The sequence below is a fragment of the Kaistia sp. SLG-1 genome, from assembly GCF_059699055.1.
Map to the genome: position 1 here is coordinate 4624052 of NZ_AP048544.1, position 57671 is coordinate 4681722.

General features: G+C 66.0%; 47 protein-coding genes (1 of these 47 cut by a window edge). 17 read left to right on the forward strand and 30 right to left on the reverse strand.

From position 1 onward, the window contains the following. The first annotated feature begins 327 nt into the window (after positions 1–327). The 3 genes from AC6HZP_RS21500 (at position 328) to AC6HZP_RS21510 (ending at position 3288) form a co-directional block, all read left to right on the forward strand. Entirely contained in the window at positions 328–1731 is a 1404-nt protein-coding gene (locus AC6HZP_RS21500) for a pyridoxal-phosphate dependent enzyme (RefSeq protein WP_497524466.1), read from the forward strand. Then, positions 1728–2897 carry a cystathionine gamma-synthase gene (locus tag AC6HZP_RS21505; protein ID WP_497524467.1) on the forward strand — a complete coding sequence of 390 codons (1170 nt, stop codon included), beginning with the start codon at positions 1728–1730 and terminating at the stop codon, positions 2895–2897. Before AC6HZP_RS21500 ends, AC6HZP_RS21505 begins: the two co-directional genes overlap by 4 nt. 94 nt (positions 2898–2991) lie before the next feature. Further along, positions 2992–3288 (forward strand): BrnA antitoxin family protein, encoded by a 297-nt coding sequence (locus tag AC6HZP_RS21510; protein ID WP_201400958.1) that lies wholly within the window; start codon positions 2992–2994, stop codon positions 3286–3288. Between the two features lie 579 nt (positions 3289–3867). On the opposite strand, the gene AC6HZP_RS21515 is transcribed toward AC6HZP_RS21510, so the two are convergent. The 6 genes from AC6HZP_RS21515 to AC6HZP_RS21540 all read right to left on the reverse strand — a co-directional run bounded on the left by AC6HZP_RS21515 (position 3868) and on the right by AC6HZP_RS21540 (position 9037). Continuing rightward, on the reverse strand, positions 3868–4206 hold the full coding sequence (locus AC6HZP_RS21515) for a cytochrome C oxidase subunit IV family protein (RefSeq protein ID WP_497524468.1): 339 nt from the start codon (positions 4204–4206) through the stop codon (positions 3868–3870). Positions 4207–4215: 9 nt separating this feature from the next. Further along, positions 4216–4962: a heme-copper oxidase subunit III family protein gene (locus tag AC6HZP_RS21520; RefSeq protein WP_497524469.1), complete on the reverse strand. Its 747-nt coding sequence runs from the start codon at positions 4960–4962 to the stop codon at positions 4216–4218. 9 nt (positions 4963–4971) lie between these two features. Continuing rightward, positions 4972–5676, reverse strand: a complete 705-nt coding sequence (locus tag AC6HZP_RS21525; RefSeq protein ID WP_497524470.1) for a cytochrome c oxidase subunit 3 — start codon at positions 5674–5676, stop codon at positions 4972–4974. Continuing rightward, the gene (ctaD, locus tag AC6HZP_RS21530; protein WP_244669615.1) at positions 5673–7469 is read right to left on the reverse strand and encodes a cytochrome c oxidase subunit I; all 1797 of its coding nucleotides are present in this window, start codon (positions 7467–7469) and stop codon (positions 5673–5675) included. The genes AC6HZP_RS21525 and ctaD overlap by 4 nt, the downstream gene beginning before the upstream one ends. Positions 7470–7578: 109 nt before the next feature. Beyond that, positions 7579–8436, reverse strand: coding sequence for a cytochrome c oxidase subunit II (locus tag AC6HZP_RS21535; RefSeq protein WP_497524471.1), 858 nt, complete (start codon positions 8434–8436; stop codon positions 7579–7581). A 211-nt stretch (positions 8437–8647) separates the two neighbouring features. Then, positions 8648–9037, reverse strand: coding sequence for a c-type cytochrome (locus tag AC6HZP_RS21540; RefSeq protein ID WP_201400963.1), 390 nt, complete (start codon positions 9035–9037; stop codon positions 8648–8650). Between the two features lie 242 nt (positions 9038–9279). On the opposite strand from AC6HZP_RS21540, the gene AC6HZP_RS21545 reads away from it, so the two are divergent. The 3 genes from AC6HZP_RS21545 to AC6HZP_RS21555 all read left to right on the forward strand — a co-directional run bounded on the left by AC6HZP_RS21545 (position 9280) and on the right by AC6HZP_RS21555 (position 12265). Next, positions 9280–9606 carry an NIPSNAP family protein gene (locus tag AC6HZP_RS21545; protein ID WP_201400964.1) on the forward strand — a complete coding sequence of 109 codons (327 nt, stop codon included), beginning with the start codon at positions 9280–9282 and terminating at the stop codon, positions 9604–9606. A 155-nt stretch (positions 9607–9761) separates the two neighbouring features. Then, the gene (locus AC6HZP_RS21550) at positions 9762–10973 is read left to right on the forward strand and encodes an alpha/beta hydrolase family protein (RefSeq protein ID WP_497524472.1); all 1212 of its coding nucleotides are present in this window, start codon (positions 9762–9764) and stop codon (positions 10971–10973) included. A gap of 164 nt (positions 10974–11137) precedes the next feature. After that, positions 11138–12265 (forward strand): linear amide C-N hydrolase, encoded by a 1128-nt coding sequence (locus AC6HZP_RS21555; RefSeq protein WP_497524473.1) that lies wholly within the window; start codon positions 11138–11140, stop codon positions 12263–12265. Positions 12266–12317: 52 nt separating this feature from the next. On the opposite strand, the gene AC6HZP_RS21560 is transcribed toward AC6HZP_RS21555, so the two are convergent. Further along, complete coding sequence (locus AC6HZP_RS21560; protein ID WP_497524474.1) at positions 12318–13556, reverse strand: metal-dependent hydrolase family protein; 1239 nt, start codon at positions 13554–13556, stop codon at positions 12318–12320. A 101-nt stretch (positions 13557–13657) separates the two neighbouring features. On the opposite strand from AC6HZP_RS21560, the gene AC6HZP_RS21565 reads away from it, so the two are divergent. The 4 genes from AC6HZP_RS21565 (at position 13658) to AC6HZP_RS21580 (ending at position 18357) form a co-directional block, all read left to right on the forward strand. After that, positions 13658–14869 (forward strand): ROK family protein, encoded by a 1212-nt coding sequence (locus tag AC6HZP_RS21565; RefSeq protein ID WP_497524475.1) that lies wholly within the window; start codon positions 13658–13660, stop codon positions 14867–14869. Then, complete coding sequence (locus AC6HZP_RS21570; RefSeq protein WP_497524476.1) at positions 14866–15840, forward strand: ABC transporter permease; 975 nt, start codon at positions 14866–14868, stop codon at positions 15838–15840. Before AC6HZP_RS21565 ends, AC6HZP_RS21570 begins: the two co-directional genes overlap by 4 nt. A gap of 31 nt (positions 15841–15871) precedes the next feature. Next, positions 15872–16831: a sugar ABC transporter substrate-binding protein gene (locus tag AC6HZP_RS21575; RefSeq protein ID WP_497524477.1), complete on the forward strand. Its 960-nt coding sequence runs from the start codon at positions 15872–15874 to the stop codon at positions 16829–16831. 86 nt (positions 16832–16917) lie between these two features. Continuing rightward, positions 16918–18357 carry a sugar ABC transporter ATP-binding protein gene (locus AC6HZP_RS21580; RefSeq protein WP_497526837.1) on the forward strand — a complete coding sequence of 480 codons (1440 nt, stop codon included), beginning with the start codon at positions 16918–16920 and terminating at the stop codon, positions 18355–18357. A 50-nt stretch (positions 18358–18407) separates the two neighbouring features. Here the strand turns inward: AC6HZP_RS21580 and AC6HZP_RS21585 are convergent, their stop codons facing one another. The 7 genes from AC6HZP_RS21585 to aspT (AC6HZP_RS21615) form a co-directional block, all read right to left on the reverse strand. After that, the gene (locus AC6HZP_RS21585) at positions 18408–18572 is read right to left on the reverse strand and encodes a hypothetical protein (protein ID WP_201400972.1); all 165 of its coding nucleotides are present in this window, start codon (positions 18570–18572) and stop codon (positions 18408–18410) included. 121 nt (positions 18573–18693) lie between these two features. Then, positions 18694–19851, reverse strand: coding sequence for a hypothetical protein (locus AC6HZP_RS21590; RefSeq protein ID WP_497524478.1), 1158 nt, complete (start codon positions 19849–19851; stop codon positions 18694–18696). A gap of 280 nt (positions 19852–20131) precedes the next feature. Next, entirely contained in the window at positions 20132–21223 is a 1092-nt protein-coding gene (gene cax, locus AC6HZP_RS21595) for a calcium/proton exchanger (RefSeq protein ID WP_497524479.1), read from the reverse strand. Positions 21224–21459: 236 nt separating this feature from the next. After that, positions 21460–21771: a potassium channel family protein gene (locus tag AC6HZP_RS21600; RefSeq protein WP_497524480.1), complete on the reverse strand. Its 312-nt coding sequence runs from the start codon at positions 21769–21771 to the stop codon at positions 21460–21462. Positions 21772–21852: 81 nt separating this feature from the next. Next, positions 21853–23547: an aspartate-alanine antiporter gene (aspT, locus tag AC6HZP_RS21605; protein ID WP_497524481.1), complete on the reverse strand. Its 1695-nt coding sequence runs from the start codon at positions 23545–23547 to the stop codon at positions 21853–21855. Positions 23548–23623: 76 nt separating this feature from the next. Further along, the gene (locus AC6HZP_RS21610) at positions 23624–26335 is read right to left on the reverse strand and encodes a decarboxylase (RefSeq protein ID WP_497524482.1); all 2712 of its coding nucleotides are present in this window, start codon (positions 26333–26335) and stop codon (positions 23624–23626) included. 247 nt (positions 26336–26582) lie between these two features. Further along, positions 26583–28274, reverse strand: coding sequence for an aspartate-alanine antiporter (gene aspT / locus AC6HZP_RS21615; protein WP_497524483.1), 1692 nt, complete (start codon positions 28272–28274; stop codon positions 26583–26585). A 550-nt stretch (positions 28275–28824) separates the two neighbouring features. Between aspT (AC6HZP_RS21615) and AC6HZP_RS21620 the strand changes: the two genes are divergently transcribed. The 5 genes from AC6HZP_RS21620 to ydiK all read left to right on the forward strand — a co-directional run bounded on the left by AC6HZP_RS21620 (position 28825) and on the right by ydiK (position 35008). After that, the gene (locus AC6HZP_RS21620) at positions 28825–30006 is read left to right on the forward strand and encodes a hypothetical protein (protein WP_497524484.1); all 1182 of its coding nucleotides are present in this window, start codon (positions 28825–28827) and stop codon (positions 30004–30006) included. Between the two features lie 88 nt (positions 30007–30094). Beyond that, the gene (locus AC6HZP_RS21625; RefSeq protein WP_497524485.1) at positions 30095–31888 is read left to right on the forward strand and encodes a bifunctional aspartate transaminase/aspartate 4-decarboxylase; all 1794 of its coding nucleotides are present in this window, start codon (positions 30095–30097) and stop codon (positions 31886–31888) included. Positions 31889–32071: 183 nt separating this feature from the next. Further along, positions 32072–32590 carry a hypothetical protein gene (locus tag AC6HZP_RS21630; protein WP_497524486.1) on the forward strand — a complete coding sequence of 173 codons (519 nt, stop codon included), beginning with the start codon at positions 32072–32074 and terminating at the stop codon, positions 32588–32590. Between the two features lie 3 nt (positions 32591–32593). Next, positions 32594–33829 carry an HlyD family secretion protein gene (locus AC6HZP_RS21635; RefSeq protein ID WP_497524487.1) on the forward strand — a complete coding sequence of 412 codons (1236 nt, stop codon included), beginning with the start codon at positions 32594–32596 and terminating at the stop codon, positions 33827–33829. 129 nt (positions 33830–33958) lie between these two features. Next, complete coding sequence (ydiK, locus tag AC6HZP_RS21640; protein WP_201400980.1) at positions 33959–35008, forward strand: AI-2E family transporter YdiK; 1050 nt, start codon at positions 33959–33961, stop codon at positions 35006–35008. A gap of 42 nt (positions 35009–35050) precedes the next feature. Here ydiK and AC6HZP_RS21645 read toward each other — a convergent pair whose 3' ends face one another. Beyond that, a complete protein-coding gene (locus AC6HZP_RS21645) occupies positions 35051–36265 on the reverse strand; it encodes an acyltransferase family protein (RefSeq protein ID WP_497524488.1) in 1215 nt (404 codons plus the stop codon). A gap of 206 nt (positions 36266–36471) precedes the next feature. Further along, positions 36472–37110 carry a TetR/AcrR family transcriptional regulator gene (locus AC6HZP_RS21650; protein ID WP_497524489.1) on the reverse strand — a complete coding sequence of 213 codons (639 nt, stop codon included), beginning with the start codon at positions 37108–37110 and terminating at the stop codon, positions 36472–36474. Positions 37111–37242: 132 nt separating this feature from the next. Between AC6HZP_RS21650 and AC6HZP_RS21655 the strand changes: the two genes are divergently transcribed. After that, positions 37243–38436: a TCR/Tet family MFS transporter gene (locus AC6HZP_RS21655; protein ID WP_497524490.1), complete on the forward strand. Its 1194-nt coding sequence runs from the start codon at positions 37243–37245 to the stop codon at positions 38434–38436. A gap of 65 nt (positions 38437–38501) precedes the next feature. Here the strand turns inward: AC6HZP_RS21655 and AC6HZP_RS21660 are convergent, their stop codons facing one another. The 3 genes from AC6HZP_RS21660 to AC6HZP_RS21670 all read right to left on the reverse strand — a co-directional run bounded on the left by AC6HZP_RS21660 (position 38502) and on the right by AC6HZP_RS21670 (position 42093). Further along, positions 38502–39335, reverse strand: coding sequence for an acid phosphatase (locus AC6HZP_RS21660; RefSeq protein WP_497524491.1), 834 nt, complete (start codon positions 39333–39335; stop codon positions 38502–38504). A 179-nt stretch (positions 39336–39514) separates the two neighbouring features. After that, positions 39515–41095: a glycoside hydrolase family 43 protein gene (locus AC6HZP_RS21665; protein WP_497526838.1), complete on the reverse strand. Its 1581-nt coding sequence runs from the start codon at positions 41093–41095 to the stop codon at positions 39515–39517. 62 nt (positions 41096–41157) lie between these two features. Beyond that, positions 41158–42093 carry an aldo/keto reductase gene (locus tag AC6HZP_RS21670; protein ID WP_497524492.1) on the reverse strand — a complete coding sequence of 312 codons (936 nt, stop codon included), beginning with the start codon at positions 42091–42093 and terminating at the stop codon, positions 41158–41160. 225 nt (positions 42094–42318) lie between these two features. Here AC6HZP_RS21670 and AC6HZP_RS21675 point away from each other — a divergent pair, with 225 nt between their 5' ends. Then, positions 42319–43035 (forward strand): GntR family transcriptional regulator, encoded by a 717-nt coding sequence (locus tag AC6HZP_RS21675; RefSeq protein WP_497524493.1) that lies wholly within the window; start codon positions 42319–42321, stop codon positions 43033–43035. Between the two features lie 117 nt (positions 43036–43152). Here the strand turns inward: AC6HZP_RS21675 and AC6HZP_RS21680 are convergent, their stop codons facing one another. The 11 genes from AC6HZP_RS21680 to AC6HZP_RS21730 form a co-directional block, all read right to left on the reverse strand. Continuing rightward, positions 43153–45120, reverse strand: a complete 1968-nt coding sequence (locus AC6HZP_RS21680; RefSeq protein ID WP_497524494.1) for a LamG-like jellyroll fold domain-containing protein — start codon at positions 45118–45120, stop codon at positions 43153–43155. A 23-nt stretch (positions 45121–45143) separates the two neighbouring features. Further along, positions 45144–45974: a carbohydrate ABC transporter permease gene (locus AC6HZP_RS21685; protein WP_497524495.1), complete on the reverse strand. Its 831-nt coding sequence runs from the start codon at positions 45972–45974 to the stop codon at positions 45144–45146. Between the two features lie 3 nt (positions 45975–45977). Beyond that, positions 45978–46868 carry a carbohydrate ABC transporter permease gene (locus tag AC6HZP_RS21690; RefSeq protein ID WP_497524496.1) on the reverse strand — a complete coding sequence of 297 codons (891 nt, stop codon included), beginning with the start codon at positions 46866–46868 and terminating at the stop codon, positions 45978–45980. Positions 46869–46945: 77 nt separating this feature from the next. After that, complete coding sequence (locus AC6HZP_RS21695; protein ID WP_497524497.1) at positions 46946–48244, reverse strand: ABC transporter substrate-binding protein; 1299 nt, start codon at positions 48242–48244, stop codon at positions 46946–46948. A 249-nt stretch (positions 48245–48493) separates the two neighbouring features. Next, positions 48494–50839 (reverse strand): glycoside hydrolase family 38 N-terminal domain-containing protein, encoded by a 2346-nt coding sequence (locus AC6HZP_RS21700; RefSeq protein WP_497524498.1) that lies wholly within the window; start codon positions 50837–50839, stop codon positions 48494–48496. Positions 50840–50954: 115 nt separating this feature from the next. Further along, positions 50955–51851 carry a carbohydrate ABC transporter permease gene (locus tag AC6HZP_RS21705; protein ID WP_497526839.1) on the reverse strand — a complete coding sequence of 299 codons (897 nt, stop codon included), beginning with the start codon at positions 51849–51851 and terminating at the stop codon, positions 50955–50957. Between the two features lie 5 nt (positions 51852–51856). Then, positions 51857–52747, reverse strand: coding sequence for a carbohydrate ABC transporter permease (locus tag AC6HZP_RS21710; RefSeq protein WP_201400992.1), 891 nt, complete (start codon positions 52745–52747; stop codon positions 51857–51859). Positions 52748–52823: 76 nt separating this feature from the next. Then, positions 52824–54083, reverse strand: a complete 1260-nt coding sequence (locus AC6HZP_RS21715; RefSeq protein ID WP_497524499.1) for an ABC transporter substrate-binding protein — start codon at positions 54081–54083, stop codon at positions 52824–52826. A gap of 104 nt (positions 54084–54187) precedes the next feature. Beyond that, complete coding sequence (locus AC6HZP_RS21720; RefSeq protein ID WP_497524500.1) at positions 54188–55399, reverse strand: ROK family transcriptional regulator; 1212 nt, start codon at positions 55397–55399, stop codon at positions 54188–54190. Between the two features lie 165 nt (positions 55400–55564). Further along, on the reverse strand, positions 55565–57259 hold the full coding sequence (locus AC6HZP_RS21725) for a hypothetical protein (protein WP_201400995.1): 1695 nt from the start codon (positions 57257–57259) through the stop codon (positions 55565–55567). Beyond that, positions 57256–57671: the 3' portion of a glycosyltransferase family 2 protein gene (locus AC6HZP_RS21730; protein ID WP_497524501.1), read on the reverse strand. It continues 556 nt past the right edge of the window; only the last 416 of its 972 coding nucleotides appear in the window; its start codon lies off the right edge, out of view; its stop codon occupies positions 57256–57258. Before AC6HZP_RS21730 ends, AC6HZP_RS21725 begins: the two co-directional genes overlap by 4 nt.

A 57671-nucleotide genomic window follows, 5' to 3' on the forward strand; every position in this document is an offset into this window, starting at 1 on the left:
AACGGTCTGATCGTCACGGTACCCCTCCGTTCGAATGTCGACGGTCCGGCGGTGCAACCGGCCATCGTTCTGTTATGACGTAAGGACGTTATAATGACTTTAGCTAATCGGCAAGCCGCCAATTCTCTCCGGCGGCGCCGACCGCGCCAGCACAGCATAACCGCTGAGTTCCGCAACGCCAGCCGAACGGCTGTCAGATCCGGGCACCCCGGAAAAGGTATAATTTTGCGCGATAGGTGCCATTCGCGAAATGCTCGGGCTTGCCCGATTCTCGCCTCGACGCCACATGTGGTGCACCGCTGCGACCGCGCCGAGTGGAGACCATTCATGACTGATCCGGCCGTTTCGACCCCGCTTCCCCGACCCGTTCGATCCAGCCTGGACCTGATCGGCCGGACGCCGATCGTCGAGCTGACGACCTTCGATACCGGCCCGTGCCGGCTGTTCGTCAAGCTGGAGAGCCAGAACCCCGGCGGCTCGATCAAGGACCGCATCGCGCTGTCGATGATTCGCGCCGCCGAGGCGGATGGCCGCCTGAAGCCGGGCGGCACCATCGTCGAGGCGACGGCCGGCAATACCGGCCTCGGCCTCGCCCAGGTGGCGCTGCCGAAGGGCTATCACCTGATCCTCGTCGTTCCCGACAAGATGTCGCGCGAGAAGGTGCAGCATCTGCGCGCCATCGGCGCCGACGTCCGCACCACCCGCTCCGATGTCGGCAAGGGTCATCCCGACTATTACCAGGACATGGGCGCGCGCATCGCCGAGGAGACCGGCGGCTTCTTCGTCAACCAGTTCGCGAATCCCGCCAATCCGCTGGCGCATGAGACGACGACCGGCCCTGAAATCTTCGAGCAGATGGACGGCAAGGTCGACGCCATCGTCGTCGGCGTCGGCTCCGGCGGCACGCTGACCGGCATCGGCCGCTATTTCAAATCGGCGTCGCCGGCGACCAAGATGGTGCTGGCCGACCCGAAGGGCTCGATCCTGGCGCCGCTGGTCACCACCGGCGAGACGATCGAGCCGGGCAGCTGGGCCGTCGAGGGCATCGGCGAGGATTTCGTGCCGCCGAACTGCGACCTGTCGCTGGTCTCGGCCGCCTACACCATCTCCGACCGCGAAAGCATCGCGGCGGCGCGCGCCCTGCTCGCGCAGGAAGGCATCCTCGCCGGTTCCTCCTCCGGCACGCTGCTGGCGGCGGCGCTACGCTATTGCCGCGAGCAGACCACGCCGCAGAACGTCGTCACCCTCGTCTGCGACAGCGGCAACAAATATCTCTCCAAGGTCTTCAACGACGTCTGGGTCGCCGAGCAGGGCCTGATCGAGAGGATCCGACACGGCAATCTGCGCGACCTCGTGGCGCGGACCTATGCCGACGGCGCCACCGTCACCGTCGCGCCCGACGATACGCTGTCGACCGCCTATTCCCGCATGCGCTCGGCCGACGTCTCGCAGCTGCCGGTGATCGAGCATGGCAACCTGATCGGCCTGCTCGACGAGAGCGACGTGCTGAACGGCCTGCGCCGGCTCGGCCGCGAGGGCCGCGGCGATTTCGGCGCCTCGGTGCGCGAGACGATGGTGACGGCGCTGAACACGCTGCAGGCGGGCGAGCCGATCGACGCGCTGCTGCCGGTGTTCGAGCGCGACGAGGTCGCCATCGTTATGGACGGCGACGAATTCGTCGGCCTGATAACCCGTATGGACCTGATCAATCATGAGAGGTTGGCGTTTTGAACAAGCCTGAGAAGACCAATCGACTTGCCTTCGAGACGCGAACCATCCACGGCGGCCAGAGTCACGATCCCCTGACGGGCGCCGTCATGGTGCCGATCTACGCCACCTCGACCTACGCGCAGGAAAGCCCCGGCGTTCACAAGGGCTTCGAATACGGCCGCTCGCAGAACCCGACCCGCTTCGCCTTCGAGCGCGCCGTCGCCGATCTCGAGAGCGGCACGGCCGGCTTCGCCTTCGCCTCCGGCCTCGCCGCGATCGCGACGACGCTGGAGCTGCTCTCCGCCGGCGACCACATCATCGCCACCGACGATCTCTATGGCGGCACCTTCCGCCTGCTCGACAAGGTGCGCAAGCGCACCGCCAACCTCGACGTCACCTTCGTCGACTTCACCGATCTAGCCGCCGTCGAGGCGGCGATCCGGCCGGAGACGAAGCTGCTCTGGGTCGAGACGCCAACCAACCCGCTGCTGCGCATCATCGATCTCGAGGCGGTCGCAACGCTCGCCAAGCGGCGCGGCCTGATCACGGTTGCCGACAACACCTTTGCCAGCCCCTACATCCAGCGGCCGCTGGAGTTCGGCATCGACATCGTCGTGCATTCGACCACCAAGTACCTGAACGGCCATTCCGACATGATCGGCGGCACGGTCGTCGTCGGCTCCAACCAGGCGATCGTCGACCAGATCCGCTTCCTGCAGAACGCGGTCGGCGCCATCTCCGGCCCGTTCGACAGCTTCCTGGCGCTGCGCGGCCTGAAGACCCTGGCGCTCCGCATGCAGCGGCACTCCGAGAACGGCCTCGCCATCGCCAAGTGGCTGGAAGCGCGGCCGGACGTGAAGCGCGTCATCTATCCGGGCCTCGAAAGCCATCCGCAGCACGCCATCGCTAAGCGCCAGATGCACGCCTTCGGCGGCATGATCAGCGTCGAGTTCGACCGTGATCTCGCCGGCACCAAGCGCTTCCTCGAGCGTGTGCGCCTGTTCACGCTGGCCGAGAGCCTCGGCGGCGTCGAGAGCCTGATCGAGCATCCGGCGACGATGACGCATGCCTCGATCCCGCTGGCCCAGCGCGAGGCGATCGGCATCACCGACGGTCTCGTGCGCTTCTCGGCCGGCATCGAGGCGGCGGACGACCTGATCGCCGACATCGCGCAGGCCCTTCTCTGACGCATCTGCGCGACAGGAAACCGGCATCGCCGCGCGAAGGGTGACGTAACGGCAACTCTGGTGTAGAAATAGATCCTTCGACATCGGGGAAATCATGTCTGAAACCGACACGCCATCGCGCGACGACGCTCTCACCGACGTCGAGGCCGACGCCTCGACTTCGGCGCTGCGCCGCCGATCCGCGAAAGCCGAAGGACAAGCCCTGGTCACCGTCTCGCTGGACCTGAGCGAGCGGGTGATCGACTTCTTCAAGATCGAGGGCGGCGACTGGCAGGCCCGCGTCAACGACGCGCTCAACCTGCTGGTCAATCGCCAGAACGCGCGCGACGCGAAGAAGCGAGCCCGCCTCCGGGCCCGCAGCGCCGTCCGCCGCCGAACGGTCGCCGGCTGACCGGTTCACGTGAAACATCAGTGCCTTGCCGCAACGCAACGCGGCGGGATGGGGTCGGACGTGCCCCTTCGTCTCTCCCCTAGTGCGGCAGGCTGAGGATGGACTTGTCCCCTCACCTCTCCCATAGGGAGACCTTCGCGCATCCCCGTCCAGCCGTCATGCGACGCTCGATTTCAATCATCCTGAGGTGCCCGAGCGCAGCGCGGGCCTTGAAGGACGCACGGTCGAGGGGCAACCAGTCGATTGCACAGCCGCTCTGCGTGCTTCGACAAGCGACAGCGACCGGGCCCCCCTCCGCCGTCATCCCGGCAAAGGCCGGGATCCAGACACTCCGGCCAGTGGCCGATAGGCTGAACCAAGCTTTCTTGGCCGGTGTTCATGGGCCCCGGCCTTCGCCAGGGTGACGGCGTTCCCTGAACCCTCCTTCGAGGCCCGGCTTCGCCGGGCACCTCAGGATGATGGTCGAGACTTGGGAAAAGAGACCGGACCAAGCCGAGGCGCCACCGATCTGTACGGCACCCCAGAGCGCTTCGGAAAGTCGAGGCGCAGCTACGCGAAAGCGCCGGACCGGAGGCGCCCCTAGCTCCCCATGGCGTAATTCATGACGCGCGTCAGCAGCGTGTAGTTCGACTCCGCCACCATGATGGCGACGAAGACCAGGATCAGCAGCGGCGGCAGCAGGATGGCGTAGATCAGCGTCAGCCGCTCCCACGCCATGTGCATGAAGAAGGCGACGATCAGCCCGGCCTTCAGCAGCATGAACAGGATGATCAGCCCCCAGCGCAACAGGCCCTGCACGCCGACATAATCGACCATGTAGGAGCAGGCGCTGAGCACGAACAGCCAGCCCCAGACGGCGAGGTAGAGCTTGACCGGATGGTGTTGTTGCGCGTCGGCATGGGCGGTCGCGTCGGACATGGAAACCTCCTACCAGAGGTAGAAAAAGGCGAAGATGAAGACCCAGACCAGATCGACGAAGTGCCAGTAGAGACCCATGATCTCGACGGATTCGTACTGGCCGCGCCGGCTGGTGAAGAAGCCGCGCCGGCCGCTGTCGAAATCGCCGCGCAGCACCTTGCGCGCCATGATGATCAGGAAGATCACGCCGACGGTGACATGCGTGCCGTGGAAGCCGGTGATCATAAAGAAGGTCGAGCCGAACTGCGCCGCGCCCCACGGGTTCTCCCAGGGCCGCACGCCCTCGCGGATCAGCTTCGTCCATTCGAACGCCTGCATGCCGACGAAGCAGGCGCCGAGCAGCGCCGTCAGCAGCATCAGGCGGCCCGCCTTGCGGCGGTCGCGCAGATAGCCGTAGTGGACCGCGAGCGCCATGGTGCCGCTGCTTGAGATCAGCACGAAGGTCATGATGGCGATCAGGATCAGCGGCACCTCGGTGCCGCCGATCTCGAGCGCGAACACCTCGCTCGGATTGGGCCAGGGCACCACGGTCGACATCCGCGCCGTCATGTAGCCGACGAGGAAGCAGCCGAAGACGAAGGTGTCGGAGAGCAGGAACACCCACATCATCGCCTTGCCCCAGGAGACCCCTTTGAAGGAGCTCTGGTCGGAGGCCCAGTCGGCGACGAAGCCGCGCCAGCCGGACCTCCGCGGCGGCGTCGTTTCCGCCTGCAGGATCCGATCGTCGGCCAGATGATCCGCCAAATGGTCCGCCATGCCCGCCTCCTATGTCAGCAATCGACGGCAAATCGCGACGAAGTCGCCGATCCGGCCGGTGAGCAGGCCGAGCAGGACCAGCCAGATCAGCAGCAGCACGTGCCAGTAGGTGGCGCAGAGATCGACGCCGAGGCGGAGCTCGGCCACGCCGGCGCCACGCAGCATTTTTCGCGTGACCCGCCCGAGCGCGACCAGCCCGCCCGCCACGTGCACGCCATGTAGCGCCGTCACCAGATAGAAGAACGCATTGGCGGGATTGCTGGCGAGATAGTAGCCCTCGGCGTTCAGCTGCCGCCAGGCGACCAGCTGGCCGGCGAGGAAGACGAGCGCCGTGAAGCCGCCGGCGAGGAGCCCGGTGCGGACGCTGTCGAGATCGCCGCGCCGCGCGCCCATCCGCGCCGTCTCCAGCGCCAGGCTGCTGACGAGGAGGGCGAAGGTGTTGGCATAGAGGATGCCGGGGAGCCGCACCGACTGCCAGTCGCCCTGCCCGGCCCGCATCAGATAGGCGCTGACGGTGAGTGCGAACAGCGAGCCGACCACGACGAGGAACACCGCCAGCCCGATCCGCGCCACCAGCGACGGCGTCGGATCCGGCGCCGCCACGCCGCCGATGACGCCGACTTCGAGCCAGGGCTTCGAGAACAGCCCCTGCCGCGCCAGCCACCAGAAGATGGCGGCCATGACGACGAGCAGGAAGACCAGGATGACGCTCACCTTGGCTCCTCCGTGACCACATGGCCCGGCCCGCCGGGACCCGGATCGTTCTGGGCGAGGAAATCCTTGGCCGTGCCGGGCACGCTGTAGTCATAGGCCCAGCGATAGACGACCGGCCGTTCCGCGCCCCAGTTGCCGTGCGGCGGCGGCGTTTCCGGCGTCTGCCATTCGAGTGTGGTGGCGCCCCAGGGATTGCCGCCGGAGGGCCTCCCGTACCGGAGGCTCCAGGCGAGGTTGAACAGGAACAGGATCTGCGCCGCGCCGACGACCAGCGCCGCGATGGTCATGAATTCGTTCAGCGTATGCACCGAGGGCGGCACGAAGGCGGTATCGCCCATCTCGAAATAGCGCCGGGGCACGCCGAGCAGGCCGATATAGTGCATCGGGAAGAACACCGCATAGGCGCCGAGGAAGGTCACCCAGAAGTGGATCCGCCCCATCGTCTCGTTGAGCATGCGGCCGGTGATCTTCGGATACCAGTGATAGATCGCGCCGAAGATGACCATGATCGGCGCCACGCCCATCACCATGTGGAAATGCGCCACCACGAACATGGTGTCGGAGAGCGGCACGTCGACGACGACATTGCCGAGGAAGAGGCCGGTCAGCCCGCCATTGACGAAGGTGACGATGAAGCCGAGCGCGAACAGCATCGGCACGGTGAAATGGATGTCGCCGCGCCAGAGCGTCAGCACCCAGTTGTAGACCTTGAGCGCCGTCGGCACGGCGATGATCAGCGTCGTCGTGGCGAAGAAGAAGCCGAAGCCCGGATTCATGCCGCTCACATACATGTGGTGCGCCCAGACGACGAAGGAGAGCGCGCCGATGATGACGATCGCCCAGACCATCATCCGGTAGCCGAAGATGTTCTTGCGGGCATGCGTGCTGATCAGGTCGGAGACGATGCCGAAGGCCGGCAGCGCGACGATGTAGACCTCGGGATGGCCGAAGAACCAGAACAGGTGCTGGAACAGGATCGGGCTGCCGCCGGCGGTGTTGAGCGGCTCGCCCATGGCGATGATCGACGGCATGAAGAAGCTGGTGCCGAACAGCCGGTCGAACATCATCATGACGGAGCCGACGAACAGCGCCGGAAACGCCAGCAGCGCCATCACCGTCGCCGTGAAGATGCCCCAGACGGTGAGCGGCATCCGCATTAGCGTCATGCCCTTCGTGCGGCCCTGCAGCACGGTGACGACATAGTTCAGGCCGCCCATGGTGAAGCCGATGATGAACAGCATCAGCGACGCCAGCATGATGATGATGCCCCATTGCTGGCCGGGCGTGTTGGCGAGGATCGCCTGCGGCGGATAGAGCGTCCAGCCGGCGCCGGTCGGCCCGCCGGGCACGAAGAACCCGGCCGCGAGCACCAGAACGGCGAGCAGGTAGATCCAGTAGCTGAGCATGTTGAGATACGGGAACATCATGTCCCGCGCGCCGAGCATCAGCGGGATCAGATAGTTGCCGAAGCCGCCGAGGAAGAGCGCCGTCAGCAGGTAGACCACCATGATCATGCCGTGCATGGTGATGAACTGGTAGTAGCGGTCGGCGTCGATGAAGGGCAGCGCGCCCGGATAGGCGAGCTGGATGCGCATCAGCCAGGAGAGCACCAGCGCCACCAGCCCGATCGCCGTCGCCGTCAGCGCATACTGGATGGCGATGACCTTGGCGTCCTGCGAGAAGACGTATTTCGTCACCCAGCTGGTCGGATGGTAGAGCTCCAGTTCGCCGGCATGCCCGGCTGCATGTCCGTCGCCGCCATGCCCTGATCCGCCATGCGTCAGATCCACCATCAGGCGTCACCTCGCTCGGTTCCGGGGCGCCCTGCCCCGTCTCGTGATCGGCGCGTCCCGCCGCGCCGCATGCTGTTCCCGCCTCAGGCGCACGCCGGGCCGCCCGGCGTCACCGCGACGACGAGGCGGCGCCAGAGCGCGGATCGAGCGGCGCATCGAGCGCGCTCGTCTTCGCCGGCGCCGTCATCTGCTGGAAGGTCTGCTGCTGGTCGAGCCAGGTCTGGTAGTCGGCCTCGGTGTCGACGACGACCGTGCCGCGCATATAGGGATGGCCGACGCCGCAGAGCTCGGCGCACAGCACCTCGAAGGTGCCGGTCCGGGTCGGCGTGATCCAGTAATAGGTGACCGAGCCGGGGATCATGTCCATCTTGGCCCGGAACTCCGGCACGAAGAAATTATGCACCGCGTCGACCGAGCGCAGCAGCAGCGCCACCGGCTTGCCGACCGGCAGGTGGATCTCGCCGCCCTGCACGACGACGTCGTCCTGGCCGGCCGGATCGGCCGGGTCGATACCGACCGGATTCTCCGGCGTGACGGCGCGCGTATCGGCGACGCCGAGGCGGCCGTCCTTGCCGGGCAGGCGATAGGCCCATTGCCATTGCTGGCCGACCACCTCGACGCTCGACGCGCCGGCCGGCACGGTGATGAAGCGGGCCCAGACCACCAGTCCCGGCGCCAGCATGGCGGCGACGCCGAGGCTCGTCACCACGGCGAGCCAGGTCTCGAGCCGCTTGTTCTCCGGCTCATAGGCGGCGCGATGGCCCGGTCGGTGCCGGAACCGCCAGAGGCAATAGGCCATAAACAGCAGCACGGCGGCGAAGACGGCGCCGGTGATCCAGAAGGTCAGGTTGATGGTGTCGTCGATATAGCCCCAGTTCGAGGCGATCGGCGTGAACCACCACGGGCTCAGCAGGTGGAACAGGACCGAGCCGACGACCACCAGGGCAAGGACAATTGCGATCAGCATCCCTTATTCTTCCCAGCCAGGAGAAAACGCGTCCTGCGGCAATGAATGAAGTGGATAGGCTTCCTGTCGCCGGTTCGCCCGCGACCACCCTTTTGCGTTTCCTTTTCCTTGCGATCCCGAAGATCTCCGCGCCGGCTGGCCCAGTCGCCCAGGCCACAGCACGGACCTTCAGTCGTCGCTCCTTCCCGACCGGCGCGACGGCCGGGAAACCCTATTGCTTCTTGCCGTCCGGACCGAACTGCTTGATGTAGGCGATGACGTTGTCGATGTCCTTGTCGTCCTTCAGGCCGACAAAGGTCATCTTGGTGCCCGGCACCTTGGCCTTTGGATCGTGGATGTATTCGCGGAACACCGTCTCGTCCCAGACGATGCCGGAGTTCTTGTTGGCGTCAGAATATTTGTAGCCCTCGACCGAGCCCGAATGGCGGCCGAACAGGCCGTTCAGCTCCGGGCCGACGGCGTTCTTGGCGTTCTCGCCGATCTGGTGACAGGCCCGGCACTTCAGGAAAACCTTCTGGCCGAGCGTCGCGTCGCCATCCGCATGGGCCGCTGCCGGCGCGGCGAGAAGGGCCAGCATCACAACAAAGCCCCGTGAATTCATCGAAGCCTCCCAGGAGCTTCGCGTCCGCTCCGCCGGGCTGCTGCCCCGAACGGCGTGCTCCGCTGTCAAGCTAGCACATTCCGTAACGGGATGTCAGTTTAGAATGACTATGATCAGAGCCGTGATGAAGCACGCTTACCGGGCGCCCGTCCGAACGGGCCTTGCCTCGACCGAGAGACTCGGCTTGTCTCTCTCTGCGCAATCAAGCCGGATTGAACCGCAGCGAAAGCGCCGGAGAGGAAATGATCTACGAACTGCGCGTCTATACTTGCCTGCCCGGCCGCATGGCCGCCCTGCAGAAACGCTTCCAGGACCACACGCTGCGCATCTGGGAAAAACACGGCATCCGACAGGCCGGATTCTGGACGACCCTGGTCGGGCCGGCCAGCAACGACCTCACCTACATGATCGCCTGGGAGAGCCTGGCCGATCGCGAGGCGCGCTGGAACGCCTTCGTCGCCGATCCGGAATGGGTCAGCGCCCGGCTCGACAGCGAGAAGGACGGGCTGATCGTCGCCAACATCGTCAGCTCGTTCCTGCAGCCGACCGCCTTCTCGTCGGTCCGCTGACGCGCCGCGCTGGAGAGCGTTTCGCCGGCGTATCTCCGGCGGCGCCGCGCCCCGTCGACAGCCCCGTGACGTAACGTTAGGCTGCCCGCTCCGCCTTCGGCACACCGAGGGCGGCGTGGGATCTGCCAGCGACGTTCGCCAGGGAGGGGGCTCCGATGGGCTTGTTGTTCCAGAATGATTTTCATGACGGATTCGGCAGCTGGGCGCTCGGCTATATTCCCTATGGCGGCGCGGATTTCGGCGAGGTGCGGGCGGTCGGGCTCGCCGTCGGCGACGGCGATGACGGCGCCTTCTACACGGCCTGGGTCGAGGCGGGCGACCGGCTCGCGGACGAGGCCGAGGTTGCGCTCGCCAGGGGCCACCGCGCCAGTGCCCGCGCCCTGTTCCTGCGGGCCGCCAACTTCTACGCCGCCGCCTATCATCCGCTCTACGGCGTCCCGATCGATCCGCGCCTCATCGCCGCGTTCCGCAAACAGATCGCCGCCTTCGACAAGGCGCTGGCTCTGTCTGAGCCGGAGATCCGGCCGCTGCGCATTCCGTTCGGCGATGCCTCGATGCCGGCCTATCTGCTGCCGGCGCGCGGCCGGGCCGACGAAATCCGGCCGCTGCTGATCCTCAACAACGGCTATGACGCCACCATCACCGACCTCTATTTCGCCTCCGCCGTGGCGGCGACCGAGCGCGGCTATCATTGCCTGATCTTCGACGGCCCCGGCCAGGGCGCGATGCTCTACGAGCAGGGCATTCCGCTCCGCCCCGACTGGGAAACGGTGATCAACACCGTCGTCGATTTCGCCGTCACCTGGCCGATCGTCGACCCCACGCGCATCGCGCTTTCCGGCTGGAGCCTCGGCGGCTATCTGGCACCGCGCGGCGCCTCGGGCGAGCCGCGCATCGCGGCGCTGATCGCCGATCCGGCGCTGCCCAGCATGGCCGACCCGTTCCGCGGCCTGGCGATCCGGTTCGGCGCCAGCAACGAGGCGGCCGGCAATCTCGGCGAGCTGGAAGCCACCGTGCTGGAACGGCTCGACCAGTTCATCGACAGCGACCGCCGCATGCGCTGGAGCATCAAGCAGCGCGCCTTCTGGGTGCATGGCGTCGATACGCTACGCGACTATCTGCGCCAGGCGGAGTTCTACACGATGCGCGGGCGGCTCGACCGGATCCGCTGCCCGACGCTTCTGACCCAGGCCGAGAACGACCGGCTCGCCGCCGGCGCGCCCGCCTTCTTCGACGGGCTCAGCTGCCCCAAGACCCTGCTCCGCTTCACCGCCGCCGAGGGCGCCGGCGATCATTGCGAGATGATGAACCGCTCGCTCCTGAACCAGCGCGCGCTCGACTGGCTCGACGAAGTATTTTCGGCCTGAGAATACCGGACTGTATTGGCCGAGCCGGCGAAACAACACGGCAACCATCCAGCCGGATCGCATCGCCACGGGTAATAAATCCCGGCCAAATTCCTTGAGTCGAGGCCGATTTCGCTCTTAAGTGGAGACCGGAATTCCTGCAATCGGGATGGAGGGCTCCCAAAATGATCCGGATCGACGAGCGAAAACTTGGCCGCTTCTGGCGGAACGCGACGCGCGCCGCCGCCACAGTGACCGTGGCCGCGTCGCTGCTGGCGACGCAGACGGCGCTGGCCTGCACCAGCTTCATCCTCCGCACGACCGACGACGGCGCCGTCTACGGTCGGACGATGGAATTCGCCATGCCGATGGAATCGAGCGCGATGGTGATCCCGCGCGGCTTCGCGCTCACCTCGACCGGCCCGGACAACAAGCCCGCCATGGCCTGGACCAGCAAGTATGGCGCCGTGGGCCTCAACGCGATGGGCATCACCGCCCTGATCGACGGCATGAACGAGAAGGGCCTCACCGGCGGCATCCTCTATTTCCCCGGCTTCGCCGGCTATGCCGACCCGGCCAAATCGGATCCCGCCAAGTCGCTGGCGCCGTGGGACGTGCTGACCTGGGCGCTGACCAGCTTCGCCACCGTCGCCGAGGTCAAGGCGGCGCTTTCCGAGATCGCCATCGTCGAGGTGGTGCAGTCGGACATGAAGATCGTGCCGCCGGTCCACTACACGCTGCACGACCCGTCGGGGGCGTCGCTGGTGATCGAGCCGATGGACGGCACGCTCAAAGTCTATGACAATCCGCTCGGCGTCATGACCAACTCGCCGCCCTTCGACTGGCACCGGATCAACCTCAGCAACTATCTGAAGATCTCGCCCTTCAACGCGCCGCCGCTGACGCTCGAGGGCGTGACGATCCCGCAGCTCGGCCAGGGCTCGGGCCTGCTCGGCATTCCCGGCGATCCGACGCCGCCCTCCCGCTTCGTCCGCGCGCTTGGCTACGTCATCTCGGCCGAGCTGCAGCCGAGCGGCATCGAGAGCGTGCGCCTCGCCGAGCACGTGCTGAACAATTTCGACATTCCGCGCGGCTGGATCCGGGAGGGCTCGGACAAGAGCGCGCCGCTGGAATACACGCAGTGGTCGTCGATCGCCGACCTCAAGAACAAGACCTATTACGTCAAGACCTATGACGACCCGGTCCTGCGCGGCATCGAGCTGACGAGCTTCGACCTCGACGCCAAGGAACTGGTGTCGGCGCCGCTGAAGCCCGCCATGGCGGCTCCGGCGCTGGCGTTCCCGAAGCCCTGAGACGGCCGCCCAAGAACGAGGGCGCCCGCGCCCTCGTTCGCTACCGCGTCGACTAGATCGCGCTCCGCACGATCTCCCCCTGCTTCATGATGAAGACGGGGCCGGCAAGCGCCGTGAGATCGCCGGCATCCGCCGCGATCGCGACCAGATCCGCCGACTTGCCGGCGACGAGGCTGCCGGTCTCGGCCGCGAGGCCAAGCGCCTCCGCCGCCACGATCGTGCCGGCCCGCAGCGCCGCGTCCGGCGCCATGCCCCATTCGACGGCGAGCTCGAACTCCTTCGCCGCTGAGGCGAGCGGATGGGTCGGCCTGCCGATCAGGTCGGTGCCGAGCGCGAAAGGGATGCCGGCGGCAAGGCCGAGCTCGAAATCGCGGCGCATCGCCTGCCAGTGGCGCTCATAGACGTCACGTTCCCATTGCGGATAGCCGAATTCGTCATAGGCGGCGCGATGGAAATGCAGCTGCGAAATCGTCGTGACGACGATCTTGCCCGCGTCGACCAACCGGTCCCGCGTCGCATCGTCGATCGCATAGCCGTGCTCGATGATGTCGACGCCGCCGTCGAGGGCGAGATTGACCGCCGCCGTGCCGATCGCATGCGCGCTGACCAGCATGCCGTTCCGGTGCGCCTCGTCGACGGCGGCGCGGACTTCTTCGACGCTGTAGGTGGTGACCTGGCCATGGGGATCATCGCCCCAGGCGTGATAGCGATCGCGCGTGCCGCCCTTCGACAGGCCGAGCTTGATGAAATCGGCGCCCGAGCGCGCCCGCTCGCGCACCGCCTGCACGATCGCGTCGACGCCGTCGGCCGTCGCCCCCTGCCCCCGCGCCCAGGACGACGGCAGTGGCGGGGCGTCCCAGGTGCCGCCGGTCGACGAGATGAACTGCCCGGCGACGACGAGCCGGGGCCCTTCGATGTGCCCCTCGTCGATCGCCCGGCGAAGATCCGGCCCGACCGAGGAGCCGAGGCAGCGCGCCGAGGTGAAGCCGGCATGCAGCAGCTCGCGCAATTCGCCCGCTGCCCTCAGCGCGCGATAAGGCTCGCGCTCGGTATTCAGCGCGCCAAGTCCGGTGCTCGGCATGCCGAACGTATGCATATGCGCGTCGATCAGCCCCGGCAGCAGCGTCACGGCGCCGAGATCGATCGCGATCGCGCCCTCGGGCCTCGGCACGGCCGCGTCCGGGCCGGCGGCCACGATCCGCCCCGCCTCGACCAGCACCGCGCCGTTACGGCAGGGCTCGAGCGCGTCGCCGATCCGGATCTCGCGCGCGGCAATTCGGAAACTCGACATCGGATTCCAATTTGTTTGATTTTGGACTAATTTGATCTTTGATTTGATCGATATTGACAAAACTACGACGGCTATGCCACTGCAATTTTCAGGGGGAATTCATGGTCAAGGCTCGTTCACAGCATCGGCTGCGCAGCGCGGTTCTGGCGGCGCTCGAAGAGGCGCCACGGTCGCGCGCCGAAATCGCGCGCCTGCTCGCCGTCTCGCGCTCGACCGCCTCCAGCGCGATCGCCGAGCTGATCGAGGAAGGCATCGTCGAAACCGTCGACGACCATGTCCCGACCTCGCGGAAAGCGGCCGGACGGCCCGGCGAGCTGGTCGCGCTCAAGGCCCGGCACGCCTATCTGATCGGCATCGATTTCGGCCGGCTCAGCTTCAAGGCGGCGGTCTCCGACCTGAACTATCGCCTGATCGACGAGCTCGACTGCGCCTTCGACGTCGACATCTCGGCGGAGGCAGCGCTGGCGCTCGCGGTCGAGCATGTCGAGCAGCTGATCGCCCGCAACAACATCGACCGGCGGCGGATCGAGGCGGTCGGCATCGGCGTTCCCGGCCCGGTCGAAACAGCCACCGGCATGCTGCATCCGGGCTCGATCCTCGCGAGCTGGGTCGGCGCCGACATTCCGCGCCGGCTGTCGCAGAAGCTCGATCTGCCGGTCTACATGGACAACGACGCCAATCTCGGCGCGCTGGCGGAAAGCCGCCTCGGCGGCGCCGTCGGCTCGAAGATGATGCTCTATGTGCTGCTTTCGGTCGGCGTCGGCCTCGGCATCGCCATCGAGGGCGAGATTTTTCGCGGCGCCTACGGCATGGCGGGACAGCTCGCCCATGTCGTCACCGACGAGAACGGTCCGCTCTGCCATTGCGGCAGCCGCGGCTGCCTGGAGGCGCAGATCTCCGTCAACGCGCTCACCCGCTCGCTGGAACCGACGCACCGCGACATCGCGCCGGTCGAGATGCTGCGCCTCGCCGCCGAGGGCAGCCCCGGCCCGGCCCGCGTCGTCGCCGATGCCGGATCGATGGTCGGCCGCGCGCTCGGCGCGCTCTGCAATTATTTCAATCCCGACGTCATCCTGGTCGGCGGCGAGCTGACCCGCGCCGGGCCGGTCCTTCTCAACGCGATGAAGGAAGCGATGCGGCGGACCGCCATCTCGCGCGCCGTCGAGCATGTCGAGATCCGCCCCGGCGCGCTCGGCGACCGCGCGGAATTGTTCGGCACGCTGCTGTTTGCCCATGAACGGGCCCGGGCGGAACTGCGCGCCCGCCCCACCCTCACCGCGAATTCCGGCGCGATCGAAGGAGCCGCCTCATGACTTCCACCGACGCCGGTCGCCGCCGGCTCGCCCTGCCGGCCGGCGTCTCCTGGTCGAACTACGCCCTGCTCGCCATCTTCGTCGGGCTGGTCGTCGTCTTCTGCCTGACCGTGCCGCATTTCGCCACCTGGGCGAATTTCGCCAACGTCCTGCAGCGCAACTCGATCATCGGCATCGTCGCCTGCGGCATGCTGCTGATGATCATCCTCGGCGGCTTCGACCTCTCGGTCGGCGCGGTCGGCGCCGCCTCCTCGGTCGTCGCGGCGGCGCTGATCGTGCATGTCTCGATGCCGTTCGGCATCGTCGCGGCGCTGCTGCTCGGCCTCGGCGTCGGCCTCGTCAACGGCTTCTTCATCGCCAAGATCGGCATCAACCCGTTCGTCACCACGCTCGCGACGCAGGTGCTGGTGACCGGCATCATGTTCGTCGGCACGGCGGCGCAGCCGGTCTATGGCGTGCCGGAATCCTTCACCTGGCTCGGCCTCGGCCGCATCGGCCCGGTGCCGGTGCCGACCCTGATCTTCGCCGCGATCGCCATCCTGACCTGGGCAATCCTGCGCTTCACCACCTTCGGCCATCACATCTACATCGTCGGCGGCAACAAGCTCGCCGCCCGCCTCGCCGGCATCAATGTCGACCGGGTGACGATCCTCACCTACGGCCTCGGCGGCCTGTTCGCCGGCGTCGCCGGCGTCGTGCTGCTCGGCCAGACCAATATCGGCCAGCCGGCGAGCGCCGGCGACTGGCCGCTCACCGCGATCGCCGCCGTCGTCGTCGGCGGCGTGCCGCTCAGCGGCGGCGTCGGCAAGGTCGGCGGCGCCGTCCTCGGCACGCTGCTGCTCGGCGTCATCGCCAACGCCCTCAATTTGCTCGGCGTATCGCCCTTCTGGCAGCCCGCTGTCACCGGCGCGGTCATCCTGGTCGCCGTGGGCATCGACAGCTACCAGCGCCGCCGGCTCGAGCGGCGCTGACACAGAACTTCAAGAGGAGGAGAGAGTGACAATGAAGACTTCGATCACCCGACGCCTGATGCTCGGCCTGGCCGGCGCGACCATGCTCGCGCTCGGCGGCACCGCCCAGGCGGCCGACGCGCCGCGCATCGGCTTCATGATCTGGAACACCTCGGTTCCGTTCTATTCGAACCTGATCAAGACCGCCGAGCAGACCGCCAAAGACCTCGGCGTCGAGCTCAACATCCAGAGCGGCAATGGCGACCTCGCGACCCAGATCTCGGTCGTGCAGCAGTTCATCGCCCAGGACGTCGACATGATCCTGATCGCGCCGAGCGATCCGCAGGGCATCGTGCCGGTGATCCGCCAGGCGACCGCCGCCGAAATCCCGGTCATGGCCGTCAACACCACGGCCGACACCAGCACCGGCGCCAAGCTCGTCACCTATGTCGGCGTCGACGACTTCGCCTTCGGCCAGCGCCAGGGCGAGCTGCTCGTGCAGGCGGTCGGCGAAAACGCCAAGGTCGCCTACATCCTCGGCAAGCTCGGCACCTCGGCCCAGCTCGCCCGCGAGGCCGGCCTGATGGACACGCTGAAGGCGCATCCGGGCATCGAGATCATCGAGAAGCAGGCGGCCGACTGGGACAACTCCAAGGCCCTCGCCCTCACCCAGGATTTCCTGAGCAAGTACCCGCAGGGTTCGATCGACGCGATCGTCGACCAGGGTCCGGAAGGCGTGAACGGCGCCCAGTTCGCGAGCGAGAACGGCCGCACCGACGTCAAGTTCATCCTCGGCGACTACCCGGCCGACGTCCGCAACGCGATCATCAAGGGCACCGTGCTCGGCACCGTGAACCAGGACCCCGCCCCGCAGGGCAAGTTCGCGATCGAGAACGCCGTCAAGTATCTCTCCGGCAAGGCATCCGAAGTGCCGTCGCCGAACCACTATCTCGACCTGCCGATCGTCACCAAGGACAATGTCGAGCAGCATCCGGCAGCCTGGGGCGGCTGATCACCATGTCGGAAGGGACCCGCGCGATGCTATTGGACATGCAGCAGATCCGGAAAAGCTTTGGAGCCGGACCGGTCTTGCACGGCGTGAACTTCCAGCTCGCGCGGGGCCAGATCCACGCTCTTGTCGGCCACAACGGGGCCGGCAAGAGCACCCTGATGAAGACGCTGGGCGGCAATTTCGCCGATTATGACGGCCGCATCGTCATCGACGGCGTGGAAGTCGCGCTTCACACGCCGAAGCAGGCGCTCGAAAAGGGCGTCGCCATGATCTACCAGGATTTCTCGCTGATCCCGGATCTCTCCGTCGCCGACAATATCGGCCTCGGCCGCGATCCGCGCGGCGCCCTGCCCGGCCTGATCTCGCATGCGGCGCTGCGCAAGCGCTCGGCCGAGGAAGCAGAGGCAGTCGGCATCCGCCTGCCGATGGATACGCCGGTCCGCCATCTCGGCGTCGCCGAGCAGCAGCTGACCGAGATCGTCCGCGCCTGCTCGCAGAACGCCCGCATCCTCGTCATGGACGAGCCGACGGCCCGCCTGGCGCCGGCCGAACGCCGCCACCTCTTCGACGTCATGCGCAACATGGCGCGGAACCGCGGCGTCGGCATCATCTATATCAGCCATTTCCTCGAGGAGATCCGCGAGGTCTGCGACGCCGTCACCGTCATGCGCGACGGCCGGATCGTCGAGACAGGCCCGGCGGCAGACTATTCCGTACCGCAGCTGGCGCGCCTGCTCGTCGGGCATGACGACGTGACGGCCGGCACGCCGCCGACATCGCGGCTTCGTGCCGATGCGAAGCCGGTACTGACGCTCGAAGGGCTTTCCGTCGCCGGCCGGCCGCCGGTCGACCTCACGATCGCCGCCGGCGAGATCGTCGGCATCGCCGGGCTGATCGGCGCCGGCCGCACGCGCCTCGCGCGCGCCATCATCGGCGACGTCGCCGCCGAGGGCCGCGTCCGCCTCGCGGGTCGAGAACTCCGCCGCCGCACGCCGCAGCGTTCGGCGACGGCCGGCCTCGTCATGGTGCCGGAAGACCGCAAGGTCAGCGGCCTCGCGCTCGCCTCGGATATCGAGGAGAACATGGCGGCGACAGCGCTTTCCGGCCGCTTCTCACGCTTCGGCCTGATCCGCGCCCGCGAAAAGCGCGCGCTGGTCGAGAGCCTGATCGCCAAGTTCGGCATCCGCCCGCCGGATCGCAAACGCGCCGTCGGCACGCTCTCCGGCGGCAATGCCCAGAAGGTCCTGGTCGCCCGCGCCGTCGCGGCGCGGCCGAAGGCGATGATCCTCGACCAGCCGACCGCCGGCGTCGATGTCGGCGCCAAGGCGGAGTTGCACAAGATCGTCGAGCTGAGCGCCGCGGAGGGCGCCGCGATCCTGCTGATCTCCGACGATCTCGACGAAATCCTGGGCTTGAGCAACCGCGTCGCCATCATGGTCGGCGGGCGTATCCGCGAGATCCTGCCGCGCGAAAACCTCGATCGGGCGAGCCTGCTCGCCGCGATCAGCCAAGGCGCGCCGACCTGACCGCGCGCCGACCTGAACATCGGGCCGGCCAGCTCGAACGCCGCGCGCGGCTAGACCAGCTTGAACAGGCGAGCGCCGACCCAGACCAGCACGACCAGCAGCAGGATGCCGGACCAGACCCGCTCATTGCGCGCGAAGGTCGCAATGGCGAGACCGGCCAGCGCCAGCAGCGCCAGGACGTCGATGAAAACAAAGTAATCCGCTACGAAAGTCATCCCGATCTCCTGGGCCTCAATTGAAAACGGGAGCGCCTCATCGTTTCCCTGAAACGACGAAGCGCTCCGACTGTTGGTTGGGATTGTCCCGCGAAGCGGAAACCACTTCGCGGGAAATGCCCTAGCGCCGGAACCGCGTCAGGCGGTCGAGAATCGGAGCCCCTTCCGACGTTCCGCGCATCTCTATCAGATCGTTCAACGTGAAGATGCAGAGACCCTCGACCGGGCTCTTCTCCACCGCGTCGAGCACGCGGGAGAATTCCGGTCCGTCGATCACCGGAATGCGGCCGCGTCCGGCATGCATGCCCTCGAGATAGAGCGCCTTCGCCTGCACGGTGCAGATCGCCTTCGCGCCGCTCCGCGCGCGGATGTCGGTCGCAACATTCGCCGGCCATTCCGCCTCGCGGCCCATGATCTGGTGATAGGCCATCACCTCGAACACGTCGACGACCTCGGCGAGCGCGCGCGCGTCCTGGCCGAACACCTCGGTGACGCAATTGTCGAAATCATCGGCGAAGAAGGGCAGCGTGTTGATCGAGATCTCGACATCGCCCTTGACCGCGCGGACCGCATTGCGGATCCGGCGGATCGCCGCGACCGTCGTCTTGCATTTGTGCTCGGTCCACTCGGCGCGATGGTCGCGGGCGATCAACGCCGCCGCCGCGACCGGATCGGAGGTGTCGATCGTCAGACCATAAGCCTTGGCAAAACGATCGAGCGTCTGCGGCGCATAGCAATATTCCGGCTTGTCGGCGCGGCGGTCACCGGGCAACCAGGTTTCCCAGAAGCCGGGCCAGCGGATGAAGCCGAGATGCACGACATCCGGCGTCAGCGCGGCAACGCCCTTTTCGAGCAGGTCGATCTTGTGCGCGAGGTTGGCCTCGCGATCCGGCGGCACGCCGATATACCAGTCCTGCTTCTCCTCGACCTTGCCGAACTGGTCGATCGGCAACAGCTCCGGATGGGCGGCGATGTAGTCGGGATCGAAGCAGATATTGAGGCAGGAAAAATAGCCGATGCCGCGCGCGGCGAGCGCCTGGCGCACCGCGACATCGTCGAGGGTCGCATAGCGCGCGACATCCGCCGGCGTCACCCGGCTCGGCACCGCCGAATCTTGCATCGGCAAGTATCGGCTCTGGGCGATGACATAGCTGATGTTCCAGCTCGCCAGCAAATCGGCCAGTTGATCCGGCTCCATCCCATGCCGGATATACCAGTCGTTGTCATAGATCTTGACGCCACTACGCAGGTCGACCCTGCTCCCGCCCGTATGTGTCATGCGATTCTCTCTGAGGAATTCAGAATGATCTTGTCTCGCACAAGGAGAGGCGAGGATCAATCTTCCCGGCCATGCCGCAAGCGACATCTCGCTTGCACCCACAAATTTAGGAAATCGCTGGGGAAACAGGGGCGTTGGCCGGGGCGGTTTTGCCGGCCCGACCGGCCGCGCCGGAGCCGATTTCGACCGAATTCAGCGCAGTGATAAGCCGGCTAATTTTGGCACTGAGAGCGGTGTCCTAGCCCCTCAGGATCGGGCAGTTGGCGACGCTTCCGCCCCCTCAAAGCGCCTGCGGCGGCAGCAGGTAGAGAGTCATGGCGAAGACCAGATAGACCATCAGGATGAACACGCCGACGAACCAGGCCGAGCGTCCCGTGCTGGTCATCAGGAAGGCGGTTATCGTCGAGATCAGGACCATGATGACCGCGCCCGGCCAGAAGCGCAGATCCATCGGGGTCGGGCCGATGACATAGCTGAGCAGGACGAGCACCGGGGCGACGAAGAGCGCGATCTGGGCAGCACTTCCGAGCGCGATGCCGACGCTGAGATCCAGCCGATCCTTGCGCGCGCCGGAGAAGGCGGAGGCCATTTCGGCGGCGCCGCCGACCAGCGCGACGACGATGAAACCGACAAAGGCCGGCGTCATGCCGAAGGTTTTCGCCGCCTCCTGCACAGATTCGACGAAGACCTCGCTGGTCAACGCCACAAGAATAGTCACGCCGGCGAGCACCGCGAGCGCCAGCCCCAGCGGCCAGGTCGCCTCGCCTTCCTCGTGATGGGAGGTGCTGCCGAATACTTCGCGATGCGTCCAGAGCGAGAAGTAGAGCCCAAGCGCATAGGTGCCGATCAAGAGCACCGACAGGCCGAGGCTCAATTGCGCCGTGAACGGCGACCCGGCGGATTCCGCATCCGCGATCGCCGAGGGCGTCATGATCGCGATCGTCGCCAGGAACAGCAGGCAGGTCTGCAGGCGCGCGCTGTCGCGGTTGAACGTCTGCGTATGGTATTTGAGGCCGCCGAGCAGGAACGACGCGCCGAGCATGAAGAGCGAATTGGCAACGATCGCGCCCGCCACCGAGGCCTTCACCAGCGTGTATTGCCCGGCACTCAACGCGGCCAGAGCGATGATCAGCTCGGTCAGATTGCCGAGCGTGGCGTTGAGAAGTCCGCCGACGGCGTCGCCCGTCCGGGTCGCCACGGATTCGGTCGCGGAGCTGAGCAGCGTCGCGAGCGGCACGATCGCCAGGATCGAGAGCACGAAGAGAAGCGTGTGCGCTTCCGGCCGAACGCGCGCCAAGATGAGCACGATCGGCACGAAGACGAGGAGCCAGAGGATCGGATTGCCGCGGATTTCCTTGAGCAAGAGAGACATGGCCACGATCCGTCGCCTTCCTTTTTCAGGGATCGGCACCGCCGCGTCAGGCGGCGATCCGCCCCGTCCCAGCCCACCGATCGACCCGCCCTGCCGGGCCGGATTGTTTCATCGTTTCCGGAAATAGACGAAACAACATCACTCGATTTCCGGTCGCGATTTCTTTACGCCGATCCCTGACGACTTCGTTCAACGCCATTCCCGCATTCCGCAATCTGCGCGCCGCGCCGGCGTGACTATTGTTGTTCGGGATCCTCCGTCGCCCGCAGCGCCTGGACGCTGACGGCCGCGACGAGGCCGGTCAGCAGGATGCCGGAAAAGCCGATCGCGACGGCGAGCAGCCGCGCCGCGAGATGCTTCGGCGCCAGGTCGCCATAGCCGATGGTCAGACCGGTCACGAAGGTGAAATACATCGCCTCGTCGAGCCGCCAGCCTTCGATCCGCCCGACCAGGAAGCCCGATCCGACCATCGTGACCAGAACGCCGGAGAGGATCGGCCAGAGCACGTGAAGCTGACGCCAGAGCGCGACGAAGAAGATGTGCCGCATCTGCCGCGCTTGCCGCCGCTTGGGTTTGACAGGGGGTGCCAAGGGCATCGAACGCTCCCATCTTGCGTTTACGCCCCCCGTTCAACTGGCGATGATCCCGACGATCACCGTGCCCCATGTGGTCAAAAGGATGTGGCCGATCGGCACCGCCGGCGTATAGCCGAGGACGGCCACCGGGCTGCCGGAGCGATCCTGGATGGCCGCCATGCCAGCGGTCATGGTCTGCGCGCCGGCGAGGCCGCCGAGCAGCAGGATCGGGTTCATGCGGAGTAGATAGCGCCCGACATAGAGCCCGACGATCATCGGCATCAGCGTGACGACCATGCCGCCGAAAAGCAGCCCGATCCCCGCTTCGGCGAGGGCGGACGCGAAGATCGGCCCGGCATGCAGGCCCGTCATCGCGACGAAGGCGGCGAGGCCGAGCGCCGTCATCAGCGACACCGCCGCGTCCGGAATCCGGCCGAACAGGGGAAAGCGCGTGCGCAGATGGCCGACCACCAGCCCGGCGATCAGCGTGCCGACGCTCGTGCTGAGCGAGATCCGGAGGTCGCCGATCGGGAAGGTGACGAGGACGCCAACCAGTCCGCCGAGGAAGATCGCGAGGCCGAGCACGAAGAAATCCGTCGCCGTCGTCGGCGCGATGACGACGCCGATCCGCTTGGCGGCCTGCGACACCACCGGCGCCGGCCCGATCAGGCGCAGGATGTCGCCCCGCTCCAGCGCGACCCCGGGTCCGAGCGGGATGTCCTGGCCGCCGCGCGTGATGCCGGCGAGATAGAGGCTCCTCGCCCAGCTCGATTTCGCGAGGCCATCAAGGTTGCGGCCGGCGAGATCCCTTCGGGTCAGAAGCACTTCCACCGCGGCGACCGGGATATCCAGGAGCTCGCGATCCTCGACCTCCTCGCCGCGCGGATCGAGCACCTCCACCAGCGTCTCGCGCCGGCCGGATACCGCGACCACGTCGCCGGCCTCGATCCGAAGCTCCGGCGTTGCCTCCAGGATCGCGCCCTGCCGCCGGACGCGCTGGATGTACAGCCGGTGTTCCGGGAATTTCGCCTCGGCCGCCGCCGTCGTCAGGCCGACGACCGGCGCGTGTTCCGGGATCCGGTAAGCGCGCAGCTCGAACCGATGCCATGCCGAGCTGACGCCGGCCGGCGTGCGCTTGATGCCGAGCTCCTGCTCCAGCTTGAGCGATTCAGCGGTCAGGTCGATGCCGAGCAGCTTGGGCCCGACCACGCTGCAGAACAGGATGACGCCAATCGCGCCGAAGATGTAGCAGACGGCGTCCGCCACCGCGATGTGCGCCACCAGACGCGCCCGGTCGGCGTCGGGCAGCGGCAGCGCGTTGATGGCCTCCGTCGCCGTGCCCATGGCCGGGCTTTCGGTCAGCGAGCCGGAAACCAGCCCGGCGGCGAAGCCCGGATCGAGGCCGAGGATCTTGGCGACGACGATCGCCGTCACCAGGCCGGTCACACAGACGACGACCGCCAGCACGACGGGCTTCATGCCGTCGCGCTTCAAGGCCTGCAGGAATTGCGGCCCGACCGAATAGCCGATGCCGAAGAGAAACAGCAGGAACAGGAAGGATTTCGCCATGCCGGAGATCGGCACATCGGCGAACTGGCCGATCAGGATACCCGCGAACAGGGAGCCTGTGACCGGCCCGAGGCCGAAGCCGCCGATCTTGATCCCGCCAATCAGGTAGCCGAGGCTGATCGCGAAGAAGACGGCGAGCTCGGGATATCGAACCAGGAACTGCTCGAGCCACACCATCATCCGCCCCCTTGCTCCCCCTACCACGACCCGCGTCGCCCCTCGCGGGGTGCGAGCGGCCGGATCCGCCCCGTTCCGCTCAGCGCCTCGCCTTGGCGAGGACGGCATCCGGCTTAACCAGCTTGAGACCCCTCGCCTTCTCGTAGCCGTGGATCTCCTTCACATCGAGCTTGCGCATGAAGTCGATCGTCTCCTGCGTCAGCACCTGGCCCGGCACCATGATCGGGAAGCCCGGCGGATAGGGAATGACGAAATTGGCCGAGACCATTTCCGGCCCCTCGCGCAGCCGGCGGTCGCATTCGGCGCCGTTGAGCGGCACGTACTCGCAGACCGAGGCGTCATAGGCGTTGAAGAAGGCGGAGCGCATGTCGCCCTCCGGCGTCCCCTTGCCGGCATCGCCGCGATAGATCTCGTGGAAATGGCTGAAGTTCGGGAGATCCGGCACGTCGGTCATCAGCGATTTGACCCGCGCCGCGAAGGCCTCGCGCTCGCCCTCGCCGCCATCGGCGAGGCGCTTCTCGATGCCATGGCAGATCTCGACCAGCACGCGGACGAGATGGGCGACGTCGCTGCGGGTGTTGTTGATGTTCGACTGCAGCAACACGCTGTTGCGCGAGGTCTTGTTGAGCTGGATGTCGTATTCGTTCGCCAGCAGGCCCTTGAACTGCGTGCCATCGAAGCCCGCCGTGCCGCAGACCAGCGTCATCCGCGTCGGATCGAGATAGAATTCGTCCTCCCGCATCGCCTTCAGGGCCGTGCCCCAGTTCGCGCCGGGCGCCAGATAATCCTGGAAGCCGGACTGTCGATACGCCTCGGGGATCATCGCGTCGGCGCCGAGCACGCGGAAATATTTCGAAATCAGCGGATGCGTGTTCACCGCGTGGCGGATCTTCAGCGCGATCTCGATGGCGTTCATCACCAGCCCGTAGCCCTCGAGCTCCATCTGCCGGCGCGCGACATCGAGGCTGGCGATCAGCTGCTGGTTCGGGCTGGTCGAGGCGTGGGTGAACACCGCCTCGTGGAACTGCGCCTCGACGGTGTGGAAGTCGACATCCTTGACCAGCAGCATCGAGCCCTGACGGATCGCCGACATCGACTTGTGCGTCGAATTGGTCTGGTAGACGCGCAGCCGCACGCGGCGCGGATCCGGGATCAGATGGGTTTCGAGCAGCACCTCGTCGGAAGGGTTGTCGCCGAGTTCGGCCTGCTGCTTCTCGTAAGCCGCGATCGACTCGGGATCGCGCAGCCAAACCTCGAGATCCGCCGCCGCGCCCATCGCGGTGCGCGGGCGCAGGAAGGGCGAGAAACGGGCGAATCCGGACCAGGCCTCGTCCCACAGGAAGATCAGGTCCGGCTTGATGGCGAGGCATTCCTCCATCACCCGCCGGACATTGTACATGTGGCCGTCGAAGGTGCAGTTGGTGAGATCCAGCAGCTTTAGCCGGTCGAGCCGCCCCTCCGCCTTCAGCGCCAGCAGCGCGCGCTTGATGGTATCGAGCGGCACCGCGCCATACATCGAGTATTCCGTCATCGGGAACGCCTCGACGTAATAGGGCTGCGCCCCGGTCAGCACCATGCCGTAATGGTGCGACTTGTGGCAGTTGCGATCGACCACGGCGATGTCGCCGGGCGCGAGCAGGGCCTGCACCGCCATCTTGTTGGAGGTCGACGTGCCGTTGGTCACGAAGAAGACGTGATCGGCGCCGAAGGCGCGTGCCGCCATTTCCTGCGCGCGCTTGATGTTGCCGGTCGGCTCCAGCAGGCTATCGAGGCCGCCCGTGGTCGCGCTGCTTTCCGCCAGGAACAGGTTGAGGCCGTAGAACTCGCCCATGTCGCGGATCCAGTCGGACTGGAACACCGACTTGCCGCGCGCGATCGGCAGCGCATGGAACGTGCCGATCGGGCGGCGCGCATATTTCTTCAGATTGTCGAAGAACGGCGTCTCGAAGCGGTCCTGTACGCCCTCGAGGATGGCGAGATGCAGTTCGAGCAGTTCCTCGACCGCATAGAAGACGCGGCGCACGGAATCCGCCGCCGGATCGCCGGCGATCTGCTCGACCTGACGGTCCGAGAGCAGGTAGATATCGAGCTCGGGCCGGATCCGCTTCAGGGTCCGCGACAGGCGAAGCGCGGAGACATCCGGCCCCTCCTGCTCGCCGAGCGGATCGAGCACCGAGCGCAGCACCGGCGCGTCATGACGCGAGCGGTATGGGAAGCCCTCGGCGAGGACGACCGAGATGATCTCGGGGTTGAGGGCCGCCGCGCAGAGCGCATCCTCGAACGAACCCGCCAGAACAGGCTCGTAGATGAACGCATCCTCGGGCCGGCGCAGCCGGCGGATTTCCGCCGTGAAGGCCGGCCAGCGCGCCGCCGGCTGACTGTTGACGAACAGCACCTCGAAATAGGGACGTCGCGCGCCGCCATCGCCGACCGTCGGCGGCAGCAGGTCGGCCACCTCGTCCGCCGACCGCTCGTCATGCACGTCCCACTCGCCCGGACGATCGCGATAGGCATGCGTCAGCAGCCCGTTGGAGATCCGGCGCGCCAGCTTCGCCGCGCCGCCGGCGTCGTTGGTGGCGATGCGCTCCTTCAGAGCCGCGAGCAATCGGACGCCCGGATAGGCGTGGCACGCCTCCACGGCTTCCATATCCGCGAGCGCCGCCTCCAGCGCCGTCCGCTCGCCGCGCCCGGCCGCCCAGGAATCGGCGAGGCTTGTGATCTCGCGCCAATTATCGTCGCGCGCAGCGTGGATGAGAAGGAACTGGTCGATACGGGCGTTCTTGCGTGACATCGCGCGCTCCCAAAGTCGTTTTTGTCGCCCCACCGGCGGTCGCGCCGCCGGCTTCTTGCGATTTCACCCGGGGCGGGGAACCGCATGGGCCTTCGAGTGGGCATTCCGTTTGATTGGCCGACCGCGACGCGGCCGACCGTGATTTGGCCGACCGCGACGCGGCCGGCAGCGCATCTGCCCGGACGACCGGGCGGGGGCCGGAACGGCGGTTCGGCCCGGCGCCGGCAGAGCGGCGCCGGGCGAAGGGCTAGGTCATCAACATGACCAGGACCATGCCCCAGATCGTCAGCAGCGTGTTGCCGATCGCGTAGGTGACGGTATAGCCGAGCCCCGGAATCGAGCTCTTGGCGCGATCGTTGATCATGCCGAGCGCCGCGGTCGTGGTCCGCGCGCCCGCGCAACATCCGAACAGGATGGCCGGGTGGAACCGGAACACGTATTTGCCGACATACATCGCCAGCACCAGCGGCACGGTCGTCGCGAAAATGCCCCAGAGGAACAGGCTGAAGCCGAGCTCCCGCAGGCCGGCGACGAAGCCGGGCCCGGACGAAATGCCGACCACGGCGATGAACACGTTGAGGCCGACCGAATTCATGAACCAGACGGTAGAGGACGGGATCCGCCCGAAGGTCGGATGGACGGAGCGCAGCCAGCCGAAGAACAGGCCGGAAATCAGCGCGCCGCCCGAGGTCGACAGCGTCAGCGGCACGTTGCCGATCTTGTAGACCAGCGCGCCGATTAGCGCGCCGATGGCGATCGCGGCGCCGATGAAGGCGACATCGGCGACATTGCTCGGACGGTCGGCGACGCCGAGCGCCTTCGCCGCCGCGGTGGTATCCTGGGTCCGCCCGACGATGGTCAGGATGTCGCCGCGATTGATCTTCGTGCTCGGCAGGATCGGGATCTCGGTCGCCGTGACGCCGCGCGCGATCCGGCGCAGGAACACGCCGCGCGCCGACGGCAGCTTCGCCAGTTCGGCCAGCGTCTTGCCGTCGGCCTGCTTGCTGGTCACCAGAACGTCGACACCTTCGGTCGGCACCGCCAGCAATTCGCGATCGTCGACCTCGTCGGCAAGGGGCCCGAGCACATCGACCAGGACATCACGCCGGCCGGCCACGGCGACGATGTCGCCCGCCTGGATCACCGTATCGGCCGTCGCGTCCTCGATCTTGCCGCCCCGACGGATGCGCTCGACGAACAGGCGCTGGTCGGGGACCATGGATTCCGCCTCGCGGGCCGTTTTGCCGACGACTGGCCGGCCTTCCTCGACCCGGTAGGCGCGAAGCTCGTAATAGTGCCAGGCGGTGCCGGCGCCACCCTCCTGCTTCTTGCCGCCATGTTCGTCCTCGTAGCGCTTGCATTCCGCCTCGAGGTTGATGCCCAGAAGCGCCGGGCCGATCAGGGCGAGCACGATCGCCGAGCCGAGCGTGCCGAAAATATAGGTGACGGCATAGGCGACCGGCATCGCATCCAGCAGCCGCTTGGTCTCTTCCGGCGCCAGCGCCAGACGGTTGATGGCGTCCGTCGCCAGGCCCATCGACGCCGAAATGGTCTGCGATCCCGCATAGAGGCCCACGGCCGAGCCGACGTCGTAACCGGCGATCTTGGCGGCGATAAACGGCGCCGCGAGACAGAACAGACAGACGATCACGGCGAACACCGCCTGTGGAATACCGTCCTTGGCGATACCGCGCACGAATTGCGGCCCGACGCCGTAGCCGATCGCGAACAGGAACATCAGGAAGAACGTCGCTTTCAACGGCGGCGAGATCGTGATCCCGAGCTGTCCGATGATGACCGCCGCAATCAGCGTTGCCGTTACTGCGCCGAGACCTAGGCCCTTGTAAGTAAAAGACCCGAAGTAATACCCAAGAGCCAGGGATATGAATATTGCGATTTCTGGATAACTACGGAGCGTGTTCGCGAACCAGTCAAACATAGCGGAATCCCCCTATGAATCAGAAAGGCCGGCAACAAATCGGCGCTTCGATTTCCGCCAAAACGGGGCTGATACTACACGCTTGCACGTTTCTTTCAAGGTGCTAACATCCAGATTACCAAGAGGAATGCAAGCATAGACAAAGATAGATAGAGCACACGGAAAGCAGTATCAGCACCATCCGATTCGAATACGACGAAATTTGAAATGTTGTGGGGCCTTACATTATAACATGCGAACTTTTGGGGACAAAAAGCCAATGAGCTGTGACTCATGCCATGAGGTCACGGCCGTCCTGGTCTCCGCGCGACCGCGGCCAGAAGCGCATCCGGCCTCGCATCCCGAACGACTTTCCAATCCGCATCGACAATCGCATCCGCATCGAGGCTCTCCCGGCGGTCACAACGGGCCGGCCGACCGCGATCGTCCGCCCGCTCGCGGGCGGCAATCGCCTCCCCGGTCGCAGCCCCGGGCCGACACCGGCAAACAGGCGTTTCAAGCGGTCGCCGGCGGAGATCGCCGCGCACCCAACGGATCGGAGACGGCAACCATGCGCATTCGGCGATGGCCCCTCGCGGCGGCCCTGTCTGTCCCGCTCCTGTCGCTGGCCTCACTCCTGCCGGCCGCGGCCGCCGACGCCACGGCCCCGACCGAGGCGGAGGTCGCCAAGGCCAAGGCGACGCTGATCCCCAAGCTCAGGACCGGCAATGACGACGCCTATATCGAGCTCTACGGGCAGATCAACAAAGGCCTGCTGATCTTCGACGATGGCGGCTCGACGCTCGGCTACGGCCCGGTCGACAACGGCAATTCGTCGACCCGGGCCGGCGCGCGCATCTATGGGCGGGTCAATGACGACTGGGGGATGGGCGGCAATCTCGAATGGGAGTGGACGCCGTATTCGACCAACAGCGTCAACCAGCTCAATCGCGGCGATTTCGACTGGAGCTCCAACCTGCTGCGCAAGGCCGAGCTCTATCTGGAATCGAAAACCTACGGCAAGCTCTGGCTCGGCCAGGGCAGCATGGCCTCGGACGGATCGGCGGAGGTCGACCTCTCCGGCACGACGGTGGTCGGCTATGCGCTGGTGTCCGACATGGCGGGCGGACCGTTCTTCCGCTTTTCCGACGGAACGCTCACCTCGGTGAAGGTCAAGGACGCGTTCACCGACTTCGACGGACTGAGCCGCAAGCTGCGCGTTCGCTACGACACGCCGCAATATGCCGGCTTCACCCTGTCGTCCTCCGTCGGCACGCAGGTGGTGCCGACGACGACCGACGTCACGGTCTGGGACATCGCCGCGCGCTACGACAACACACTCGCCGACTTCAAGATCTCGGCGGCGATCGCCTATTCGCAGCCGGGCAACGACCAGTCGCTGGTCGACGGATCGGTGTCCGTGCTGCACCAGCCGTCGGGACTGAGCGTCACCGCCGCCGCCGCCTATTCGGATGAAGAGACGGTCGACGGCCGCTACGGCTATCTGAAGCTCGGCTACCAGACGAAGTATTTCGAGGCCGGCAAGACGGCTTTCTCCGTCGATGCCTATTACGGCAAGGACATCGACGCGCCCGGCAGCAGCAGTACGTCCTTCGGCGCGCAGCTCGTCCAGAATCTGGACTACTACCAGACCGAACTCTATCTGGGCCTCCGGTCCTACGACTATCAGGAACCGGCCGCCGACATCGACAAGAGCTATGCCGTCCTGGGCGGAGCCAGGGTGAAATTCTGAAGCCGGCCGGCCGATAAGCCGGAATTACAGCTGAGAACACGACGCAAAGCGGGCGATCACGCCCGGCGCGGCATTCTGGGAGGACATCATGGCAGCGATCGACTATCGCGAATACGAGAAGATGAGCCCGTTCGAGATCAAGGACGGCCTGCTCAAACTCGCCAAGCAGAGCGCGCAGAAATCCGCGCATGCCCTGCTCAACGCCGGCCGCGGCAATCCCAACTGGGTGGCGACCGCGCCGCGCGAGGGCTTCTTCCTGTTCGGCCAGTTCGCGCTGACCGAGTGCCGCCGCTCGATGGATGATCCGAAGGCGGGGCTCGCCGGCATGCCGCAGATGCGCGGCATCGCCGGGCGACTGGAAGCCTGGCTGGAAAAACACGCCGACATGCCCGGCGCATCCTTCCTGTCGCACATGGTCCAGCACGGCGTGACGGTGCTGGGCTTCGACGCCGACGCCTTCGTCTTCGAACTCACCGACTCGATCATCGGCGACAATTATCCCGTCCCCGACCGGATGCTCGTCCATGCCGAGCAGGTCGCGCACCGCTACCTGATGTGGGCGCTTTGCGGCGACAAGCCGCCGGCCGGCAAGTTCGACCTCTACGCGGTCGAGGGCGGCACGGCGGCGATGTGCTACATCTTCAAGTCGCTGATGGCGAACCGCATCCTGAAGAAGGGCGACACCATCGCGATCGGCACGCCGATCTTCACGCCCTATATCGAGATCGCCGAGCTCGAGGACTATGCGTTCCACGCCGTCCACATCAAGGCGACGCAGGAACACCGGTTCCAGTATTCCGACGAGGAGATCCAGAAGCTCGAAGACCCGAAGATCAAGGCCTTCTTCGTGGTCAATCCCGGCAACCCGACCTCGATGGCGATCGACGCCACCACGCTCGACAAGCTCGTCAACTTCGTGAAGACGAAGCGGCCGGACCTGATCCTGCTCACCGACGACGTCTACGGCACCTTCGTCAACGGCTTCCGCTCGCTGATGGCCGAACTGCCGCACAACACGATCGGCGTCTATTCCTATTCGAAATATTTCGGCTGCACGGGCTGGCGCCTCGGCGTCATCGCGCTGCACGAGGACAACATCCTCGACAAGCTGATCGGCAAGCTCCCGGCCAAGGAACTGACGGCGCTCGACCATCGCTACAGCTCGATCACGCTGGAGCCGCGCAAGCTCAAGATGATCGACCGCATCGTCGCCGACAGCCGCGACGTCGCCCTCAATCACACCGCCGGCCTGTCGCTGCCGCAGCAGGTGATGATGACGATGTTCTCGATGAGCGAGCTGATGGACAGCGAGAAGATCTATCAGAAGGCCTGCATGGAGATCTGCAACCGGCGCGTCGACAGCCTGCTGGAGGGCCTGCCGCTCGACCTGCAGCCCAATCCGAGCTTTGCCGGCTATTACGGCACGATCGATTTCGAATTCTGGCTGCGCCGCTATGTCGGCGAGGACATGGTCGCCTGGCTGAAGGAGAACGTGCATCCGCTCGATCTCGTCTATCGCCTGGCCGAGGACCATTCGATTGTGCTGCTCAACGGCGGCGGGTTCGAGGCGCCGAACTGGAGCGTGCGCGTCTCCTTCGCCAACCTCGCCGACGATGTCTACGACGACATCGGCCGGGCGGTCCGCGCCGTCGGACGCGGCTATGTCGACCGGTATGCCGCGCAAACGCAGAAGACGGTGCCCCTGGTGAAGCCGGCGGCCAAATCCGCGGCCAAGGCGACGGCCAAGCCCGCAGCCAAATCGGAGGCCAAGGCAACAGCCAAGTCGGCGGTCAAATCGGAGGCCAAGCCGGCGGCCAAGGCCGAAGCGAAGCCTGCGGCCAAGCCGGAGGTGAAGCGGGAGAAGAAGGGCAAGAAGAAGTAGCCGCACCTTCCCTTGAGGTCCGCACGCAGCCGGAAAGTCGATCCGTCTTTGAGCGAATTCAACGCAAGGTAGTCAAAGGCTTGGAGACGAGGGACGCTGTTGCGCGCCTCTCGATCTCTCTGCCATTCCTCGACGGAAGCGAGTAGGCTTCCCGCTAGAGACGGGCCTCAAGGGGTTATCTCAATGGACGACAAGCTTCATCCGGTCGCGATCGAGCATCTTCCGTTCTTCATCACCGCGCCGGGGCAGACGGACGTCCTCTTCAACGTCATGGTCGGCTTCGTGCTGGTGGTCGTGCTCGTCGTCGGCAATCTGTACTTCCAGCTGCATGCCGTCCCGGAGCGCATGGCGCATCGCGCCAATCGCGTGCAGATGGAGATCGTCGCCATCCTGGCGCTGATCTCGCTCGCCACCCACAACCACCTCTTCTGGATCGCCGGCCTGTTGCTGGCCGTGATCCAGATTCCGGACTTCTCCACCCCGATGGCGTCGATCGCCGCATCGCTGGAGAAGCTCTCCGGACGACGCGACGGCCGCGCCGAGGAACTGGCCGCGATCGAAGGCCCCCTGCCGCCGGATGCCCTCCCGGCCATTGCGGCGGACACCGGAGCGCCCGAACCGCCCGATCACCCTTCAGGATCGAAGGAGCCCCACGGGAAAAGACCGGCAACCGGCAGCCATGCGCCGAAAGAAGGACACTGAGCGATGCTTGAGTTGATGCTCTGCTCGATGCTCACGATCCTTCCCGACTATCTCTTTCGCCGCTATGTCCAGGGCAAGCGGATCGGTCGCGAGATCAACCTCTATACGGTCTGGTACGAACTGCGCTGGGGCATCACCGCCTGCCTGGTGCTGACGATCTCCCTGATCACGCTGATCTTCTACTTTCACCCGTCGACGAAGAACGTCACCGCCATCTTCCGGACGGTTTCGATCCTGCCCGAAAGCGGCGGCCGCGTCGCCAAGGTGTTCGTCGGGGTCAACGAAAAGGTCGAGGCCGGTCAGCCGCTGTTCCAGCTCGACAATTCGCAGCAGGAGGCCGCCGTCGAGACGGCCCGGCGCCGCATCGCCGAGATCGATGCCGAGACCGCGGTGGCGCAGACCGAACTGGCGGCCGCCGACGGCGTCATCAAGCAGGCGGAAGGCTCCTATCTGCAGGCGCTGGACGAGCTGGAGACCAAGCAGGAGCTCATGCGGCGCAATGCGAACGTCGTCGCCGTGCGCGAGATCGAGCGCCTGCAGGTCGCCGCCGACGGCCGGAAGGGCGCGGTCGATGCGGCGGTCTCCAACAAACAGACCCTCCAGACCAAGCTCTCCACGCTTCTGCCGGCCCAGAGGGCCAGCACCGAGGCGGCCCTCGCGCAGGCGCAGGTCGAGCTCGACAAGACGCTGGTGCGAGCCGGCGTCGCCGGCTCGCTGCAGCAGTTCACGCTGCGGCCGGGCGACGTCGTCAATCCGCTGCTGCGGCCGGCCGGCATTCTCGTCCCGGCCGAGGCGGGCCGCGGCGCGCTCATCGCCGGCTTCGGCCAGATCGAGTCGCAGGTGATGAAGGTCGGCATGATCGCCGAGGCGACCTGCGTCGGCAAACCCTTCACCATCCTCCCCATGGTGGTCACCCAGGTCCAGGACGTCATCGCGGCCGGCCAGTTCCGGCCGACGGATCTCCTGATCGACGTGCAGAAGCTCGGCCAGCCCGGCTCCATCACCGTCTATCTGGAGCCGCTCTACACCGGAGAGTTGGACGGCGTTCCGCCCGGCGGCAGCTGCATCGCCAACGCCTACACCAACAACCACGACGCGCTCGCGGCGAAGGACATCGGCACGGGGCGCTGGCTCTTCCTCCACGTCGTCGACGCGGTCGGCCTGGTGCACGCCATGATCCTGCGGCTGCAGGCGATCCTCCTCCCGGTGCAGACGCTCGTCTTCAGCGGGGGACACTGACCCCCGTCGCTCCGCGCGCGGAGCGACGACCGAGGCTGACAATAAGCCGCCGCGCCGCCGGCAAGGGCGCGGCGGATCGATCGGGGCGGCCCGGCCTGAGGACGCGCGGCACATCGAGGACGGGAAGCCATGATCGGCGAGCGACTGGATCTCACACGCATCACGCTGGCGGTTCTGTTCATCGGCGCCATCCTCGCCACCAGCATCTGGATCCTGCTGCCCTTTCTGCCGGCGATCATCTGGGCCACCACGCTGGTCGTCGCCTCCTGGCCGCTGATGCTGTGGGTGCAGCGCCATACCGGCAACCGCCGCGGCCTGGCCGCGCTGATCCTCACGCTGGTGCTGCTGCTGATCCTGATCGTGCCGTTCTGGCTCGCCATCAGCGCCGTCGCCGCCAACACCGACGAAATCGGCCGCATGATCCAGACCGTCCTGTCGCTGCACCTGCCGCCGCCGCCGGCCGGGCTCGCCGATTTTCCGCTGATCGGCGCCCGCGCCACCGAAATCTGGACCCGCCTATCGGCCGGAAAGGTCGAGTCGCTCGCGCCGCAGCTCGCGCCCTATACCGGCGCCATCACACAATGGATCGCCGCCACCGCCGGCAGCCTCGGCTCAATGTTCGTGCATTTCCTGCTGACGACGCTGATCGCAGCGATCCTCTATCTCAGCGGCGAGAAGGCGGCCGCGACGATGATCCGCTTCGGCCGACGCCTGGCCGGCGATCGCGGCGAGATGGCGGTGCGCCTCGCCGCCCAGGCCATCCGCAGCGTCGCCCTCGGCGTGGTGGTAACCGCTGTTGCCCAGAGCGCGCTCGCCGGCATCGGGCTGGCGGTGGTCGGCATCCCGTTCGCCTCGGTGCTGACGGCGATCATCTTCCTTTTATGCCTGATCCAGCTCGGCCCCGCCCTCGTCATGGTGCCGGCGGTAGCCTGGATGTATTATTCAGGCGACGCCTTCTGGGCGACGGTACTGGTCGTCTTCACCATCATCGCCGCGACCATGGACCAGCTCATCCGGCCCGCCCTCATTCGGCGGGGCGCCGATCTGCCAGTCCTGCTGATCCTAGCCGGCGTCATCGGCGGGCTCATCGCCTTCGGCATGCTCGGCATCTTCATCGGCCCGACGGTGCTGGGCGTCGCCTATACGCTCCTCAATGCCTGGATGGAGGAGCGCACGTAAGGCCGCGCGCCGAGGCGAAGCGCCGGCCGGCCGGCAGCCCCGTCAGGGCTTGGGAACGAGGACCCGGTCGCGGAGGACGAGAAAGGTCCGTTCCACGCAGAACCACAGCACCGCCGCCACGGCAAGGCTGGTGGCGAGATAGACCGCGAAGCCGAATTCTCCCTGCAGGTTCTCCTGACCGAAGATCAACCGATCGAGGTGGAAGACCGACTTGTGCGTCAGGTACAGGCTGTAGGAGAGCGTGGCGACGATCGTCATCCCCGGCACCGGCCAGCGACCAAGCACGTGCTCGAGATCCAGCATGGCGCCGAGGATGAGGGCGATGCCGATGGAAATGAGCGGGAAGCCGGCGACGGCGCCAAGCTGCGCCTGGAACACGAGGAACAGGTTCGTTCCCGCCAGCGGCCCCCGCAGGGAAAACAGGAACAGCGCGGCGACGACGAGCGCCAGTCCCAGCGGCAGCGCGACGCGCGGTTGCAGGTAGCGGCTGTAGAGTTCGGGCTTGAAGAACCGGGCGGCGGCAAGAACGACGCCGAACAGAAGGCCGTCCAGACGGGTATAGGTCGGGTAGTAGACCTCCCGGAGATAGACCGCGAAGGCGTCCCGGAGCTGGTTGGCGTCGATCAGGCTGCCGACCTGGTTTTCCCAGATGGCGTAGCGAACCAGGATCCCTGCGGCGGCGATCGCGACGGCGAGGAAGAGCGCCCAGGACACGCCGATGCGACGGTGCAGGAGGAGCACCAGCATCGGCAGCACCAGATAGAACTGCTCCTCGACGCTGAGCGTCCAGGCCTGCGAGAATGCGTTGCCCTGGCGGGGATCGAATCCAAGATTGACGGTGAAGCTGGCGAACCGCCAGACAGGCTGCATCGTCGGCGCGTCCCGAAGCACGGGAACGAGCGCATAGAGAGCGAGAACGACGAAGAAGGCGGGAAAGATCCGGAAGGCGCGACGGAGATAGAAGGACTTCAGCCCGACCGTTCCCGTCCGCGCGATCTCCTTGAACAGCTGCGTCCCGATCAGGTAGCCGCTGAGCACGAAGAAGATGTCGACGCCGAGCCAGCCGTAATTGCGAATATTCACCAGCCCGAACGGCGTCGCATCCAGAGGAAGGTGGACGAGCATGACGAGCAGGATCGCCATCGACCGCAGAACATCGGGACCGACCGCCCGCGAGCCTAGCTTCGCGGCCGAACTATATTCGGACACCCGCGCCGGAGGCGAATAGGCCTGACCGGAAATAACTATAGTATTCATTTGAAAAATCCATGACCGTCTATGAATATTAGGCACGCCATGGGACGTGTTATCTAAACTTTTAGCTTTATTTTCTCATTTCAAAATAGGCAGTTTTGGATTGGTAAAATTAACCTAAACGTTTCGTAAATAGAGATATGAGGCCATCGGCGATGGGAGCGCCGGCGCCGCCATGCCTCGCCCATCCCCGAGCCCGCTTGGATCGCTCAGACGTAGGGCGTGCCGGCCATCGCGGCCTTGAGGCCGAGGGTCCCCCTCTCGACGACGGCGAGAAAAGCGGCTTCCGCCGCCGCCGTGTCGCGGCCCCGCCGAAACGTCCGATGCCCCTCACGGAAGGCCACACTCCATGTCGCCAGCAGCAGCGCGGCCGCGAGGCGGGCGTCGGGATCGTCCGCTTCCCGCCCCACGGATTCGGCCAGCGCGACCGCCACCAGCTGCGCGAGTTCGTCCCGGATCGCCCGCGCCCGCGCCTTGAGGGTTTCGCTGGCCTCGATCGTCTCGATGAAGCCCTGGCTCCGGGCCGAGAATTCGGCATAGGGGCTCCGTTCCGCGACCAGCCGATGCGCGAGCCGCCGCAGCGTCTCGATCGGTGCGACGCCGGGTTCGCGCTGCCGGAGCGCTTCGCGCAGCCTCTCGCGCCCCTCCTCGTCACGATCGAAAAACATGTCCTCCTTGCGGGGGAAGTGATTGAATACCGTCATCCGGCCGACATCGGCGGCGGCCGCGATCTCGTCCACCGTCACATGATCGAAGCCGCGCTCGTGGAAGAGGCGCGTGGCGGCGTTGGAGATGCCCTGCCGCGTGGCGAGGCGCTTCCGGGAGCGGAGGTCGGATGGCATTGACATGGTCTCGTCCGTAGCACATTTTATGTACTGAGTACAGATTGATACTCAGTCTGGATAATTTCCGTCATGGTTGTGCGAGCCGCGCCCTCCCCCCGAGCGGCGCTCGCGGGCTCGAACAGACCGGAGCCCCGCATGAACAAGCCCCTCGTCGTCATCTTCACCGCCATCGTCCTCGATGCCGTCGGCATCGGCCTCATCTTTCCGATCCTGCCTTCGCTGCTGCAGGACGTCACCCATGCCGGCAACGTCGCGCCCTATATCGGCATTCTGACCGCGCTCTACGCCACCATGCAGTTCATCTTCGCGCCCGTACTCGGCTCGCTGAGCGACCGGCTCGGCCGGCGGCCCGTTCTGCTGATCTCGCTCGCCGGCGCGGCGATCAACTATCTGTTCCTGGCCTTCGCGCCCAGCCTCTGGATGCTGCTGCTCGGGCGCGCCATTGCCGGGCTGACCAGCGCCAACGTCTCGGTCGCGACCGCCTACATCACCGACATCACGCCGGAGAACCAGCGCGCCAGGCGCTTCGGCCTGCTCAACGCGATGTTCGGCATCGGCTTCATCATCGGCCCCGTGCTCGGCGGCGCGCTTGGCGATTACTGGCTGCGGCTGCCCTTCATCGCCGCCGCCGTGCTGAACGGCTGCAACCTGCTGCTGGCCTTTTTCGTCCTGCCGGAATCCCGCACCCCGACGCGCGAGAAGATCGACCTCGCCGCCCTCAACCCGCTGCAGCCGCTCCGCTGGGTGTTTTCGATGAAGAGCCTGCTGCCGATCATCTTCATCTTCTTCATCCTGAGCGCCACCGGCGAGGCCTATGGCATCTGCTGGGCGCTCTGGGGCAACGAGACCTTCCAGTGGAATGGCCTCTGGATCGGAATGTCGCTCGGCGCGTTCGGCATCTGCCAGGCGCTCGCCCAGGCCTTCCTGCCGGGGCCGGCGGTGAAGCTGCTCGGCGAGCGCGGGGCCATCCTGACCGGCGTCGCCAGCAGCTGCGTCGCGCTGACGGTGCTGGCCTTCGCGACCGAGGGCTGGGTGGTGTTCGCGATCATGCCGGTCTTCGCGCTCGGGGGCATCGGCGTGCCGGCGCTGCAATCGCTGGCGACACGGCAGGTCGACGAAAGCCGGCAGGGCCAGTTCCAGGGCGTGCTGGCCTCCTCGGTCAGCCTCGCCTCGATCGTGGCGCCGCTCGTCTTCTCGAGCCTCTATTTCGTGGTGCGGGCGCAGTGGCCGGGCGCGATCTGGCTGTCGGTCGTCGTCATCTACGCGATGAGCGTGCCGCTGGTGCTCGGCCTCAGGCTGAAGAAGCCGGTGGCGGTCCCGGCCACCTAGGCATCGTCTGGAAGGAGGCTTGGGCTCGACGAGCCCAAGCCTGGTCGATACGGCGATCCCCGCTTTTACTGCGTGGCGAGCGCCTTCGCCTCGGCCGCGCAATCCTGCTTCGGCGTCAGCCCCTTGGCGCGGGCGTCAGCGATTTCCTCGCGCGCGACGCGGAGATCCTCGACGAAGACCGGGTCGGCATGCAGGCGGGCGACGGTCGCAGCGCCCATGATGCGGCCGCCGTCGACATCGCTCTGCCAGTGCGCGTTGCAGACGATGCGGCTCTGGCCGAAGGCGATGCCGCGCGCGAGCAGCTCGTTGGCGCGCTCCGGCGCGATTTCCGAGAGCGCCAGCGCCCAGGCGAAGCCGGCCGCCGTATGGCCGGACGGGTAGGAACCGTCATCATGCAGGATCGCTTCCTGATCCGGCGTGCAAGTGCCCTCGCTGTGCACGACGAACGGGCGGGTGCGGTTGTACTTGTTCTTGACGCCATAGGTCGACAGGCCGGCGTCCGACATCATCTTCTTCATCAGACCGAAGAGACGCGGCGTGTTGGTTTCGTCGATCGGAACGCCCAGCGCGCAGGCGAAATTGTCGGCCGGCTGCGGGAAGACGAGATCGGCATCCAGGATCGCCTGCTTCCAGCGATCGCCACCGCGCAGCGGAACGGTCGACTGGCGGGCCTCCTCGTCGCGCGCCAGCGCCGCGCTGCCGGCGGCCGGCGGCGGGCCCAGAAGGTCGAGGCTGTTCGGCAGGTCGGCGGGCTTGAGATAGCCGGGCGCGATCGTGAAATGAGCGTCAGTGACGACGGGCGCCGGCGCCGCGCTGTCGGCAAAGGCGGGAGCGGCGGCGCCGGCGACCATCAGCGCGGCGATCTGCGCTGCCTTCGAAAGGATGTGCTTGTTCAGCATGGCTCTCATCTTATGGGGGTGAAACCGTCGAAACGCGACCCAGAGGGGTACCCGGCCACGCACCGATGTCAACATCGAAGCATAGCCTCCCTTACCATCCTGCCAACGTCGGACGATCGCGTGACATCCCATTGCCATGGCGGAATCGTTCCCGCCCCGGCCCGAGAGCGCCCCTCCCCTCAGACCGGCCTATACCTGAAGTATGCAAACGTCGCGGGCGTGGCGGTGCCGTTGAGGTCGTTGGCGGCCATGCCGACGAAGGCGCCGGTGAAGCTGCCGTCGACGCCATAGGCGCCACCCTCGTCGGAAAGGAGCGACGCATCGAGAACGGGGCCGACCGGCACGAGGTCGCCGGCTTCGCCGAGGCCGTAGAAGAACTGCAGTTTCGCTTCCCGGATGGAAAGGGCGAGCCGGACGGCGCCCTCGGCCGGCAGGGAAATCGGCGCGGCGGGAAAGCGGAGATTGCCATCTGGGAAGGAGCTCTCCGAGCTGAGGATCAGCAGCTCGCGATTGCCCTCGGCATCCGCCGTGACGGCGAGATAGTAGAAATTGTAGCGCTGATAGTAAGCAACCAGCCCCGCCATCACGCGCTCGTCGCTGGGCGCGATCTCGACGATCGTCTCGGCGTCATAGCGGAAATGGGTCTGGCGGCGCGCCACCATCGCCTGCTCGAACCAGGAGCCGATCGACTCCCGGCCGATGAGGCGGAGGCCGGTCTCGCCGGTCGAAAAGATCCGCTCGGGCTCGGGCGTGCGCAGCCACTGGAAATCGTCCGGCAGGCCGGATTTGAAGTCATAGACGCGCTCGGCGTCGAGGCCGGCATCGTCGCGCAGACCCGGCACGTCGACGACGAGTTGCGGCACGACACCGCCCGCCTTGAGCCAGAGCCAGTCGTCGCGCCATTCCACTTCCTGGATGGCGGTTTCGCGGCCGAGCACGCAGCGCTTCTTCTGGGTGATCGGACGGCCGGCGAGGTGCACGATGTAGTGCCGCCCGTCCGGCGTCTCGACCCAGTCGCCATGGCCGGTGCGCTGCAGGGGATGCAGCGGATGATCCTTGGCAGTGAAAATGTGCTTCTGTGGGTGGGTCTCGTAGGGGCCGTCGATCGTGCGGGAGCGCGCCAGCGAGACGGCGTGGTCATAGCCAGTGCCGCCCTCGGCGGTCAGCAGATAGCACCAGCCGTTGCGCTTGTAGAGATGCGGCCCCTCGGTGAGGCCGAGATCGGTGCCGTGCCAGATCGTCTTGCGCGGCCCGACCAGCCTGCCCGCGACGGGATCGAATTCCTGCAGCCGGATGCCGGCGAACATGTTGGGCCGGGCGCGGTGGTCCCACAGCATGTTGACGAACCATTTGCGGCCGTCGTCGTCATGGAACAGCGAGGGGTCGAAGCCGGAGGAATTGACATAGACGGGGTCGGACCAGGGACCGGCGATGTCGGTGGCGGTGACGATGTAGTTGTGCGTGTCCTTGAACGAGCCGTCCTTGCGCCGGACATGGGTATAGACCAGCCAGAACTTTTCGCCGTCATGGCTGAGGCACGGCGCCCAGACGCCGCAGCTGTCGGGGCTGCCGCGCATGTCGAGCTGACTGGCGCGGTTCAGCGGCCGCGTCAGCAGCGTCCAGTTGGCGAGATCCGTCGACTGATGGATCTGCACGCCCGGATACCATTCGAAGGTCGAGGTCGCGATGTAATAGGTGTCGCCGACCCGGCAGATCGACGGGTCGGGGTTGAAGCCGGGCAGGATGGGATTGGTCAGCAGGGCCATGATGCCTCTCGGCGAAAAGGGATTTTTCAGTTCAAAGGCGGAATGGCGGAGCGCTCTCAGCCCCAGTCCTTGCCCATGACGGGCGCGAGGATCGCCTGCACGGCGGCGACCAGCTCCGGATCCGGCGCCGTGCCGTACCAGTCGAGGCAGCGCCGCAGCGAGGCGCGGCTGGCCGTGCTGAACATGGTGGTGGGAATATCGGGATTGCCGGTCGCAAACTGGAAGGCGAGCTGGCTGATCGAAACGCCCCGCGCCGCGCAATAATCGGCCGCGCGGCCGAAAAGGGCGCGGTCGGCCGTCGACGCGGCATGCCAGTCGGCCGGGCCCCTCTCGGTCAGAAGGCCGGAGGCGAAGGGCGAGGCGTTGATAACGCCGATGCCCCGTTCGCGGGCGAGCGGCAGCAGTTCGAGAAGGCGCGTATCGTTCAGGCAATAATGGTTGTGCACGAGCGCTGCATCGACCGGAAACTCGGCGAAGATGCGATGCCAGAGATCCATCGGATAGATGCCGAAACTGACCGCGCCAATCCGCCCGGCCTGCTTCAACGCCAGCAGCGTCTCGAGCCCCTCGGTCAGCGCCCATTCGGTATGCTGGCGATCCTGATATTCGATGTCGTGGATGTGGAGGATGTCGAAATAGTCGGTGCCGAGCCGCTCGGCGCTCTCTTCCAGCGAGCGCGTGATGCGCGCGGCGGAATAATCGAGTGTGTCGCGGCCATACTGGTTTGGATCGGTGTATTTGCCGACCTTGGTGGAGAGCACGTAGCGAGAGCGGTCGATGCCTTTCAGCGCTTGGCCCAGAACCGTTTCCGAACGGCCGCCGCCATAGGCGGGGGCGACGTCGAAATAATTGATGCCGGCGTCGAGCGCCGCGTGCACGGTGGCGATCGCCTCTGTCTCGTCGACGTCGCGAAACACGCCGCCAAGCGCCGACGCGCCGAAGCTCAGCGCGGAAACGGAAAGGCCCGTGCGCCCGAGAGCCGCGCGCTTCATGGCTCGGCACGCATCCGGTGGATCGCGTCCGTGGCGATGGCGTGCCGCATGGAGCCCTCTCATTGCACTAAAACCGATATATCGGTATATTGCATATCCATGTGGCCAAAGCAAAGCCGAAGTGACTAGTGTCGCCTTCAACTTCTGCGAGATTTTTCGGGACTCACAATGCCCAGACCGCGCCTAGGTGCCAAAGCTCCGGCGGATACCGCGCCCCACTTTTCGGTGTCGGATATCAACCAGTCCCTGCCCAAGACGGCGCAGGTCTATGACCTGGTCCGCGGGGCCATCGTTTCGCTCGCCATGCCGCCCGGCATGGTGATCAACGAAAAGAAGATCTGCGAGGAGTTGCAGATCTCGCGCACGCCGCTGCGCGAGGCGATCCTGCAGCTGCATGCGGAAAACCTCGTCGAAGTCAGGCCGAACGCCGGCACCTTCGTGGCGCCGATCGATCTCCGCTACGTGCTGGAAGGCCAGCTGGTCCGCGACGCGCTGGAAATGAAGGTCGTCCGCTTCGCCGCCCGCCGCGCCGACAAGGCCTTCCTGGCCCGGCTCGACCTTAACATGCACCAGCAGCGGACCTGGGCGGCCGAGCGTGACTACGACCAGTTCTATGCGCAGGACGAGGCCATGCACCAGCTCATCTGCGAGCATGGCGCTTCGCCGCGCATCTGGCGGCTGGTGACCGGGGCGAAGGCGCAGCTCGATCGCGTGCGCCGCCTCCAGATGCCGGAGCCGAACCACCTCACCATCGTTTTGGCCGAACATGAAGGGATCGTCGGCGCAATCCGGGCCGGCGACGAGAATGCCGCCGCGCAGGCGATGAAGGTGCATCTCGACCGCGCGTTTCTCACCATTCGCCACCTGATGGCGGAACGCTCGGAACTGTTCGCGCCGCAGGCGGCGCCGCTGCTCGACGAGTTCGAGCGCTTTACCCTGTAGAGCGTTTTCGAGCGAAGTGGGCACCGGTTTGCGCCAGGAAAACGCGACCCACCAATACTCCAGCATCAAGAAAAGGGGTCGGCGGCAACGTGGGAGGAATTCCGCGCCGCCGACCCGTCAGCGCCTGGAGCGGAAGCGGACGGCGACCGGACGGGTCGCCGAGGCCTCGATCCAGACGATCAGATCGCTGCGTTCCGCAGCATGACGCCAGCCGATGCGCAGGCCATCGCCCTGCGGCACGACAACGCCGTCCAGCTCGACATCGACGCCATTGCCCTGCCAGCCTTCGAGAATGAAAGCCGGATTGAGGACAGGCGTCTTTTCGCTGGCGGAGAGGACGAAGGACAGATCCGTCGTCGCCGGCAGCACATAGGCCTTCTCGGCCGGATCGAAGCCGCCTTCCGCGCCGGTGAGCGGCGCCGGCGAGAGCCAGGCGGCCGCCAGCGGCACGAGGTTCCCGGCGCTCTCGCCGGTGAGCCCGTGCAGCATGATGCGCTGACGCGAGGTGGGCGTCACCTTGTAGTCGACCCATTCCGAGCCGGTCAGCACCGAGGAATGCGAGGCGCGGTCCGCCGCCACGGCGCGGCGGCCGTCGGACGGGATATCGGCGGTCGGCCAGTGGTTCCACCAGGGGAACTTTTGGCCGTCGCTCAGCGTCTCGTGGTAGTAGGGCGGGAAGAGCGGCGCCGGCTGCGGACCGTCGTCGCGCGTCAGGCACGGCTCGTCCGAGACGATCATGTAGGGGCGCTGCGACGAGCGCGTGTTGATCACGGCGATGTTGGCGCGCTCGGGCTCCGACAGGTGGCGCGGCCGCCCGTTCTCCCACGAATAGGTATGGGCTTCGCCGGCCATGTTGGCGAGGGTCACCGGTTCGATGTCGAGCACGTCCTCCGGGCGCTGGCCGGGGCCGAGAACCACGATCGATTCCTGGAATTCATGCGATTCCATCGGCTGGGTCGAATGCAGCGTGACGGACCGGATCGCCGTGCCGTCCGGGTAGATCGTGTAGACCTCGTCGGAGAAATCGGTCCAGCCGCTCACCGGGTCCTTGCGCGGGCGAACATCAAGCACGTCGACTAGCGCATAGCGCCAGTGCACGACGACGCGCGCATCGTGGCTTTCGAGGATGCGGACATGCGAATAGGCGCAGTGCCGGTCCGACATCGGCTCGGCGCAACCCGTGGCGCCATTGCCCCAGGTCTCGTTGAACTCGTTCGTGTACCAGACGCCGTCGCCGCTGACCCAGCAGGGGATGTAGTTGGTGCCGCGCCAGAAGACGACGCGATAGTCCGCCTTGTCGAAGCGCACCAGAACGTCCGGATGGTCGCCGACGCGCCAGCGCCGGTCCCAGCCGTCGTAGTATTTGAGATGCTCATAAGTGGCGCCGAAGCGCCCCTTGCCAGCCGGACCGGCCGGCATGCGACGGGGCGCGATATCCGCTGGGCCGCCCGGCACGGTCTCGAGCCGATCCGGAACGCCGTCTTCCACGCTCACCGTCTCGATCAGGCCATCGAAATAGAGAGTGATCGGGAAATGGGCATAGGGACGGATCGGCCCGGTCGGGATGATCTCGTGCCGCGTGCGGCCGACCAGCGCCTCGGGCGCTTCCGACGGACGATAGCGGCCGGAAATGCGGCTGCGACCGATTTCGACACCGTCGAGCCAGATGGAAATCGCCGTCTCGGGCTCGTAGACGAAGGCTAGGCGATGCCACTGATAGAGCCCGAGCGCGGCCTCGCCATTGACGACGTGCAGGCCCGTGCCCGTGACGAGGGTGAAGCGCGGCCGGCCGCGGTCGTCAATGCCGACGCTGAAGCCGGATTCGCCGCCGTCGCGCTCCAGCGTCAGCAGGTCGAGGATGGGGCAGACGTTCCACGGATAGGCCGCCAGCGCGACATTCGCCGAGACATGGAAGGCGCCCGACGGGACGCCCGCCGCCGGGGCCGAGACATAGGCCGAGAAGCCGTCGAACTGGAGCGACGTCGCGCCGTCGAGGCCGGCGGCCGGCACGGCATGGCCGTGGCGGACGAAATCCGGCTGCTCTGCGGCGGCGCTCCAGCGGAAGGGAGAGCGGGTCTGAGACATGGGGAGCCCTTGCAACTGCCCGATCACGCCTTGAGGGCGCCTTCGATCAGGCCACTTTGAATCTGGCGGCGGAACACGAGGAAGATGACGAGCGGCGGGCCCGTGGCGATCAGGAGCGCGGCGACCTTCAGGTTCATCAGCGCCGCGTGGCTGCCCTGGAAGGCCATCATGCCGAGGGTGACGGTGCGCAGCGACTGATCGTTCAGATAGATCAGCGGCCACATGAAGTCGTTGAAGATCCAGATGAAGTAGACAATGCCCACGGTGGCCATGGCGGGCTTTGCCAGCGGCAGCATGATGCGGACGAAGATGTTCCACTCCGACACGCCCTCGACCCGCGCCGCCTCGGCCAATTCCTTGGGAATGCCGCTGAAATAGGCCCGGAAGAAGAAGATGGCGAAGGGCACCCAGGCGAAATAGGTCAGGATCACCGAGGCATAGGTGTTGATCAGGCCGAGGCTCGCCATGAGCTTGAAGCTCGGCACCATGATGACCTGGGGCGGGATCATCATCCCGGCCAGGAAGTAGAGGAACAGCGCCTCGCGGCCCTTGAACCGGTAATGCGCCAGCGCATAGCCCGCCGCGCTGCACAGCGCGATCAGCCCGGTGACGGCGACGATCGTGATACCCAGCGAGTTCAGATAAAGCCGGGTGAAGTTGCCCTGGATCCAGGCATCGACGAAGACGCCGAGATTGGGCGTGGCGGGCCAGGAGAACGGCGACTGGTTGATCTCGGCCGTCGTCTTGAGCGCGGTAAGGACCATCCAGAGGAACGGCAGGACGACCGAGGCGGAGAGCGCGAAAAGCAGCAAATAGGCGGCGACGCGCACCCAGAGCGGAAGCGACTTGGACATGGATCAGGCCCCCTTCCGGCCACGGCCGCCCAGGACGAGCTGGACGACGCTGACGCACAGGGTGATGGCGAAGAGCATCATGGCGATGGCGGTGCCATAGCCCGGATTACCCTTCAGGAATGCCTGGCTGTACATGTAGACGCTCAGCACCTCCGAGGCGTGGAACGGACCGCCATTGGTCATGACGATGATGAGATCGAAGAGCAGGAAGGCATTCGTCGTGACCAGCACGATGACCACGGTCAGCACCGGCCGCATCAAGGGCAGCGTGATGTAGCGGGTGATGTTCCAGGGCGTGGCGCCGTCGATCCGGGCCGCCTCGAGATAGTCCTTGGGGATCGTCTGCAGGCCCGCCAGCAACAGCAGGATCGCGAAGCCGAGCTCGCGCCAGATGTAGACGAGCATGACCATCGGCAGCGCGGTGTCGCGGCTTCCGAGCCACTGATACTGCTCGACCCCCGACACGCCCATGGCCGCGAGAGCCGGGCCGACGAAGCCGACGGTCGGGCTCAGCATCTGCGTGAACAGGAGGCCGATCACCACGCTCGAAAGCACGATGGGAATGAAGAAGATGGTCGAGAAGACCGAATGGCCGCGCGGCTTGGCGTTGAGGATCAGCGCATAGATCATGCCGAGCACGATGATCGAGCAGAGCACCACCGCGACGAAGAGTAGATTGTTGCGCAGCGCGTTCCAGAACCAGCGGTCGTCGAACAGCTGGATGTAGTTCGCGAGGCCGACCCAGCGGATGGAGTCGAAGCTGATGCCGTTCCACTGCGTGAAGCTGGACAAAAGGGCGATCAGCGCGGGCAGCATCCAGAACAGGGTGTAGAAGACGAAGGCCGGCAAGAGCAGCCAGATATGGAAATGGGTCTGACCTGCAGCGCGGCGCACGGCACGTCTCCTCGGCGTATAAGAGGGAGAAGGAGGCGGCCATTCGGCCGCCCCCGGATCGCTTACTGCCCGTTCGCTTATGGCTTGAGCGAGGCGCGCAGTCCGTCCACACACTCCTGGTGCAGCGCGCCCGCCTCGGCAGGCTTGAGGTCGCCGGTAAGCACCGCGACATTCGCCTCGTTGACGTTTTCCTGCACGCATTTGACGTCCTCGATCATGTCGAGGAAGGGCGAGGCGTTCTTCGCATTGTCGAGCAGGCCGGCGATCTGGCGCAGCAGCGGGTCCATCTCCCAGCCCGAATGGTCGTACTCATAGGGGCTCAAGTCGAAGTTCTCCTCGACATAGAGCTTCTGGACCGCTTCGCTGGTCAGGAACGTCAGGAAGCGCTTGGCGGCCTCGGCGTCCTTGGTCGTGGTCGGGATGGTGAACAAGAGCGAGTTGGTGACGACAGCCGTCGGATCCGGGCTGCCGGAGACCGGCGGGAACAGCGTCAGGGCGACGTTCTTGGCGCCGTTGCCCTTGGCCATGCCGACGCCCCAGCTGCCCGTGGCGTAGAAGGGCGCGCGACCGGAGAAGAACAGGCCGGCGGCGGTGTCATTGTCGTCGGAGAGATAGCCGGGCGTGAAATAGCCCGCGTCGGCCGTCGCCTTGTAGAGCTCCCAGGCGCGCACCGGCTTGTCGTCGGTCCACTTCATCTGGGACTCGATGGATGGATCGAGCGTCTGCAGCCCGATCGCGTCATATTCCTGCTTGGTCAGAAGGCCGTGCAGGAGGTGATTGAAATAGTGATTGCCGGTCCACTGGTCGCGATCGCCGAAGGCGATCGGCGTGATGCCGGCGTCCTTGAACTTCCGGCTCGCCTCCATGAACCCTTCCCAGGTGGCGAGCGACGCCGGGTCGATGCCCTGCTCCGCCAGCATGGCCGGATTGTAGTAGAGCACGTTGCCGACCTTGAGGCCCCACAGCACGCCATAGGACTTGCCGTTGTACCGGTACATGGTCTCCAGGCCCGGCCGCAGCTTTTCCTCGATCGGCTTCACGAAATCGCTGAGGTCCGTCAGCTGGCCGGACTTCGCATACTGGAACGCATTGGAGCCGGCATTGACCTCGGCAATGTCGGGCGGCTTGCCACCGGCGAAGGCGGTGCGCAAGGCGGTTTCGTAGGCCGTGTTCTCGAACGCGGTGTGCTTGACCACGATGTCGGGATTGGCGGCGTTGAACATCTCAACCGCCTTGTTGAGCACGACGGACTCGGGCGGAGCCGACAGCTCCGACCAGAGATTGAGCGTCACGGGTTGGGCTGCTGCCTCGGCATGGGCAATCGCCAAAGCAACGCCAGCGAGCACCAGAACCCGCATGTTACGGAACCTGGACATGACCGATAGATCCTCCCTGAAAGGGCGCGTTCAGCACGCCACCCAATACTGATATATCGGTATATCGGAAAATCGAGACCGTCAAGACACGTCGGCGCGACGCAGCGATCGCACCGCTTTGTGACCCTCAACGCGCGCGCCCGGCGCCCTGTCCGGGCACGGGCTGATTGGGATTGCCCGTGACCGGCAGAGCGCCGGGCGCCTGCCTTCGATGAAGTGTTCGCCGAGGATCCCCCGGCTAGATGCCGCTCACGAATGTCCGGGATGGACCAGGATCGGGTTCGCGAACGCGGCGGCCTCGGCGCGGATGTGATCCGGATCGAAGGCGGCGTGCGTCAGCAGGCCGTAGCGGAACCGATGCAGGCCCGGCTGTGTCAGCGGATAATTGGTGTTCCAGTAATTGTTCATCGGCCAGGCCAAAAGCAGCGGGTCGGCATCGCGCGGCACCGCGTCGAGCGGCGGACCGAAATGGAAGCCGCCGGCCATGGCGAGCGGCGCATCGGGCAGGAACAGCGACGCACCACGATCCGCGGTGTGGATCGACGTGAACGTATCCGCCGTGAACCAGTTGCGGCACGCTCCGGGCAGCTGCTGCTCGTCGAGCGCGACGGGCAGGCCGGCGGTGTCGAAATGGCTGCGCCAGCCGGCGGCGAGATTGAGCGGCAGGGCGAAGTAGATCGCCTCCGGATCGGCATAGGCCAGCTTGTCGACGTCGCACTCGACCGTGACGACCGGCGTGTCGGCACGCAGGGTGATCCGCTGCCGGAGCCCGTTCGTGCCCGGCGCGTCGAACAGACGCTCGAGCGTCACGCTGCCCGGAGTGCGCGTGACGGCGCAGCTGCGCAGCCGCGTCGCCCGCTCGCGGATCGCCCGCCAGGGCTTCCAGCAGGACTGGTCGATCTTCTCGCGATCGAGGTCGCGGTCGTAATAGGCCTCGCGTCGGCCATCGACCAAGGCGTCGGGCCTCTCGCGCACGAAGTCGAAGAAATCGTAGTCGCCATTCGCCGGGCAGACGTCCCAGTCGAGCTCCTTGTCATAGAGGCCAAGGATCCGCCCGGTGTCGGGATCATAGGAGAGCCGGTGGCTCGGCGACTCGATGACGGCATGCCCGGTGCGCGCGATTTCCAGGCGAACATTGTTGAAGGCCCGGAAGCTCGCGGGCGAGCGGCGGTCTTCGTGGAAGACACGGAGGTCGTCTTTTGCCGCGACGAGGTCGGCGAGCGGCAGGCGCACGACGCCATGCGCCGGCACCTCGAACGGACCGCAAACATCCGCCTCGCCCTGCACGTCCGGCTTGAAGCGCTCCGTCCGCAGGCGGGGGCCGGGCTTCCGCCACGCCGTCGGGATCTCGACATATTCGCGGCGAGCGAGGGGCGAAGGATTGAACAGGACGACATGGTCCGGCGCGCTCTCCGAATGCGCCGGGTTGCGGGCGGTCGCCTCGAGCTCGTGGGTGAGCACGTATTTGGCGAGTTCTCCGGCCTCCACGGCGGGGGCTGCCTTCAGCGCATCCTGGATGACGCCGTTGTCGTCCTGGGCGGCCGTGTCCCAGTAGGTCCAGGTGTGCTCGTCGAACAGGTCGAGCAGATCGCGCGCGCGTTCCGCCGCACGCGTCACGGCGACCGACCGGCTGTCGCCGGCGAGCTGATCGGCGGCATCAAGCGCGCGCTTCGCCGCGCGGGAGCGGAGCACGAGGGTCGCCGTGCTGGCGCAGCCGAAATTCCAGTAGTCGGTCCAGTCTCCGTCGAGCAGCGGCAACTGATCGTCCGGGATGGCCTTGATGCGCTCGGCCAGATCCTCGGTCGTGACATAGCGGATGGCCGGCTCGCGGCCTTCCTCGTTCCACCGGCGGATCAGCTCCGCGACGGCCGGATTGGGCGGCGCGTTGTCCCACATTTCCGGCGCGGCGGTCGTGGTGAGGTAGAGGAAGTCGTGCGGATAGCCGATGCGGTCGAGATGGCCGACATAGTCCGCCAGACCGCTCGCCATCGAATCGAGCGACCGCTCCCAGCTCAGCAGGACCTGGTCGAACATGGTGTAGTGATTGCCGTTCATCACCCTGAGCTCCCGGCCGGACGGGGTCCGCCAGCGGAAGATGCCGGGGCGCGGCTCGACATGATTGCCGAGATGACGGTTGACGGCCATCACCAGGAGATCGACGCCATGGTCCAGCAGCAGGTCGGCGAGCGGCCACGGCACGCCCGTCACGTCGTGCTGGAGCGCCGTATTGATGCGCGCGCCAAAGCGCTCGCGCAGCTGGGCTACCGGCGCCAGCTGGCGCGCCAGCTGATCGGCGCCGTTCAGCGCGGTGACGTTATAGCGCATGGCGCCGATGGCGAGCCGCCCGCCCTCGACCATCCGCCGGAACCGCGCCTCGTCGGCGGCGCTTGCCGTCTCCAGCCATTTGAGCACCGGCGAGGTGACCTCGCATGTCCATTTCGGCTGCAGATGCGCCGGCCAATCCGCCGTCTCGTCGAGCAGGTCCAGCGCCTGGTCGATATATTCGCGCTGCAGCTCCCAGATGATCGGCTGGCTATGCGTGTAGCCGACGTCGAGATGGCTGTGGTGAAGGACGAGGATTTCTTTGAGTTTCATGCGGAGTCCTGCACGGAAATAGGCACGACGAGGCTCGGACGCAGGCCGAGCGCGCGCCGCGGGAAATTGGGATGAACCGTCTGGAGCGTTTTCGAGCGAGGCGCGGGCCGCGCCCTTACTTGACCGCTCCGCTGGTAAGGCCGGCGACGAACTGCTTCTGCACGAGCAGGTAGCCCACCACCGGGATGACGGCGGCGAGGAACATAATGCCGAAGACCTGGCCGTAATCGGTCGAATAGGTGCCGAGCGCCTGATAGATGCCGGTGGTGATGGTCTGGCCCTGCAGCGGACCGAGGATGAAGAGCGGGTTGAGGAAGTCGTTCCACACCCAGAGCCCGATGAAGATGGCGACAGTCGCGGTGGCCGGGCGCAGCAGCGGCATGACGATGCTCCACCAGATGCGCAGATCGCTCGCGCCGTCGACGCGCGCCGCCTCGATGAGCTGGCGCGGCACCGTGCGCAGGAAGCCGACATAGACGAACACGGCGAACGACATGTAGCCTCCGCCGATATTGGAGAGGATCAGTCCCGGATAGGAGTTGGCGAGGCCGATCTGCTGCAGGAGCGACACGATCGGCTGCAGCACGACCTGCGGCGGCACCATCAGTCCCATCGCGAACAGCGCCAGCAGCGGCGCCTTGATCAGGGTCCGCTGCAGCGAAATCCAGAAGCTGAGGGCGGCGGCGAACGGTACCAGGATCACCAGCGTGAGACCGGTCACGAAGGCTGAGTTCAACAGCCCCGCCTGCACCATGCGGTCGCTGCGGGAGAGCGCTGTGACCAGATTGTCGAGGGTGAACGGCGCCGGCAGCGCCAGCGGGTTGGCGAGGATCTGTTCCTGGCTTTTGAAGGCGCTGGCGAGCGCGATGTAGATCGGCAGCACGAAGGCGAAGGTGACCAGCCAGGATATGGCGAGATGGCCGCCACGGCCGGCGATCTCCCGCCGGTTGGCAAGGATCCGGCGATAGGCCGAGGGCCGAGGGGCAAGCGTCGCGGCGGCGCGGTTCGGCATCGTATTCACAGGCGTTCCTCCCGGCGGCGGAGAATTCCCGACGTGCCGTATGAGATGAGGGCAGTGAGGGCCAGCAGCAGCATGGCGATCGAACTGGCATAGCCGAAGCGGTTGCCGGTGAACGCCACGTCGATCAGGTAGTAGGCGACCGACTTGGTCGAATTCGCCGGACCGCCGCCGGTCAGCACGACGACGATGTCGAAGAGCTTGAGCGTCGTGATCAGGCTGAGCGTCACGCAGATGGTCATGCCCGGCGCGATCATCGGCAGGGTGACATTTCGGAAGCGGCCGAACGCGCCGGCGCCGTCGATGCGCGCGGCCTCATAGAGCTCCAGCGGCACCGATTGCAGCGAGGCCGTATAGACCACGGTCGTGAAGGCCACCGTGACCCAGCTCACCACGACGCAGATCGAGAAGGTCGCAAGCGTCGGCGTCCCGATCCACGATATCGGACCATCGGTCAGACCCAGGTTCTGCAGGGTGACGTTGAGCAGCCCGTTCTGGGTCAGGATGCTCCGCCAGATGAAGGCGACGATGACGCCGGAGAGCACCTGCGGGATGAAGATCAGCGTGCGCATCACCCGGTAGCTCGCCCGGGCTCGATTGAGCAGCATGGCGATCATCAGGCCGAGCACGTTCGCGACCACGGCCACGAACACCGTGACGATGAGCGTGAAGATCAGACTGCGCAGCAGCCGCTGGTCGTGGAAGAGCGCGATGTAGTTGTCGAAGCCGACATAGGAGCTCTCGCGGCGCAGGGGATTGCGATCGGTGAAGCTCGTCAGAAAGCTCTGGATGACCGGGTAAAGGAGGAACGTGGCGTAGAGTCCGATCGCAACCCAGGCGATCGCGGCAAGGCCAAAGGATTGGCGCCAGACGGCGAGCTTGCTGTTCATGTCGATTCTGTTCTTGAGACGGTTCGTCCGGGTGCCGCGACGACGCCGCGACACCCGCATTGACGTTGCGCTTGGCTTACTTGCCGGTCGCGGCATCCCAATCGGCGTCGAGGCGCGCCAGCTGGCCGGCGACGTCGGTATCGGAGAAGAACGACTGGGAGAGCGCGTAGAACAGGTCGTTGACGCCCGGCGCCAGGGCGTTGTCGTTGTTCACCCAGCCGAAGGCCGAGACCTTGGTGCTGTCGGCCGTCGCAAGGCCGTAGGCCTCCTCGAACAGGCCGCTGACCTTCACGCCGAAATCGGCGAGCGACAGCTTCTTCATCATCGGGAAGGCGCCGTCGGTCTCGATCAGGGTCGCGAGGTTCTTCGGATCGAGCGACCAGGCCTTGGCGAAGGCGATCGCCTGGTCGGGAGCCTTCGATCCCGCGCTGACCGACGTCGTTCCGCCGACGTTGAACGGAATGACGATCGTGCCGTCATCGGTCGGCCAGGGGAACACGCCGACATTGGCGGCCTTCTCGGCGTTGATATAGCCCGAGCCGGTGAGCCAGCTGCCCTGGGCGTACATGGCGCTCTTGCCATCGAGGAAGTTCTTGTTGGCCGTGGTGAAGTCGACGCTGAGCGCGCCCGGATCGTAGGCGCCCATCCCGACCAGATCGACGGCCTTCTGCATCGCTTTGGCGAACAGCGGATCGGAGAACTTCACCTCGCCGGCGAAGCGCTTGCGGATCCAGTCCGGGTCCTTGCCCAGCACATCCGCGCTGGCGAGCGCCACGAGCGGCATACCGGCGGCCCAGGGCTCGGCGCCGGCGAGCTCCATCGGCGTGACGCCGCCGGCCCGCAAAGTCTTCACGACGTTGACCAGCTCCGCCCAGGTCTTGGGCGGCTGCAGGCCATGCTTCGCGAAGACATCCTTGTTGTAATAGACGAGCGGGATAACCTGCGCGTTGGTCGGCGGAATGTAGACCTTGCCGTCGATCGTATTGCCGCCCGGCTGGATGAAGTTTTCCTCCAGCCAGCTTGGGTCGAACGGCAGCAGCAGCTCCGCCTCGATGAAGTCCTTGGGATTGATCGATGCAAGAATGTCGGGGAACTGCCCGCTCGCCTGCAGCTGCTTGGCATAGGCGTTACGGTCGGCGCTGGGCGAGATGATCTTCTTGACGGTGAGGCCCGGGACCTTTTCGGACGCGCGCGCGATCGAGCCGTCCCAGAAGGTCGCGTTCAGCGCCGGCGTCTCGAAGGTCATGAAGGTGAGCGGGGCATCCTGCGCATGCGCGGGCATGGCGGCGGCGCCAACGGCAAGCGCCGCGGCGGAAAGCAGTCGAATTAGTCTCACGTCATCCTCCTTGGTGAGCCAGGTTCGGTCTATTATATCCAAACGATGGAGTAATTATTTTTGGCAAGCTAGATCGCCGGCACAGACCCGTCAAGCCGGTCTTGTCAGGCGATCCGGTCGGTGATCAGCAGCGAGGAAGGACGGGGGGAGAGCACCGTGTCGAGAACCAGGCAGGCGGCGCCGACGGCGCCCACCTCGACGCCGACCCGCGACAGGCCGAACCGGATTTCGTGACGCGTGCTTCGGATCGGCGACGTCTGCACGACATAGGCGATGGTCGGCAGGACCAGCGGACGGAGACGCGGCCAATAGGGACCGGCGAAGACGACTTCCGGAATGTCCAGAATGTTGACCAAAGTCAGCACGGCCGAGGCCAGGTTGCGCCCTGCCCGCTCGAGAACAGCAAGCGCACTGGGCCTGCCCTGCTCGGCCTCCGTCAGCAGTTGCTCGAAGCCGGTTTCCACATCGGCATCGGCCGGCAGGATCCCCTCGCGCACGGCCTGCTGAACCAGATATTCCGGCGTGACGAGGTGGCCGAGCTGCTGGCTCGGAGCATCGGGCACGCCACTGTCATTGACGATGATCCGGCCGCCGTCGCCCGCATTGCCGGTGGCGCCGCGGCGGATGGTGCCGTCGAGCACCAGGCCGGTGCCGATGCCGGCACTGAGATAGACGAGGGCAAAGTCGCGCCGGCTGGGCTCGCCGAACCAGATCTCCGCCGCCGCCGCCGCGATGACCTCCTTGTCGAACATGACATCCAGCCCGGTCGCCGCGGCCACGGCATCCCGGATCGGCACGTTCCACCAGCCGAGCATCAAGGGCGGGTCGACCATCACGCCGCGCGCGGCATCGACCGGCCCCGGCGTTGCCAGCCCTATCCCGAGGATGCGGTTCCGGTCGATCCCCGCCGCCTTGGCGAGGCTGTCCACCTGCTCGGCGATCTCGGCGATCACCGCCTTGGGGTCCGTGGCCGAGGGGGTTCGATGCATCGACCGCGCGAGAATCTGTCCCCGCAGGTCGAGCAGGACATAGGTGATGAAACCGGGGTCGACATGCACGCCGATGGCGAAGCGGGATTGCGGATCGAGGCGCAGAAGCACCGGCGGCTTGCCCGGCCCCTGGATGACCGTGCCGGCCTCCATGACGAGCCCCTGCGCCAGCAGCTGCTTGGCGGCGTTCGACACGGTTTGCGGCACGAGGCCGGTCCGCACCGCGATCTCCGCGCGGCTGATGCCCTCCGGCGCGCGCCGGATCAGCTCCAGAATGACCGACTGATTGAAGGAGCCGACGGCCGGCAGGTTGGTTCCGCGATGCATCCCTTCTCCCCGATTTTATCCATACGTTAGACGAATTAATCGCCTCCCGCGAGGACTCGGGCGTTCCAACCCTCAATTTCTTTACCGCATCCCTCCGTCGGATGTCTGCATTCGGATGCCCGCAAAGAAGGCCCGCCCGCTCCGGCGGAGCCCTCCGAGCCAGCCCTATTGGCGCTTGGACACCAGGTCGACACCGTCCCAGGCCCAGCCGGAATGGTAGCCCGCCAGTTCGGTCTCGAGGGCGCGGATCTGGGCCTCTTCGAGCGGACCCGTTCGCGCAAAGATGAAGGCCTTCCGTCCCTGCGCCAGATCGAACGGCCCGGCCAGCTTGCTGTAAGCAGCCCCGAAGCCTGATCCCTCAAGAATGTGGGCCGCCGGAACAGTGACGACGCGCTGCGAGGTTTCGGGCAGATGCAACGGGACGGGATCGGCCACCACGGCATATTTCGCCCGGATTGCCTGCAATCCCAGCCCGTCGCGCTCGTCGACCTGCGATGCCCAGGCGATCCTGGATCCCATGGTTTGATCCAGCGCATCGAGCAGGGAGTCCGACAAGATCGGGCTGGAGGCAAACACGGCGAATTTGTCGCCATCGGCCGTCAGGCCTTTGAGCTCGGCAATGAGGCGCTGGTACTCGGGATAATTCTCGACCTTCAGCGGAAAATAGGTCTCCCTCGGCGCCAGAGCGGCGATGGCCGGCAAGGCGGCGTTCGGGCCCGGCAGCAGGGCCACCGCGAAAATGGCCACGCTGACCAGGACGCCCGTGACGGCTGCGACAGTGCGAAGCGTGGCGGGCAAGAGGGACAACACCCACAGAAAGCCGAACATCGCGACCGGCAAACCCCAGAAGAACATGGGGAGCCCGTGCTGGACACTTGGCGCCTGCGTTCTCGAAAACAGGAAGCAGGTCAGAAACGCCGCCGCTGCCATGAACAGGATCGGGGTCGATAGCGCGACAACCGCGACGATCAGGCCGATTGCGAAGGCAGCCGCGTAAAACGGCCCGATACGCCGATAAAGCAGGGACAATTGATCGAGCCAGGGCGTCTGATAGGCGACGTACAGATCGCTATACGAGGTCGTCAGCACGCGGTAGGCCAGATCCCGCTGGAAGGCGAACAGAAGGACACCTGCAACGCCCACGATGATCGGGAACGCGATGGCCATCTCCCGCATCCGGGCCGGCCTGTTCTGCGATTCATAGGCCAGCCGAACCGTCGTCACCACGAAGGTGCAGACGATGAGCGCGAGGCAGGCATAGGCGTACCAACGGCGCAGCAGGAATGCCGTCCAGAGCAGCGCCCCGACCGCGATGGCAGTTCTGACAGTTTGGCGCGACAGGAAGTCCGACCGGAGGATGAGCCAGGTCGCGATCCCCAGCGGGATCAGCCCGGCGATGTCAGGCATGCCCCGCAAGGTGGCCTGCCAGAACGGCGGGAAGCAGACCGTAGCGATCACGACGAAGATCGCGGACGTATCGGAGTTCCCCAGACCGTATTGGCGGGCGCTGCGGATGGACAGCGCCGCCGAGATTAGCGCGGCCGGCAACAGAAAGCAGGCGACGATGGCCAGGATATAGCCCGCCCGGCTCGCGCCGAACGCCATATGGAAAGGGAACAGCAGGGCGATGCTGGAGGCGTTGTAGTCGTCGGCCCGCACCGAACGAGCCATCTCCTTCGCCCACGCGCCGGCATCGGCGGGCAGGAGAGCGCCGAAATGCTGGTAAAATCGATAGTACAGGCCCCAGTCCCAGATATAGGCCGGGTCCTCCATCGCCACGTATCCGTAGCAGAAGAGGGCAATCGCATACCCGAAGAACAGGGCGCCGACCGTGATCGAGAGGTGCTTTGCGCGGATCATTCGGCCGACTTCGTCCTCTCGGCGATGATGAAACGGGGGCGGCGTTTTACTTCGAGGTAGATCTTGCCGACGTATTCCCCGACCACTCCGATGCACAGGATGTGCAACCCGCCCAGGAACAGCAGCGGCAGCAGAGTGGACGCCCAGCCGGGAACGGTAGTCTGCGGCGAAAACAGTCGAACGCAGAGAACGTAGATCCCGGACAGGATGGAGCCGAGAAACACGCCCCCACCGACGAAGGCCACGTATCGAAGCGGCGCAACGGAGAAGGACGTGATCCCGTCGATCGCCAGGCGCAGCATTTTGACGATGGTGTATTTCGTCTCGCCGGCTACCCGCGCCTGCCGGGCATAGGGGACCAGCATCACGCTGAACCCGATCGTCGGGATCAGCCCCCGGAGGAACAGGTTCA

What these genes read in the sequence shown, in the direction of transcription:
- AC6HZP_RS21725 (WP_201400995.1), bottom strand. Translation starts at nt 57,259, where the DNA reads ATGATCCGCGCAAAGCACCTCTCGATCACGGTCGGCGCCCTGTTCTTC.
- AC6HZP_RS21550 (WP_497524472.1), top strand. Translation starts at nt 9,762, where the DNA reads ATGGGCTTGTTGTTCCAGAATGATTTTCATGACGGATTCGGCAGCTGG.
- AC6HZP_RS21560 (WP_497524474.1), bottom strand. Translation starts at nt 13,556, where the DNA reads ATGTCGAGTTTCCGAATTGCCGCGCGCGAGATCCGGATCGGCGACGCG.
- AC6HZP_RS21535 (WP_497524471.1), bottom strand. Translation starts at nt 8,436, where the DNA reads ATGCTGATCGCAATTGTCCTTGCCCTGGTGGTCGTCGGCTCGGTCCTG.
- AC6HZP_RS21515 (WP_497524468.1), bottom strand. Translation starts at nt 4,206, where the DNA reads ATGTCCGACGCGACCGCCCATGCCGACGCGCAACAACACCATCCGGTC.
- AC6HZP_RS21610 (WP_497524482.1), bottom strand. Translation starts at nt 26,335, where the DNA reads ATGTCACGCAAGAACGCCCGTATCGACCAGTTCCTTCTCATCCACGCT.
- AC6HZP_RS21540 (WP_201400963.1), bottom strand. Translation starts at nt 9,037, where the DNA reads ATGAATTCACGGGGCTTTGTTGTGATGCTGGCCCTTCTCGCCGCGCCG.
- ydiK (WP_201400980.1), top strand. Translation starts at nt 33,959, where the DNA reads ATGATCGGCGAGCGACTGGATCTCACACGCATCACGCTGGCGGTTCTG.
- AC6HZP_RS21590 (WP_497524478.1), bottom strand. Translation starts at nt 19,851, where the DNA reads ATGACACATACGGGCGGGAGCAGGGTCGACCTGCGTAGTGGCGTCAAG.
- AC6HZP_RS21685 (WP_497524495.1), bottom strand. Translation starts at nt 45,974, where the DNA reads ATGTCCAAGTCGCTTCCGCTCTGGGTGCGCGTCGCCGCCTATTTGCTG.
- AC6HZP_RS21510 (WP_201400958.1), top strand. Translation starts at nt 2,992, where the DNA reads ATGTCTGAAACCGACACGCCATCGCGCGACGACGCTCTCACCGACGTC.
- AC6HZP_RS21500 (WP_497524466.1), top strand. Translation starts at nt 328, where the DNA reads ATGACTGATCCGGCCGTTTCGACCCCGCTTCCCCGACCCGTTCGATCC.
- AC6HZP_RS21720 (WP_497524500.1), bottom strand. Translation starts at nt 55,399, where the DNA reads ATGCATCGCGGAACCAACCTGCCGGCCGTCGGCTCCTTCAATCAGTCG.
- AC6HZP_RS21655 (WP_497524490.1), top strand. Translation starts at nt 37,243, where the DNA reads ATGAACAAGCCCCTCGTCGTCATCTTCACCGCCATCGTCCTCGATGCC.
- AC6HZP_RS21680 (WP_497524494.1), bottom strand. Translation starts at nt 45,120, where the DNA reads ATGTCTCAGACCCGCTCTCCCTTCCGCTGGAGCGCCGCCGCAGAGCAG.
- AC6HZP_RS21670 (WP_497524492.1), bottom strand. Translation starts at nt 42,093, where the DNA reads ATGAAGCGCGCGGCTCTCGGGCGCACGGGCCTTTCCGTTTCCGCGCTG.
- AC6HZP_RS21700 (WP_497524498.1), bottom strand. Translation starts at nt 50,839, where the DNA reads ATGAAACTCAAAGAAATCCTCGTCCTTCACCACAGCCATCTCGACGTC.
- aspT (WP_497524481.1), bottom strand. Translation starts at nt 23,547, where the DNA reads ATGATGGTGTGGCTCGAGCAGTTCCTGGTTCGATATCCCGAGCTCGCC.
- AC6HZP_RS21575 (WP_497524477.1), top strand. Translation starts at nt 15,872, where the DNA reads ATGAAGACTTCGATCACCCGACGCCTGATGCTCGGCCTGGCCGGCGCG.
- AC6HZP_RS21585 (WP_201400972.1), bottom strand. Translation starts at nt 18,572, where the DNA reads ATGACTTTCGTAGCGGATTACTTTGTTTTCATCGACGTCCTGGCGCTG.
- AC6HZP_RS21570 (WP_497524476.1), top strand. Translation starts at nt 14,866, where the DNA reads ATGACTTCCACCGACGCCGGTCGCCGCCGGCTCGCCCTGCCGGCCGGC.
- ctaD (WP_244669615.1), bottom strand. Translation starts at nt 7,469, where the DNA reads ATGGTGGATCTGACGCATGGCGGATCAGGGCATGGCGGCGACGGACAT.
- AC6HZP_RS21635 (WP_497524487.1), top strand. Translation starts at nt 32,594, where the DNA reads ATGCTTGAGTTGATGCTCTGCTCGATGCTCACGATCCTTCCCGACTAT.
- AC6HZP_RS21545 (WP_201400964.1), top strand. Translation starts at nt 9,280, where the DNA reads ATGATCTACGAACTGCGCGTCTATACTTGCCTGCCCGGCCGCATGGCC.
- AC6HZP_RS21600 (WP_497524480.1), bottom strand. Translation starts at nt 21,771, where the DNA reads ATGCGGCACATCTTCTTCGTCGCGCTCTGGCGTCAGCTTCACGTGCTC.
- AC6HZP_RS21630 (WP_497524486.1), top strand. Translation starts at nt 32,072, where the DNA reads ATGGACGACAAGCTTCATCCGGTCGCGATCGAGCATCTTCCGTTCTTC.
- AC6HZP_RS21620 (WP_497524484.1), top strand. Translation starts at nt 28,825, where the DNA reads ATGCGCATTCGGCGATGGCCCCTCGCGGCGGCCCTGTCTGTCCCGCTC.
- AC6HZP_RS21555 (WP_497524473.1), top strand. Translation starts at nt 11,138, where the DNA reads ATGATCCGGATCGACGAGCGAAAACTTGGCCGCTTCTGGCGGAACGCG.
- AC6HZP_RS21565 (WP_497524475.1), top strand. Translation starts at nt 13,658, where the DNA reads ATGGTCAAGGCTCGTTCACAGCATCGGCTGCGCAGCGCGGTTCTGGCG.
- AC6HZP_RS21695 (WP_497524497.1), bottom strand. Translation starts at nt 48,244, where the DNA reads ATGTCCAGGTTCCGTAACATGCGGGTTCTGGTGCTCGCTGGCGTTGCT.
- AC6HZP_RS21705 (WP_497526839.1), bottom strand. Translation starts at nt 51,851, where the DNA reads ATGCCGAACCGCGCCGCCGCGACGCTTGCCCCTCGGCCCTCGGCCTAT.
- cax (WP_497524479.1), bottom strand. Translation starts at nt 21,223, where the DNA reads ATGTCTCTCTTGCTCAAGGAAATCCGCGGCAATCCGATCCTCTGGCTC.
- AC6HZP_RS21650 (WP_497524489.1), bottom strand. Translation starts at nt 37,110, where the DNA reads ATGTCAATGCCATCCGACCTCCGCTCCCGGAAGCGCCTCGCCACGCGG.
- AC6HZP_RS21520 (WP_497524469.1), bottom strand. Translation starts at nt 4,962, where the DNA reads ATGGCGGACCATTTGGCGGATCATCTGGCCGACGATCGGATCCTGCAG.
- AC6HZP_RS21710 (WP_201400992.1), bottom strand. Translation starts at nt 52,747, where the DNA reads ATGAACAGCAAGCTCGCCGTCTGGCGCCAATCCTTTGGCCTTGCCGCG.
- AC6HZP_RS21660 (WP_497524491.1), bottom strand. Translation starts at nt 39,335, where the DNA reads ATGCTGAACAAGCACATCCTTTCGAAGGCAGCGCAGATCGCCGCGCTG.
- AC6HZP_RS21625 (WP_497524485.1), top strand. Translation starts at nt 30,095, where the DNA reads ATGGCAGCGATCGACTATCGCGAATACGAGAAGATGAGCCCGTTCGAG.
- aspT (WP_497524483.1), bottom strand. Translation starts at nt 28,274, where the DNA reads ATGTTTGACTGGTTCGCGAACACGCTCCGTAGTTATCCAGAAATCGCA.
- AC6HZP_RS21645 (WP_497524488.1), bottom strand. Translation starts at nt 36,265, where the DNA reads ATGAATACTATAGTTATTTCCGGTCAGGCCTATTCGCCTCCGGCGCGG.